This is a genomic window from Wandonia sp. (genome assembly GCF_984588085.1).
Window position 1 is genome coordinate 42,885 of the sequence record NZ_CFIGVI010000008.1, and the last position, 57,671, is coordinate 100,555.

54 protein-coding genes and 1 tRNA gene (1 of these 55 only partly in view) are annotated in these 57,671 nt (G+C 39.8%); 21 read left to right on the forward strand and 34 right to left on the reverse strand.

Features of this window, described 5'->3' with window-relative positions; genetic code table 11:
* The 3 genes from AC4PL9_RS04885 to AC4PL9_RS04895 all read left to right on the forward strand — a co-directional run.
* Nucleotides 1-1,188 (forward strand): tail fiber domain-containing protein (locus AC4PL9_RS04885; RefSeq protein ID WP_491603655.1); only part of this gene is annotated, 1,188 nt, incomplete at its 5' end.
* Between the two features lie 101 nt (nucleotides 1,189-1,289).
* Nucleotides 1,290-1,372: transfer RNA gene (locus AC4PL9_RS04890), tRNA-Leu, on the forward strand.
* Nucleotides 1,373-1,516: 144 nt separating this feature from the next.
* Nucleotides 1,517-2,449 (forward strand): tetratricopeptide repeat protein, encoded by a 933-nt coding sequence (locus AC4PL9_RS04895; RefSeq protein ID WP_491603656.1) that lies wholly within the window; start codon nucleotides 1,517-1,519, stop codon nucleotides 2,447-2,449.
* Between the two features lie 8 nt (nucleotides 2,450-2,457).
* Here AC4PL9_RS04895 and AC4PL9_RS04900 read toward each other — a convergent pair whose 3' ends face one another.
* Together AC4PL9_RS04900 and AC4PL9_RS04905 are read right to left on the reverse strand one after the other, a co-directional pair.
* Complete coding sequence (locus tag AC4PL9_RS04900) at nucleotides 2,458-3,939, reverse strand: sodium:solute symporter (protein WP_491603657.1); 1,482 nt, start codon at nucleotides 3,937-3,939, stop codon at nucleotides 2,458-2,460.
* Between the two features lie 71 nt (nucleotides 3,940-4,010).
* On the reverse strand, nucleotides 4,011-5,882 hold the full coding sequence (locus AC4PL9_RS04905) for a CocE/NonD family hydrolase (RefSeq protein WP_491603658.1): 1,872 nt from the start codon (nucleotides 5,880-5,882) through the stop codon (nucleotides 4,011-4,013).
* A gap of 225 nt (nucleotides 5,883-6,107) precedes the next feature.
* Between AC4PL9_RS04905 and fabV the strand changes: the two genes are divergently transcribed.
* On the forward strand, nucleotides 6,108-7,298 hold the full coding sequence (fabV, locus tag AC4PL9_RS04910; protein WP_491603659.1) for an enoyl-ACP reductase FabV: 1,191 nt from the start codon (nucleotides 6,108-6,110) through the stop codon (nucleotides 7,296-7,298).
* Between the two features lie 163 nt (nucleotides 7,299-7,461).
* Nucleotides 7,462-8,670 carry an MFS transporter gene (locus tag AC4PL9_RS04915; RefSeq protein WP_491603660.1) on the forward strand — a complete coding sequence of 403 codons (1,209 nt, stop codon included), beginning with the start codon at nucleotides 7,462-7,464 and terminating at the stop codon, nucleotides 8,668-8,670.
* Nucleotides 8,671-8,741: 71 nt separating this feature from the next.
* On the opposite strand, the gene rplI is transcribed toward AC4PL9_RS04915, so the two are convergent.
* Genes rplI through rpsF form a run of 3 tightly spaced genes read right to left on the reverse strand, consistent with a single transcriptional unit; the run spans nucleotide 8,742 to nucleotide 9,851 of the window.
* A complete protein-coding gene (gene rplI, locus AC4PL9_RS04920; protein WP_491603661.1) occupies nucleotides 8,742-9,188 on the reverse strand; it encodes a 50S ribosomal protein L9 in 447 nt (148 codons plus the stop codon).
* A gap of 29 nt (nucleotides 9,189-9,217) precedes the next feature.
* Nucleotides 9,218-9,478 (reverse strand): 30S ribosomal protein S18, encoded by a 261-nt coding sequence (gene rpsR / locus AC4PL9_RS04925; protein ID WP_343786584.1) that lies wholly within the window; start codon nucleotides 9,476-9,478, stop codon nucleotides 9,218-9,220.
* Between the two features lie 28 nt (nucleotides 9,479-9,506).
* Entirely contained in the window at nucleotides 9,507-9,851 is a 345-nt protein-coding gene (gene rpsF, locus AC4PL9_RS04930; RefSeq protein ID WP_491603662.1) for a 30S ribosomal protein S6, read from the reverse strand.
* A 120-nt stretch (nucleotides 9,852-9,971) separates the two neighbouring features.
* Here rpsF and AC4PL9_RS04935 point away from each other — a divergent pair, with 120 nt between their 5' ends.
* The 3 genes from AC4PL9_RS04935 (at nucleotide 9,972) to rsmG (ending at nucleotide 12,102) form a co-directional block, all read left to right on the forward strand.
* Nucleotides 9,972-10,634 (forward strand): ABC transporter ATP-binding protein, encoded by a 663-nt coding sequence (locus AC4PL9_RS04935; RefSeq protein ID WP_491603663.1) that lies wholly within the window; start codon nucleotides 9,972-9,974, stop codon nucleotides 10,632-10,634.
* On the forward strand, nucleotides 10,631-11,392 hold the full coding sequence (locus tag AC4PL9_RS04940) for a TIGR02757 family protein (RefSeq protein ID WP_491603664.1): 762 nt from the start codon (nucleotides 10,631-10,633) through the stop codon (nucleotides 11,390-11,392). The genes AC4PL9_RS04935 and AC4PL9_RS04940 overlap by 4 nt, the downstream gene beginning before the upstream one ends.
* Before the next feature lie 83 nt (nucleotides 11,393-11,475).
* Nucleotides 11,476-12,102: a 16S rRNA (guanine(527)-N(7))-methyltransferase RsmG gene (rsmG, locus tag AC4PL9_RS04945; RefSeq protein WP_491603665.1), complete on the forward strand. Its 627-nt coding sequence runs from the start codon at nucleotides 11,476-11,478 to the stop codon at nucleotides 12,100-12,102.
* Nucleotides 12,103-12,249: 147 nt separating this feature from the next.
* Here rsmG and rpmH read toward each other — a convergent pair whose 3' ends face one another.
* Nucleotides 12,250-12,408, reverse strand: a complete 159-nt coding sequence (rpmH, locus tag AC4PL9_RS04950; protein ID WP_491603666.1) for a 50S ribosomal protein L34 — start codon at nucleotides 12,406-12,408, stop codon at nucleotides 12,250-12,252.
* A 145-nt stretch (nucleotides 12,409-12,553) separates the two neighbouring features.
* Here rpmH and AC4PL9_RS04955 point away from each other — a divergent pair, with 145 nt between their 5' ends.
* Nucleotides 12,554-14,374 (forward strand): ABC transporter ATP-binding protein, encoded by a 1,821-nt coding sequence (locus AC4PL9_RS04955; protein ID WP_491603667.1) that lies wholly within the window; start codon nucleotides 12,554-12,556, stop codon nucleotides 14,372-14,374.
* Nucleotides 14,375-14,376: 2 nt separating this feature from the next.
* On the opposite strand, the gene AC4PL9_RS04960 is transcribed toward AC4PL9_RS04955, so the two are convergent.
* The 8 genes from AC4PL9_RS04960 to AC4PL9_RS04995 all read right to left on the reverse strand — a co-directional run bounded on the left by AC4PL9_RS04960 (nucleotide 14,377) and on the right by AC4PL9_RS04995 (nucleotide 23,314).
* Entirely contained in the window at nucleotides 14,377-14,787 is a 411-nt protein-coding gene (locus tag AC4PL9_RS04960) for a putative signal transducing protein (protein WP_491603668.1), read from the reverse strand.
* On the reverse strand, nucleotides 14,787-15,431 hold the full coding sequence (locus tag AC4PL9_RS04965) for a protein-L-isoaspartate(D-aspartate) O-methyltransferase (RefSeq protein WP_491603669.1): 645 nt from the start codon (nucleotides 15,429-15,431) through the stop codon (nucleotides 14,787-14,789). The genes AC4PL9_RS04960 and AC4PL9_RS04965 overlap by 1 nt, the downstream gene beginning before the upstream one ends.
* 5 nt (nucleotides 15,432-15,436) lie before the next feature.
* Entirely contained in the window at nucleotides 15,437-16,033 is a 597-nt protein-coding gene (locus tag AC4PL9_RS04970) for a Tll0287-like domain-containing protein (protein ID WP_491603670.1), read from the reverse strand.
* A gap of 57 nt (nucleotides 16,034-16,090) precedes the next feature.
* Nucleotides 16,091-16,921 carry a phosphosulfolactate synthase gene (locus AC4PL9_RS04975; RefSeq protein ID WP_491603671.1) on the reverse strand — a complete coding sequence of 277 codons (831 nt, stop codon included), beginning with the start codon at nucleotides 16,919-16,921 and terminating at the stop codon, nucleotides 16,091-16,093.
* A 4-nt stretch (nucleotides 16,922-16,925) separates the two neighbouring features.
* Nucleotides 16,926-18,338, reverse strand: coding sequence for a tetratricopeptide repeat protein (locus tag AC4PL9_RS04980; RefSeq protein WP_491603672.1), 1,413 nt, complete (start codon nucleotides 18,336-18,338; stop codon nucleotides 16,926-16,928).
* A 141-nt stretch (nucleotides 18,339-18,479) separates the two neighbouring features.
* Nucleotides 18,480-20,279: a translational GTPase TypA gene (typA, locus tag AC4PL9_RS04985; RefSeq protein WP_491603673.1), complete on the reverse strand. Its 1,800-nt coding sequence runs from the start codon at nucleotides 20,277-20,279 to the stop codon at nucleotides 18,480-18,482.
* 8 nt (nucleotides 20,280-20,287) lie between these two features.
* Nucleotides 20,288-22,009 (reverse strand): DEAD/DEAH box helicase, encoded by a 1,722-nt coding sequence (locus tag AC4PL9_RS04990; RefSeq protein WP_491603674.1) that lies wholly within the window; start codon nucleotides 22,007-22,009, stop codon nucleotides 20,288-20,290.
* A 390-nt stretch (nucleotides 22,010-22,399) separates the two neighbouring features.
* Nucleotides 22,400-23,314: a DUF1295 domain-containing protein gene (locus AC4PL9_RS04995; RefSeq protein ID WP_491603675.1), complete on the reverse strand. Its 915-nt coding sequence runs from the start codon at nucleotides 23,312-23,314 to the stop codon at nucleotides 22,400-22,402.
* Nucleotides 23,315-23,453: 139 nt separating this feature from the next.
* Between AC4PL9_RS04995 and mscL the strand changes: the two genes are divergently transcribed.
* Entirely contained in the window at nucleotides 23,454-23,870 is a 417-nt protein-coding gene (gene mscL / locus AC4PL9_RS05000) for a large-conductance mechanosensitive channel protein MscL (protein ID WP_491603676.1), read from the forward strand.
* Between the two features lie 101 nt (nucleotides 23,871-23,971).
* A complete protein-coding gene (gene recR, locus AC4PL9_RS05005; protein WP_491603677.1) occupies nucleotides 23,972-24,586 on the forward strand; it encodes a recombination mediator RecR in 615 nt (204 codons plus the stop codon).
* A gap of 13 nt (nucleotides 24,587-24,599) precedes the next feature.
* Here the strand turns inward: recR and AC4PL9_RS05010 are convergent, their stop codons facing one another.
* Nucleotides 24,600-25,058: a DUF1801 domain-containing protein gene (locus AC4PL9_RS05010; RefSeq protein WP_491603678.1), complete on the reverse strand. Its 459-nt coding sequence runs from the start codon at nucleotides 25,056-25,058 to the stop codon at nucleotides 24,600-24,602.
* Nucleotides 25,059-25,061: 3 nt separating this feature from the next.
* Nucleotides 25,062-26,846, reverse strand: coding sequence for a M61 family metallopeptidase (locus AC4PL9_RS05015; RefSeq protein WP_491603679.1), 1,785 nt, complete (start codon nucleotides 26,844-26,846; stop codon nucleotides 25,062-25,064).
* Between the two features lie 112 nt (nucleotides 26,847-26,958).
* Between AC4PL9_RS05015 and AC4PL9_RS05020 the strand changes: the two genes are divergently transcribed.
* Entirely contained in the window at nucleotides 26,959-27,819 is an 861-nt protein-coding gene (locus AC4PL9_RS05020) for a Cbp1 family collagen-binding glycoprotein adhesin (RefSeq protein ID WP_491603680.1), read from the forward strand.
* A 19-nt stretch (nucleotides 27,820-27,838) separates the two neighbouring features.
* Nucleotides 27,839-28,039 (forward strand): heavy-metal-associated domain-containing protein, encoded by a 201-nt coding sequence (locus tag AC4PL9_RS05025; RefSeq protein ID WP_491603681.1) that lies wholly within the window; start codon nucleotides 27,839-27,841, stop codon nucleotides 28,037-28,039.
* 4 nt (nucleotides 28,040-28,043) lie between these two features.
* Here AC4PL9_RS05025 and AC4PL9_RS05030 read toward each other — a convergent pair whose 3' ends face one another.
* The 4 genes from AC4PL9_RS05030 to AC4PL9_RS05045 form a co-directional block, all read right to left on the reverse strand.
* Nucleotides 28,044-28,703 (reverse strand): transglutaminase-like domain-containing protein, encoded by a 660-nt coding sequence (locus tag AC4PL9_RS05030; RefSeq protein ID WP_491603682.1) that lies wholly within the window; start codon nucleotides 28,701-28,703, stop codon nucleotides 28,044-28,046.
* Nucleotides 28,704-29,072: a DUF1573 domain-containing protein gene (locus tag AC4PL9_RS05035; protein ID WP_491603683.1), complete on the reverse strand. Its 369-nt coding sequence runs from the start codon at nucleotides 29,070-29,072 to the stop codon at nucleotides 28,704-28,706.
* A 9-nt stretch (nucleotides 29,073-29,081) separates the two neighbouring features.
* Entirely contained in the window at nucleotides 29,082-29,525 is a 444-nt protein-coding gene (locus tag AC4PL9_RS05040; protein ID WP_491603684.1) for a DUF1573 domain-containing protein, read from the reverse strand.
* A 91-nt stretch (nucleotides 29,526-29,616) separates the two neighbouring features.
* On the reverse strand, nucleotides 29,617-30,789 hold the full coding sequence (locus AC4PL9_RS05045; RefSeq protein ID WP_491603685.1) for a proline dehydrogenase family protein: 1,173 nt from the start codon (nucleotides 30,787-30,789) through the stop codon (nucleotides 29,617-29,619).
* A gap of 91 nt (nucleotides 30,790-30,880) precedes the next feature.
* Here AC4PL9_RS05045 and aroB point away from each other — a divergent pair, with 91 nt between their 5' ends.
* On the forward strand, nucleotides 30,881-31,954 hold the full coding sequence (gene aroB, locus AC4PL9_RS05050; RefSeq protein WP_491603686.1) for a 3-dehydroquinate synthase: 1,074 nt from the start codon (nucleotides 30,881-30,883) through the stop codon (nucleotides 31,952-31,954).
* A gap of 4 nt (nucleotides 31,955-31,958) precedes the next feature.
* On the opposite strand, the gene AC4PL9_RS05055 is transcribed toward aroB, so the two are convergent.
* Entirely contained in the window at nucleotides 31,959-32,297 is a 339-nt protein-coding gene (locus AC4PL9_RS05055) for a DUF202 domain-containing protein (protein WP_491603687.1), read from the reverse strand.
* A 194-nt stretch (nucleotides 32,298-32,491) separates the two neighbouring features.
* Between AC4PL9_RS05055 and AC4PL9_RS05060 the strand changes: the two genes are divergently transcribed.
* A complete protein-coding gene (locus AC4PL9_RS05060) occupies nucleotides 32,492-34,138 on the forward strand; it encodes a bifunctional metallophosphatase/5'-nucleotidase (RefSeq protein WP_491603688.1) in 1,647 nt (548 codons plus the stop codon).
* A gap of 180 nt (nucleotides 34,139-34,318) precedes the next feature.
* On the opposite strand, the gene AC4PL9_RS05065 is transcribed toward AC4PL9_RS05060, so the two are convergent.
* Nucleotides 34,319-35,656 carry an esterase/lipase family protein gene (locus AC4PL9_RS05065; RefSeq protein ID WP_491603689.1) on the reverse strand — a complete coding sequence of 446 codons (1,338 nt, stop codon included), beginning with the start codon at nucleotides 35,654-35,656 and terminating at the stop codon, nucleotides 34,319-34,321.
* Nucleotides 35,657-35,895: 239 nt separating this feature from the next.
* On the opposite strand from AC4PL9_RS05065, the gene AC4PL9_RS05070 reads away from it, so the two are divergent.
* A complete protein-coding gene (locus AC4PL9_RS05070) occupies nucleotides 35,896-37,269 on the forward strand; it encodes a right-handed parallel beta-helix repeat-containing protein (RefSeq protein WP_491603690.1) in 1,374 nt (457 codons plus the stop codon).
* Nucleotides 37,270-37,287: 18 nt separating this feature from the next.
* Nucleotides 37,288-38,202, forward strand: coding sequence for a polymorphic toxin type 23 domain-containing protein (locus AC4PL9_RS05075; RefSeq protein ID WP_491603691.1), 915 nt, complete (start codon nucleotides 37,288-37,290; stop codon nucleotides 38,200-38,202).
* Between the two features lie 49 nt (nucleotides 38,203-38,251).
* Here the strand turns inward: AC4PL9_RS05075 and AC4PL9_RS05080 are convergent, their stop codons facing one another.
* The 7 genes from AC4PL9_RS05080 to AC4PL9_RS05110 form a co-directional block, all read right to left on the reverse strand.
* A complete protein-coding gene (locus tag AC4PL9_RS05080) occupies nucleotides 38,252-38,851 on the reverse strand; it encodes a hypothetical protein (protein ID WP_491603692.1) in 600 nt (199 codons plus the stop codon).
* A 142-nt stretch (nucleotides 38,852-38,993) separates the two neighbouring features.
* Entirely contained in the window at nucleotides 38,994-39,470 is a 477-nt protein-coding gene (locus AC4PL9_RS05085; RefSeq protein WP_491603693.1) for a hypothetical protein, read from the reverse strand.
* Between the two features lie 2 nt (nucleotides 39,471-39,472).
* Entirely contained in the window at nucleotides 39,473-40,267 is a 795-nt protein-coding gene (locus AC4PL9_RS05090) for a (Fe-S)-binding protein (protein ID WP_491603694.1), read from the reverse strand.
* A 1-nt stretch (nucleotide 40,268) separates the two neighbouring features.
* Nucleotides 40,269-40,685, reverse strand: coding sequence for an LNS2 domain-containing protein (locus tag AC4PL9_RS05095; RefSeq protein WP_491603695.1), 417 nt, complete (start codon nucleotides 40,683-40,685; stop codon nucleotides 40,269-40,271).
* 12 nt (nucleotides 40,686-40,697) lie between these two features.
* Nucleotides 40,698-42,038 (reverse strand): 4Fe-4S dicluster domain-containing protein, encoded by a 1,341-nt coding sequence (locus AC4PL9_RS05100; RefSeq protein WP_491603696.1) that lies wholly within the window; start codon nucleotides 42,036-42,038, stop codon nucleotides 40,698-40,700.
* A gap of 3 nt (nucleotides 42,039-42,041) precedes the next feature.
* A complete protein-coding gene (locus tag AC4PL9_RS05105) occupies nucleotides 42,042-43,076 on the reverse strand; it encodes an MlaD family protein (RefSeq protein WP_491603697.1) in 1,035 nt (344 codons plus the stop codon).
* Between the two features lie 7 nt (nucleotides 43,077-43,083).
* Nucleotides 43,084-44,250 carry an N-acetylmuramoyl-L-alanine amidase family protein gene (locus tag AC4PL9_RS05110; protein WP_491603698.1) on the reverse strand — a complete coding sequence of 389 codons (1,167 nt, stop codon included), beginning with the start codon at nucleotides 44,248-44,250 and terminating at the stop codon, nucleotides 43,084-43,086.
* Between the two features lie 69 nt (nucleotides 44,251-44,319).
* On the opposite strand from AC4PL9_RS05110, the gene AC4PL9_RS05115 reads away from it, so the two are divergent.
* A complete protein-coding gene (locus AC4PL9_RS05115) occupies nucleotides 44,320-46,911 on the forward strand; it encodes a putative LPS assembly protein LptD (RefSeq protein ID WP_491603699.1) in 2,592 nt (863 codons plus the stop codon).
* A gap of 1 nt (nucleotide 46,912) precedes the next feature.
* On the opposite strand, the gene AC4PL9_RS05120 is transcribed toward AC4PL9_RS05115, so the two are convergent.
* Nucleotides 46,913-47,821 carry a LysR family transcriptional regulator gene (locus tag AC4PL9_RS05120; RefSeq protein ID WP_491603700.1) on the reverse strand — a complete coding sequence of 303 codons (909 nt, stop codon included), beginning with the start codon at nucleotides 47,819-47,821 and terminating at the stop codon, nucleotides 46,913-46,915.
* An 88-nt stretch (nucleotides 47,822-47,909) separates the two neighbouring features.
* Here AC4PL9_RS05120 and AC4PL9_RS05125 point away from each other — a divergent pair, with 88 nt between their 5' ends.
* A complete protein-coding gene (locus AC4PL9_RS05125) occupies nucleotides 47,910-48,377 on the forward strand; it encodes a Dps family protein (RefSeq protein ID WP_491603701.1) in 468 nt (155 codons plus the stop codon).
* Between the two features lie 90 nt (nucleotides 48,378-48,467).
* Here AC4PL9_RS05125 and AC4PL9_RS05130 read toward each other — a convergent pair whose 3' ends face one another.
* Entirely contained in the window at nucleotides 48,468-50,819 is a 2,352-nt protein-coding gene (locus tag AC4PL9_RS05130; RefSeq protein ID WP_491603702.1) for a choice-of-anchor B family protein, read from the reverse strand.
* A gap of 251 nt (nucleotides 50,820-51,070) precedes the next feature.
* On the opposite strand from AC4PL9_RS05130, the gene AC4PL9_RS05135 reads away from it, so the two are divergent.
* On the forward strand, nucleotides 51,071-51,742 hold the full coding sequence (locus AC4PL9_RS05135; protein WP_491603703.1) for a T9SS type A sorting domain-containing protein: 672 nt from the start codon (nucleotides 51,071-51,073) through the stop codon (nucleotides 51,740-51,742).
* Between the two features lie 91 nt (nucleotides 51,743-51,833).
* The gene (locus AC4PL9_RS05140; RefSeq protein ID WP_491603704.1) at nucleotides 51,834-55,580 is read left to right on the forward strand and encodes a GEVED domain-containing protein; all 3,747 of its coding nucleotides are present in this window, start codon (nucleotides 51,834-51,836) and stop codon (nucleotides 55,578-55,580) included.
* Nucleotides 55,581-55,657: 77 nt separating this feature from the next.
* Here AC4PL9_RS05140 and AC4PL9_RS05145 read toward each other — a convergent pair whose 3' ends face one another.
* The 3 genes in view from AC4PL9_RS05145 to AC4PL9_RS05155 are tightly spaced (each overlapping or abutting the next) and all read right to left on the reverse strand, a layout consistent with a single transcriptional unit that may run on beyond the window.
* On the reverse strand, nucleotides 55,658-56,572 hold the full coding sequence (locus tag AC4PL9_RS05145; protein WP_491603705.1) for a bifunctional metallophosphatase/5'-nucleotidase: 915 nt from the start codon (nucleotides 56,570-56,572) through the stop codon (nucleotides 55,658-55,660).
* Nucleotides 56,563-57,255 carry a 5'-nucleotidase C-terminal domain-containing protein gene (locus tag AC4PL9_RS05150; RefSeq protein WP_491603706.1) on the reverse strand — a complete coding sequence of 231 codons (693 nt, stop codon included), beginning with the start codon at nucleotides 57,253-57,255 and terminating at the stop codon, nucleotides 56,563-56,565. The genes AC4PL9_RS05145 and AC4PL9_RS05150 overlap by 10 nt, the downstream gene beginning before the upstream one ends.
* Nucleotides 57,248-57,671 carry the 3' portion of a phospholipase D-like domain-containing protein gene (locus AC4PL9_RS05155; protein ID WP_491603707.1) on the reverse strand. Its footprint extends 1,226 nt past the window's final position, so 424 of the gene's 1,650 nt are visible here — the last part of the coding sequence; its start codon lies off the right edge, out of view; the stop codon is at nucleotides 57,248-57,250. Before AC4PL9_RS05155 ends, AC4PL9_RS05150 begins: the two co-directional genes overlap by 8 nt.

Genomic DNA, 57,671 nt, shown 5'->3' on the forward strand with positions numbered 1-57,671 from the left:
GCTCAGGGTCCCGCTGGACCACAAGGGCCTCAGGGAACTGCCGGAAATGACGGTATATCTTTAAATTGGCTGGGAACATTAGCGAGTGCTCCCTCCTCCCCTGGCTTAAATGATGCTTACTACAACAGCACCGATGGAATATCTTATGTTTGGAACGGTAGTAGCTGGAATATTGTAGCACAAGACGGAACAGGTGGTACAGGAGCAAACACATTAGACGAAGCTTACAACGAGGGCGGTCCGGGAGCAGGACGCGTGATAACTGCCAATTCCGGTGCTGTAGAAATTAACCATACTTCAACCGCATCCGGAAACCGTGCGTTAACAGTAACGACAACGCAAAATGGATCGTTTGGTATTGACGCTACTAATAGTGGAACAGGTGTAGCTATACGGGCACAAACTACCAATACAGCGAATACATTTGCTGCATTGCAAGCTGAAACGAATAGCTCTACAGCCAATAACTCAGCTATTCTGGGGTCTAACTCCGGTGCGGGATACGGGATTTCAGGTCAGATACCTTCTACGGCTACAGGAACAGCAGCTGTTTATGGGAATAACCTGAGAACAACGGCCGGCCATGGAATTCTTGGAAACGGATTTAACGGGGTAGTCGGTGAAGCTACTAACGGAGGTGGTTTTGGTGTTTATGGTGCCAATGCATCTGTTAGTGGTCTGGCTATCGGAACTTATGGAATTGGTATTAATGGTATTTTCGGTCAGGTAACCCCCAGTATTCCAAGCGCATGGGCGGGCTATTTTACATTTGACATAGGTGTTGAAGGAACCGGTTTATCAACAGGTGGTTGGAATACAGTTTCTGATATTCGTTTGAAAAGTAATATTGTACCGATAGAATCTGCTTTGGATAAACTCATGTTACTAAGAGGAACAAAATATGTATTGACAACCCCTTCCAGTTCAAAAATTGGGTTGGACGATAATAGAATGCAATCTGAGACCAAAACAAGGGTTCAATATGGTGTTATCGCTCAGGAAGTCGAAGCTGTTTTCCCTGAAATGATCTATGAAAAAGCAATTTTTAAAAATCAAGGAGACGATACAGTATATAAATCAGTAAATTATGATGCTCTGGTTCCGGTTCTTATTGAAGCTGTTAAAGAGCTAAAACAAGAAGTCGATGCCTTAAAAGAGGAAATTGAACAACTGAGAAATCAGGAGTAATATCCTGTTGTACTGAAAACATGAAAAATCGGAAGAATTCTCTTCCGATTTTTTTATTTCTACGAATGAATATGAAAAGATTTTTCTATTTTTGCAGCCCTGCCCAGGTGGTGAAATTGGTAGACACGCTATCTTGAGGGGGTAGTGCACTACGTGCATGCTGGTTCGAGTCCAGTCCTGGGCACATTTTTTTCCTTGTATTTGGGAAAGTTGCATTCGAAAACACGGAGGTTTAATCTAATATCTACTGAAGCCAACAGTCGTTAGAACCAGAAGTAATATAGCATTGCTAGAACGATTATAATATTGACCCCTACAGGATAAACAAATGAAACAAATTCTAATTATTGTAGTTTTATTATTTTCTACTCCACTTATTCTTGCTCAAGACAATCCGATAATTGAGACGCTTGATTCACTATTCGATTCCGGACAATTTGAAAAACTTCAAAAGTTAACAGAACAAGAACTTCAGAAAGATTCGACCAATTATACTTTCTTATTCTACTCAGCACATAGCTTCTATGAACAAGGCTATTACCAGGAAGCATATGATCAATTCACCAGAACAATTTTAATGTACCCTGATAGCGGTATTTTATATAACAACAGGGGGCGTTTACTACTAGAGGTCCGAGAGTTTCAAGCAGCATACGATGATTACAATATTGAACTTAAGCTGGCACAGGATGATCAAAGTAGAAAATCTGCTCTCCTAAATATCTCAGCGGTTCAATTATCTGTGAGAGATTATGAAAATGCTGCTGTAACTTTAGAGAAAGCCTATAAAATAGACTCTTCTGATACTGGAATACTCATCAACCTGGCTAACGCATATTCAGATCTTGGGAAGAAAAGAGATGCTATAAAATATCTGGAAAGAGCTATTCAGCTAGACCCAGACTTCTATCCATCAATTTCTAACTTAGGATTTATTTATTTGGAACTTGAAGAATACTCTCAGGCATTGAATTACTTTGACATAGTTTTAACAAAATTTGGAAATAACTCCTTTACCTTAAATAACAGGGGGTATGCAAAACATAAACTTGGAGACAATACAGGTGCTCTTCAGGATATTGATCAATCCCTACAAATCGACCCTATAAACTCTTATGCATATCGAAACCGAGCTTTAGTTTATTTACAACTGGGAAAAATTAATGAGGCCTGTGAAGATCTTTATCGAGCAAATGCGAATGATTTTACTATAATGTATGGAGATGAAGTCAATCAGTTAATTGATTTACATTGTAAATAAAAATACCACTATCCAACCGTTTTCACACCCGGTTTTGAAAGAAAAAACAAACCGATAAAGCAAAGCAAACCATTAATTCCCAACAACTCAAAACCGAAACGGTATTCTTCAAAAACAACTTTTTCATAGTTTTCTTTGAAGATGAATATAGCAATAGGAATACTAAGGCAAACCAGCCAGGCCCATTTGTCGTTCAGTTTTCTTTTCGTGAAAATTCCAAAGAAAAATAACCCCAACAACGGACCATACGTATAATTGGCTGCTGAAAAAACAGAAGCAATCACATTTTGCTCCTTAAAACGCGCTGCCAGTAAAATCGTCACGAATAAAATTACTGTCATTACAACATGAATAATTTTTCGGATCTTCAATGCTTTCTTTTTATCTTCCAGCTTGTCTACCCTGAAAAGGTCGACACTTGCCGAAGTTGTTAGAGAGGTTAACGCAGAATCCGCACTCGAATAAGCTGCAGCTATCAATCCGAGAATAAACAGAATACCAAATGTGCTTCCCAAATTTCCCTTTAGTGCTACCATTGGAAACAACCGGTCACCCTGTAATGATTTATCAATGGAAGAAAATTCAGCCATTAGAGCAGGATTAGCATCCACATACGCGTATAAATAAGCCCCCAGGATCAGAAATATCAGATTTACAACAATTAATACCACCCCTAATGTGATCATGTTTTTCTGAGCATCTTTTGTGTTTCGGCAAGTCAGGTTTTTCTGCATCATATCCTGGTCCATTCCTGTCATGGCTATTGTTACAAACATTCCACCTAAAATGTGTTTCCACCAATAATTTGCTGCGTTCGGATCATTAGTAACAAACCAGTTTACCGGGCTTGCCTGCTCCCATATTCCCGCCTCTTTTACGTCTATCACACCTGAAATAAAATAGATTCCCAGAAATAAAGCCAGAAGCATAAAGAATGTTTGTAAAGTATCCGTCCAGATAATTGTTTTAATTCCTCCCCGGTTGGTATACACCCAGATCAAGAAAAGTGTCACTGCTACTGTCAACCAGAAAGGTACTCCCCAATCACTGAAAACGAAATAGTGTAATACGTCTGCTACTAAAAATAATCGCAGAGAGGCGCCTAATACTCTGGAAGTTAAAAAAAAGGATGCTCCGGTTATGTGAGTTCGTTTACCAAATCGCTCTCCTAAGTATGAATAAATGGATGACAGATTTTTTCTATAATACAGCGGAAGTAAAATAAAAGCTACGACGATATAACCAATCATATACCCCAGGATCATCTGCATATAGGAAAATCCTGATGATTCAACCCATCCCGGAACGGAAATAAATGTCACTCCCGATAGTGAAGCTCCTATCATTCCAAAAGCAACGACATACCATTTTGAATTTCTGTTTCCGGTAAAAAAAGTTTCGTTATCTCCTTTACCACTTGTCAATCTAGCAAGGAGAACCAATGCAGCAAAATAGATTACAATTACAGATAGTATGACGAATTGGGACATCCTGTTTTTTGCTCCGAAAATACAAATAATATTTCGCTCCCCCCTATAAACCTAACAGAAGCTGTTTTCTATTATTCTTTGGTAACCTTATGTGTAGAAATTCCTTCTGCAGTTCTAAATTTCACCCAATAAACTCCAGAGGGAAATTCTGTAAAACTAATGGTATTTAACTGCTCATGAGCTATTCTCCGAAGTAGCCTCCCGTGTATATCAAAAATCACAATCTCTTCAACTTTCTGTTCATTGGATAACCAATAGAGTTTATCCTCTACCGGATTGGGGTAAACACGCATCAAATTTTCTGTATTATTTTCAGGAAGAAGTAATGGAGAAGCCTCCCCCGGTAACATGACCCTGGATGGTGAATTTTCATCATGATGAATAATCAACGTTCCGGAAACTCCCGGATTTTCAGTATACATCTCTCCCCCATCCTGTAAATTCACATCCCAGCGTGGCGAGCTATTCCCACTAATCAGTATTTTTATTTGGTGTCCGTTATTCCATGTATAATTCACAAAAGGTAATTCCACTTCTACTTCATAAATCTCTCCGGGCTGCATAAATGCTTCATCCGATTCACTATACCCATTTCTGAAGCGAATTCTTCTTATCCCATCATTAATCAGCATATTTCTTCCATCCGGATACTTATCAACTAAACGAACAACTAAATCAGCATCCGGACGGTCTGATGCAACATATAACTTTACAACCACCCGCCCGGAAACGGAGTAACCATTTTGTAGTACAGGAGAAGAAAAAGTCACTACATCATTTCGTGATTCAAGTGATGTCTGATCGTGAGGTCCCTGATCCAGCAAAGGTGTTAAGGTCTGTCCACCAATGGTCGGTGAAGGATTTCCCGGATCTGAAACAAAACCCGTAGCACCGATCCCTGATTCGTGTTGCAATCGATTATTATCACTCAAATAAAGGATTCCATTCGACTCATTTTCTATAGAAACATCATTTGTTCCTCCCCAACTACTAAGTCCTGTTTCATAATATGTAATCAAAGGAGTGTTTTCCCAACCATTCGCATCATTCAGCAAATGGTACTCAAAAAACTGACGTGCCATAATATCACTCCGAAAGGCTGCATCCGGATACGTTAGTTCGCCCTGTACAGAAGATCCTACATATGCGGCTCCTGTTCCTCCATGAACCCATGGACCGACCAATAACCATTGTTTATCTCTTACGGATACAGCTGCTTCATTGCGCGTTGCTTCGTACCAACTCATCATTTGATCAATATTATGGTCATACCAACCTCCTATCTGTAGCGTCGGAATAGAAATTTCCTGAGGATACCAACCATTATTTTCTACATATTGCCAGGCAACGCTATAGTAAGGATTTGACAGAACCATTGGTGACAGACCATAGCCCAATATATCCATAGTTGCAAGACGTGATTCCTCTAAAGCTCCTCCATAAAAATAGCCCTGATAAGATGTCTGCGGATCCGCCACAAGAGGGACTGCACAAATATGTGCAGGGTGCTGTTCCCGTGCCGTCTGATACTGAATGCCCCCTAAAGCCGAAGGTCCCCAGGTTCCAACTTTTCCGTCTGACCAACTTTGCTGCGTAATCCATTCTATTACATCATACCCGTCTTCCCCCCTATTAGGTTGAGTGACTGCAGCTGATGAGGAAGCATAAAACCCACGCCAGTCAACAATTACCCATATATAAGGGCTTGCGTTTACATTTTGTAAATACCCGAGCGGTAACCCATTCTCAAAATTGCTTTTGTCATACGGTGTTTGAATCAATACAACCGGGCAGGTTGAGCAATGATCAGGAATATGCACGTCAGCAGCTAAAAATTGTCCATCCCTCATGGGAATAGAAACCGTATATGTAGGAGTTAATTGACCTGAAGCCAGTTCAATACTAAAAAAACAAACGACAATCAGAATTAAAAATCGAACCATTCTTATATTTTTGCAACCTCTATTTCTTATTCAGTGAAGATAGTAAATTCGTTTAATCGCCACACTGTCAAGACAAAACATTAATAAACTGTTAAAATTGCAGCATATAAAAAAGGTGAGTTCGAAAGGGCTTCTGTAGTAATGAAAAATAAAAATGTACCTTTAGCTTAGATAAGTGGCACCTATTTTATACAAACACCTGATTAATAAATAAAATTTAACGAAATGATTATAGAACCGAGAATGAGAGGTTTTATTTGTTTAACCTCACACCCTGTTGGTTGCGAAAAAAATGTTCTGAACCAAATTGAATATACCCGTAAGCAAGGAATCATTGACGGTCCAAAAAAGGTTCTGGTTATCGGAGCATCAACAGGTTTTGGGCTTTCCTCCCGAATCACGAGTGCTTTTGGAGCCAACGCAGCTACAATTGGTGTTTTCTTTGAAAAACCGCCTTCTTCGGGAAAAACTGCCTCTCCGGGATGGTACAACAGTGCGGCCTTTCAAAAAGAGGCTGCCAGTGCGGGAATTTATGCCAAAAGTATTAATGGTGATGCTTTTTCCGATGCAATCAAAAAGAAGACGATTGACCTGATAAAGCAAGATCTGGGAAAAATAGATTTGGTGATTTACAGTTTAGCCTCTCCGGTAAAAACAAACCCTAAAACAGGAATTACGCACCGATCTGTACTCAAGCCTATCGGTCAGACTTTTTCTAATAAAACAGTAGATTTCCATACCGGAATAGTTTCGGATGTTACTATTGAACCTTGTTCTGAAGAAGATATTGCCAATACAGTAGAAGTAATGGGAGGTGACGACTGGAAACTCTGGATTCAAACCCTTATTGATGCTAATGTTCTGTCGGATCAGGCGATGACACTGGCCTACTCCTACATCGGCCCACAAGTTACAAAAGCCATCTATCGCGAAGGAACTATCGGAAAAGCGAAAGACCATCTGGAAGCTACTGCATTCGAAATACAGGATTTACTAAAGCCTTTAGAGGGCAGTGCATTTATATCAGTTAACAAAGCATTGGTAACACAGGCAAGCTCTGCCATACCAGTAATTCCTTTATACATTTCCCTGTTATACAAAACCATGAAGGAAAAAGATCTTCACGAAGGTTGTATTGAACAGATAAATCGTTTGTTCAGGGAACGTTTGTATATAAAAGATGAGCTTCCTCTGGATACTAAAGGAAGAATCAGAATAGATGATTGGGAAATGAGAGAAGATGTGCAAAATGAAATTACTAAGCTGTGGAAATTAGCTGACACATCAACGCTTCCTGAAATAGGAGACCTGAACGGCTATAAATCTGATTTTTTAAACCTGTTCGGTTTTGGATTTGAAGGAGTTGATTACGATGAAGATGTCAACGAAAATATAGACATAAACGGATTAATATAAGCGAAAACGACCAACAGGTTCGTGTAGATAGCCTAAAATGATTGTTTACACTAATCTGTTGGTATTCATCCTACTGCAAGAGAATACCTCAAACAGTTCGTAATGAAACAACGCAATCTGGTCTTTGGCATAGAGATTTCCGGTATTTTTGCAGAAAAAAGACATGTCGGTTTCACAAGCAAATCCAACAAAACAAAAACCGGTTTACGCGCTACTTATTGCAATTAGTTTTGCACACTTACTAAATGATTTATTACAAGCTGTAATTCCTGCAATTTACCCCAGACTGGAACAGAAATTCGACTTATCCATGACTCAGATCGGGATAATTACACTTTGTTATCAGGTTGCCGCTTCAATATTTCAGCCTGTTGTCGGTGCTTATACGGACAAACATCCCAAACCTTTCTCTCAGGTTATCGGAATGCTGTTTACTATGTCAGGAATTATACTTCTTGCCTATGCCCCCAGTTATTACTGGATATTAATTTCTGTTGTTCTGGTTGGAATAGGATCTTCTATTTTTCACCCGGAATCTTCCCGTGTAGCTTTTCTTGCTTCCGGAGGACGGAGAAGTTTTGCGCAATCCGTATTTCAGATTGGAGGAAACGCGGGTACAGCACTGGCTCCGCTATTGGTCGCATGGATTGTTATTCCAAAAGGCCAAATCTATCTTCTCTGGTTTGTCATTTTTGCCATTTTAGCGCAAATCACTCTTGGTTTTATAGGAAACTGGTATAACCGAAGTCTGAAAGTTGCCCGTCGTCGCCCCAAAAAGGACATTTTAATACCGGAGCTATCCCGACTTCGGGTTACCGGATCAATTATCGTTTTACTTGTACTTATTTTCTCAAAGTATTTCTATGTAGCCAGTATTACCAGTTACTTCCAGTTCTATACTATGGATCGGTTCGGTTTAACAGAAGTACAGGCTCAGGTGTATTTATTTTATTTTCTGATTGCTGTTGCTGTTGGAACCTTATTGGGCGGAATTTTTGGAGACAAATTTGGTCGTAGGCTCGTTATCTGGATTTCAGTTCTGGGAGCAGCTCCCTTCACCCTACTTCTCCCCTATGCAAACCTTGAATGGACGGCTATTCTGGTTGTGATTATCGGACTGATCATATCCTCGGCTTTTCCCGCTATACTGGTATATGCACAGGAATTACTCCCTAAAAAGATAGGTATGGTATCCGGCTTGTTTTACGGTTTCGCTTTCGGAATGGGTGGATTGGGTTCTGCTGTACTCGGTTGGTTGGCTGATAGTACTTCGGTAACATATATCTATCACATCTGTTCCTATCTTCCGCTAATCGGTAGTATAGCCTACTTTCTTCCGGATATGCATAAAGTAAGTTTCAGAAAAGAATAAAAGAATAGAGCACAAAAAAATCCCGGAAGAAAACTTCCGGGATTTTTTATATCTTGTAATAACTCTATTACTTATTCTCCAACTACTTCGAAGTGGAAAACCTGCTTCACTTCTTTGTGAAGGTTTGCCTCTGCTTCGTAAGTACCAGCATCCTTGATAGGTTCATCTTTGATCTTCAACGATTTTCTATCGATATCGATATCCATCTTCTTCAAAGCATCAGCCAATTGGATTGTGTTAACAGAACCAAAGATTTTTCCATTCTCACCAACTTTTGCTCCGATTGTAACAGTTAACCCGTCCAATTTAGCAGCAAGCGCCTGAGCTTCCTCTTTAACTTTTGTTTCCTTGTGGGAACGTTGCTTTAGCATTTCTTCGTGTGCACGCATCGTTGAAGGAGTAGCCAAAATTGCATATCCCTGTGGAATAAGGAAGTTACGTCCATAACCTGGCTTTACCGTTACGACATCATCCTTGTATCCAAGTTTATCTACGTTTTTCTTAAGTATCAATTCCATCTTTTCAAATTTTTCGGATTCAACAAAAATTACTTAAGCATATCCCCTACGTAAGGAAGAATCGCCAGATGACGAGCTCTTTTGATAGCTTTGTTCACTTTCTTCTGGTACTTAGCCGAAGTTCCTGTTACACGACGAGGAAGAATTTTTCCCTGCTCGTTAACAAACTTCAACAAGAAGTTAGAATCCTTGTAGTCTACAAACTTAATTCCGCTTTTCTTAAAGCGACAGTACTTTTCTTTTTTGATGTCGATGTTAATCGGTGTCAAATATCTGATATCATCTGCCATGATTCAATGTTTTTTTAAGGTGAATAAATTAAGCTTCTAAGGTTTTACCCATTTTCACTCTTCTCTTCTCAGCCCACGCCAAGTGGTCTTTTTCCATTTTAACCGTAAGGAAACGCATTACACGCTCATCACGTTTAAATTCTGTCTCGATCTTACCGATCGCAGCACCTTCCACCTGAAACTCAAGCAAGAAGTAGAATCCTGTAGTTTTCTTCTGGATAGGGTATGCTAATTTTTTCAGTCCCCAATCCTCACTTGAAACTAATTTACCACCATTAGCGGCAATCAAGTCTTCGAACTTCTTTACTGTTTCCTTTGCCTGATCTTCAGACAAAACGGGAGTTAAAATGAAAACAGTTTCGTAACTATTCATAATACAACTAATTAAAATTTAAGGGCGCAAAGATAGCTAATTTACTGATAAAAACAAATTTGAGTATTTAATTTTTTACCTGCCATCCATGATTACCACAAAAGTAGTAATTTCGCTGTTATGCTTATAGCTTCTGATATACAAAAAAGTTTTGGTTCACTTTCTGTTCTCAGGGACTTGAACCTGACAGTTGAACAGGGAGAAATTATTTCCATCGTAGGTAGATCCGGTGCTGGAAAGACAACTCTCCTTCAGATTCTGGGAACATTGGAAAAACCGGATCAGGGTTCTTTATCAATCGACGGCATCTCCCCTTTTGCACTGTCGTCTAATGAACTGGCTAAATTCAGAAATGAAAAACTGGGATTCATCTTTCAATTTCACCAATTACTTCCTGAATTTACAGCTTTGGAAAATGTAGCAATCCCGGCTTACATCAATGGCAGTCAATCCAAAAAAGAAGCTGATAAGAAAGCAATGGATCTGTTGGATTACCTCGGACTATCAGAGCGCGCCCAACACAAGCCTTCACAACTTTCGGGGGGGGAACAACAACGTGTGGCAGTTGCCAGAGCTTTGATTAATAATCCTTCCATCATTTTTGCAGATGAACCATCCGGAAATCTGGACAGTGGAAATGCCACTGAATTACACAACCTGTTCGGAAAACTTCGTTCAGATTTCAATCAGACATTTATCATTGTTACGCATAATCCCGAATTAGCAGCTCTTGCTGACCGCTCATTAACCATGACAGACGGACAATTGATTTCTGCGAAATGAATAAAAAAGAATTAAAAGTATTACTGGACGAAAAAGCGGATCTGTATAATCGCCCCGACTTTATTCAAACAGACCCTATTCAGATTGTCCATCGGTTTTCGAAAAAGCAGGATATAGAAATCATCGGATTGTTAATAGCTACGATTGCCTGGGGAAATCGGAAAAGTATAATAAATAACGGGGAGAAACTGGTTCAAATCATGGAAAACTCGCCACATGATTTTTTATTAAACACAACGGAAGAAGATTGGCAGAAGATTGAATTTGTACACCGGACTTTTAACCGGGAAGATTTACTTTTTTTCTTTTCCGCACTAAAACAACACTATTCGAAAGAACCGTCTTTGGAAACGATGTTTCTTTCAACAGGGAATATACCATCCGTAAAAGAACATATTTTTTATTTCAGAAACACCTTACTCTCCTATCCTCATTTACAGCGAACAGAAAAACATATCAGTAATCCGATGTCAGGAAGTGCAGCCAAACGGCTTAACATGTTTTTGAGGTGGATGGTACGAAAAGATGACCGGGGAATTGATTTTGGAATATGGAATACTATCCCACAAAGCTCACTAAGAATTCCTTTGGATGTACATACCGGAAATGTTGCCCGAAAACTGGGAATTCTCAATAGAAAACAGAACGATTGGAAAGCTCTGGATGAAATTCATGCTACTCTGGATTCATTTGACCCTAAAGATCCTTCACGCTATGACTACGCTTTATTTGGGCTGGGCGCATTTGAAAACTATTGAAAAACTGGTAATTTCAATCTTTCCCGGTCAGATATGCAGATCATTTTACTGATTCATTTCCTGCTTATGCTTACATTTGCCGCATGGAGTTGATTGATAAATATTTTCCCGACCTCAGTAGTGAGCAACGCGAAAAACTAGCCAAATTAAAAGCGGTCTACGAACACTGGAACAACCAAATTAATGTAATCAGCCGTAAGGATATGGATGATTTCTATGAGCGTCATGTTTTACATTCGCTGGCGATTGCCAAAGTCATCAACTTCAGACCCGGAACGAAAATACTGGACATCGGAACCGGTGGAGGCTTCCCCGGAATCCCCCTTGCCATTTTATTCCCTGAATGCCACTTCTTTTTGGTAGACTCTATAGGTAAAAAGATAAAGGTAGTAAAAGAAGTAGCTGCCGAGTTAGGACTTAAAAACGTACGTGCAGCTCATGAGCGCGCTGAAAACATCAAAGAAAAATTTGACTTCGTCGTGAGCAGAGCCGTTACAGCCATGCCCCGTTTTTTACCCTGGACCAATAATAAGTTCCTGAAAGAGCAAAGTAACTCCTATCCTAACGGTATCTTTTATTTGAAAGGAGGAGACCTGACAGAAGAGTTACAAGGAATCCGACAGGATATGGAAATTGTTGATTTGACCAAGTTCTTTGATGAAGCATTTTTCGAAACCAAAAAAGTCGTTTATGTAAGAATGGTACGATAAGGCGTACCTTTTCTTCTACCTATTAGTCTTTATAACGTAAAGACTCTTCCGGCACACATCAAAGCAAAAATAAATTAAAAAATAACACACAACACAAAAAGGAGTTCCCTAACAGGAAACCCCTTTTCGTATTTATAATGAGTTTATTTATCTCTTATGATTACCTTCGTCAGAAACAGAAATTCTCTTTCTACCTTTGCGACGACGCGCAGCAAGCACTTTACGACCATTTTTTGTTGCCATTCTACTACGGAAACCGTGCTTATTCTTTCTTTTTCTTACTGATGGTTGAAACGTCCTTTTCATGACCTTTTATTATTATCAATTCGTATTTCAAATTCGGACTGCAAAGATAGTATAAATTTGAATAAAGCAATAAAATTATTAAAAAAAGTAGAAAAAAGTCGTCAATAAGGCTTTGTCAACTACTTTTGTGGAAAAGAATTTCAGCATGCTCAGACCGAATAAGGATAAAAAGGAAAAAATAAAACTATCGAAGGATTCATACGCAAAAGCCAGACGCATTTTCTCCTACATCGGACCTTACAAAGGAACTTTCATTGTTGGCTGGGTATTTCTTGTTTTCTCCAGTTCGGTTGGACTATTATTCCCTTATTTAATGGGGCAACTTTTGGGATCTCCTGCTAATATGGCAGACCTTAGCTCTCCTGAACAGAGTTCTTCTCTCCTACAGTTGGATAGTATTAACTCAATTGCATTTGCACTATTTATCCTGTTTCTGTTACAGTCTGTTTTTTCTTATTTCCGAATTATTCTTTTCACCCGGGTAACTGAAAACACACTTAGGGATCTTAGATATGTAGCCTTTAACAGGCTCATCCATATGCCTATGGATTTTTTCAATAAAAACAAGGTGGGCGAACTTACCAGCAGAATTTCCGGAGATCTGAACCTGATTCAGGAAACAATGCGCACAACCATTGCTGAATTTTTCCGCCAGGTTGTCATTGTTCTGGGAGTCGTTATCTGGCTGTTCTTTTTATCCTGGAAATTAGCATTAATTATGCTTGCTACAGTTCCGGTAATGGCTATTGTTGCTGTTTTCTTCGGGCGTTTCATTCGCGGATTATCCAAAAAAGCACAAGATTCTGCTGCTGCTTCCAATGGTATTATCGAAGAAAGTCTGATGGGAATTTCTAATGTAAAGTCATTTACCAATGAAGCGCTTGAGTTGCTTAAATTCAAAAAAGCAATAGAAGAGATTCGTCAGTTGAATATAAAAAGTGGAAACTGGCGGGGAATTTTTGTCTCTTTCATTTTTCTATGTCTTTTCGGGGCTATTATTTTCATTATCTGGAAAGGGGTTCACATGGTTCAGGTTGAACAGGCTATGAGTATGGCTGACTTTTTCTCCTTTATTATGTTCACCGTAATGTTAGGAGCTTCTGTCGGTTCACTTCCCGATTTGTTCGCCTCTATTCAAAAAGCAGTAGGGTCAACCGAACATTTAATGAACATCATTGAAGAAGCTTCAGAACAGGAATTACTAAAAGGAAAACAAGAGATTCAATTGCACGGAAAAATCGAGCTTAAAGATGTGCGTTTTGCTTACCCCCAGCGTCCTGACCTGGAAGTTCTAAAAGGACTTTCTTTTGACGCACAACCGGGAGAAACCATTGCTCTGGTAGGCTCAAGTGGTGCCGGAAAATCAACTATATCCTCCCTGTTATTGAATTATTACACCATCCGGGAAGGAGCAATCTTGTTTGATAATCATTCCATTGATACCATTGAGGTAAAAAACCTGAGAAGCCAAATGGCTATTGTTCCTCAGGAAGTAATTTTATTTTCCGGAACAATTCAGGAGAATATAGCATACGGTAAACCCGATGCTACGCACGAAGAAATTCGGGAAGCAGCCCGTCAGGCCAATGCACTTGAATTTATAGAGAGTTTTCCTGATCAATTCAATACAGAAGTCGGTGATCGTGGGATCCAGTTATCCGGGGGGCAGAAGCAACGTATTGCCATTGCCAGAGCAGTTCTAAAAGATCCGGCTATTCTAATTTTGGATGAAGCCACCAGTGCACTGGATTCCGAATCGGAAAAACTAGTTCAGGAAGCTCTGGATAAACTAATGGTTGGCCGAACCAGTATCGTCATTGCGCACCGTCTGTCGACGATTCGAAAAGCAGACAAAATTATTGTAATCGACAACGGGAAAGTAATCGAATCCGGAAAACACGAAGTACTGATGAAAATGGAAAATGGTATTTATGCCAACCTGATGCAATTGCAAGGCGGAAACTAATTTTACCCTCCGAAAGTTCTTTTGCAGCTTTTGCAGTAGTATACTTCCTTTTTGTACAAAGGCCAGACAGAAAAAGCAAACGAGATCAGCATTGCCATAAAGCTCCTGAACCCGGAAATGTCATTAAAATCATTGGTAACATCAGTTCCCCCACATTTCGGGCATTGAATCGCTTTCCCTTCCTTATCGATATATGGAAGCTCATTCATTTCCCGAATAACTTCCAGTGCTTTTTCAACATCAGAATCCGGAACCTGTAATTTAACACCTCCTACAGCATTGGCATAAAGCGGATTTACTGAAACAATTTGTTCATCCTTCAACTGACAGGGAATTTCGTTAGCCTCCAGATGTATGCGTGCAAAATGTGCTTTTATCGGATCGTAATACTCTATAAGTGTGATCCATTTCATCACTTTGCTACTTTTTCTAACATAGGAACAAAAGAGAATTCTCCAAACTGATCTACAAGTAACGTTCCGTCCGGATTTTTTGTTACCTGATGCATAATCTGCTTGGCTCCATCTCCTACCGGAATAATCATCTTCCCCCCCGGTTTCAGCTGTTCAACCAAAGCATCGGGAATAAACGGGGCTCCACAAGTAACGATTATCCCATCATACGGAGCATACGAAGGCATTCCTTTGTAACCATCTCCAAAAAACAGTTTCGGAGTATACCCCAACTGACCAATAATTTTTCTGGATTTTATAAAGAGCTCTTTCTGACGTTCGATGCTGTATACACGCGCACCCATTTCACATAATACACTCGTTTGATAGCCTGATCCTGTACCAATTTCAAGAATTTTTTGTCCTCTTTGGGGATTCAGTAATTGAGTCTGGTAGGCAACCGTTCGTGGATGACTGATGGTCTGTCCTGCTCCGATCTGAAAAGCTACATTAGAATACGCCTGTTCTACAAAAGCAAGATCCAAGAAAAAATGACGGGGAATTTTCATCATCGCGTCCAAAACACGTTCTTCAGTGATACCAAAATGACGTAATTCTTCGATGAGTTTTTTTCTCATCCCTTTATGCTTAAAGCTATCTTCCATTTTTCTTAGTCCAGTAATCTTTCGTAGTCTAATACCCACATTCCACGGAAATCACCAAGTGAATACCCTGTAGCTTTGTCATGTGGGTAATATTCTTTTATAACTGCATACGCTGCAGGATCTCTATCTTCTTCACTCCCGTGACATTTCAAACAAACGGGCATTCCTAGCAAAATAGGTCTATAATACTTGTGTTGTGTTTGATTAATCTGGGAAAGCGGCATATTACCACTCTCCTTCCCTTTTTGAAAAGCAAGCAAAACTTCTTTTTCGTATGCGTCAGGAGCGTTCTTTTCGTTTCTATTCTGAGCCGACACACGACTGATTCGTGCACCAATCACTTCAGACATAGAATCTGTCAGATGCTGGGCTTTACTACTACAAAATAATGCGGCAGCTTCAAATCCCTCGTCCTCAATGGCGGAAGTAAGGCTACCGATCAAAACACTTTGAACCTCTCCTATTAAGCTATCCAAACGATCCGTATCCGGAATATCTGTGGTAGTAGACTTATCGGAAGAAGCTATTGTATCCGTTTCTGTCTGACAAGCTGCAAACAAAAACAGAAATATTACAATACCACCTGCTGAGACTTTTTTCATAACGCAATAATTACCGTATTTCAGAATAGTTTTCTATTCCTCTTTAAAAATACGAAATTATTCCTGTTCTTCCTCCTCTTCTTCAACAGCATCTTCATCATTTCGTTGACGAAGGCGCTCTTCTACATCTTTTGGTAAACTCTCAAAGAATGTATCTCCTCTAAGACCAAGACGTAAACATTCCAAAGGAATTACTTCATTCGGAGCGATATTCCCCAAATTGACATCAGCTCCAAAGAGCTTTATAAACCAAACCTGCTGATTTTTCTGAGGTGCTTCCCACAAAATATCATCTGGATTAACTGCTTTAATAATACGATTGATCAATAAGGTATGTGCTGTTCCGTTAGCACGGAAAACACCAACATTCCCTGCTTCTCTTCCTTCGGCAATTACCTTCCACGAACCCGCTTCCAGTTCCATTTTCATACTCTTAATCCATTTTCCCGGACTAATCAAAATCCCGGAATCTTTAGATCCCACTTCGGAAAGAATTGTTCTGTCCTTAGACATTTTTGCAATTAGTTCACATTTTTCCTCGTGTGGAATGATAATGGAACCATCTGAGATCTCAGCCAGATCAAGATCATATTTATCCAAAAGCCGGAAAAAGTTTTCCTGCATTCCACGCGCATAAAACACCTCAAACAAGGTTCCTCCAAAATACGGACGGATTCCTGCCTGCCTATAGAGTTTCAGCTTCTCTTCCAGATTGGGAGTTACCATCGCAGTCCCAAATCCAAACTTCACGATATCTGTATAAGGGGCATTCCCTTCAATAAACAATTCGGTCTCTTTCAATCCCAATCCTTTATCCATCATCATGGTAACCCCTTTTTTGCGGGGTCTACTACTTCTGTTCGGAATAAAAGGCAATTCAAAATTCATCTTATTATTTTTCTTCGATTAGTTCATACAATTGAATAAACTGAGGAATCATCTCAGCCTCTTCAAAGTGTAAAAATAGTTTTTTCGCTACATTAGGACGCAAAAAGACAAGATCTTTAAACAGTAATAATGCATCTGATTGTTTACCAACCATCCAGTACAATTTGACTAGCAATAACTTAGACACACCTTCCAATTGATTTTCTGATATAAATTGCTCAAGCTGTTCTACACCTGTTTCCAAATCGTTAACAGCAACGAGTTTGATATAGTCAATTAGTAAGTCTTCATTCGACGGGTCAAGAGAAAGTCCCTTACTATAAGCTACTTCAGCGGCTTCCAAATCTCCTACTTTCAGTTCACACCCTCCCAACACATGAAGATAATCCTGATTGTTTGGTTCCAACTCAACTGCTTTTCGGATAAAATGGATAGCTTCATTTTCTTTTCCCTGCAAATCAAGAACGATTCCTGTTCCCAACCAGGGTTCAGGAAGTTCGGGGCTTAATTCACGGCTGAGTCTGTAATAGTGTAAGGCCAGATCATACTCTTCCAATTGTTCGTATGCTTCTGCTATATAGTTTACAATTACAGCATCTTCTCCGTCCAATTCCAAGCATTTTTCAAAACACTCAATTGCCATTCGGAACTTATTCAAAGAAACATAGGCATTCGCCAGATTAAAATAAGCCGAAGTAAAGTTGTCATTGATCAAAATGCTGTAATCATAAGCCCATGCCGCTTTTTCGTAGTTCTCAGCTTTCGAATAGGCATTCCCAAGATTATACCAGGTAGTAAATGAGTACGGATTAAAGTCCAGATAAACTTCGTAGCATTTAACAGCTTCTTCTATGTCTCCTTTCTGATCGAAACAATACGCCAATTCATAGACTGCACTTTCATTCTCCGGATTCTCGGAAACAGCCTCTGTCAATATCCGAATAGCCGAATCATAGTCATCCAACGCCTGGTATTCAAACGATAAATCAACATAAATTTCATCCCGCTCTTCTCCGGAACTTTGCGCCAAAGCTTTCTCGAAGTACCTTACAGCACTTTTAGAATCTCTGAGCTGACTGTGAACAGACGCCCTTGTCAATAAGTACTCCTGATCTTCCTGAACAAAGCGTTCCACTTCCAGCAGTAAGTTCAGTGCCTCATTCAACTTACCTCCTCCTGATAATACCTGAGCCTTACGGACTTTAAAGGTTATATTCATCGGGAAATGATACAGGGCATGATCCACACATGCTAAAGCCTTTCGATACTGGTTATTCATGATGAAATGATCCAACATCATTTCAAGACGATCCGAATCAAAAAATTCCGAAGAACCTTTCTTTATCATGGTTTCAAACCGTTCTAGATCATCATAAAAAGCGCTATCTCTGTACTCTTCTTCTTCGCTGTCAAACATACGCCTACATTTGCTTTTCTAAAGATACAAAAGGAAAAAAGTGTTTTCCTCCGTCTTTGGATTTGTTATCAACAATTGATTAACAAATTTGATTCCCAAAACGAAAAATGAGCGGGAAACCCCACTCATTTTTCCTTGTACTTATTTTCCTCCGGCACGTTTTCTATCGTGCTCTTTCAATAAAATCTTTCTCAAACGAATTGTTTGTGGAGTAACTTCCACATATTCATCCGATTGAATATATTCCAACGCTTCTTCCAGACTGAATCGTTTTGGGGGTGCCAATTTGACCTTGTCATCTGCCCCGGAAGACCGCATATTTGTCAGCTTTTTAGTTTTCGTGACATTCACAACAAGATCTCCCTGACGCGAATTTTCCCCGATCACCTGACCTTCATAAATTTCCTGGTTTGGCTCCACAAAGAAACGACCTCTTTCCTGAAGATTGTTCAATGAATAAGGAATTGCTGCCCCCTGTTCCATCGATATTAATGATCCGTTCATACGTCCGGGAATCTCACCTTTATAAGGTTGAAACTCAAGGAATCGGTGTGTCATAATCGCTTCACCAGCTGTTTGTGTCAACAGAAAGTTACGCAAACCGATAATTCCCCGCGATGGAATAAGGAAACGTATAATCATTCGGTTTCCTTTTGGTTCCATATCCGTCATTTCTCCTTTACGCTTCGATACTGCTTCAACAGCCGTTCCTGAATGCTCTTCCGGTAGATCGATTGTCAATTCCTCTACAGGCTCACACTTTACTCCGTCAATCTCCTTAACAATCACCTGAGGCTGTCCTACCTGAAGTTCGTATCCTTCGCGTCGCATCGTCTCAATCAAAACAGACAAGTGCATTACTCCACGACCGAACACAATCCATTTATCAGCTGTTGCTCCCTGCTCAACACGCATCGCAAGGTTTTTTTCTAATTCTTTCTCAAGACGTTCCTGAATATGACGCGATGTAACAAACTTACCTTCCTTACCAAAGAAAGGTGAGTCATTAATACTGAACAACATACTCATAGTTGGCTCATCAATAGCAATACTTGGCAGGGGCTGAGGATTTTCGGCATCACAGATTGTATCTCCGATTTCAAAACCTTCAATTCCCGTAACAGCACAAACATCTCCTGCCTGCACTTCAGATACCTTTTTTCGCTCTATTCCATCGAAAACAAACACCTCTTTAATACGATGTTTTTCCTGTTTCCCGTCTCTTTTTGACAGAATAACCGGCATATTTTCTTTCAATTCGCCACGGTTCAATCGTCCGATTGCAATACGTCCAACATAGGAAGAGAAATCCAGTGAAGTAATCAGCATTTGCGTATTCCCGGCCTCGATTTTACGTGGTGGGAAATACTCCAGAATTTTATCCAACAGGGGCGTGATACTATCAGTAGGTTGCTTGTAGTCTTCTGACATCCATCCGTTCTTTGCAGAACCATATATCGTCGCAAACTCTAACTGCTCTTCATTAGCATCCAGTTCGAACATCAGATCAAAGACTTTTTCGTGTACTTCTTCAGGTGTACAGTTGTCCTTATCTACTTTATTGATTACAACCAGCGGTTTCAAACCAATTTGAAGTGCTTTCTGAAGTACAAAGCGCGTCTGTGGCATAGGCCCTTCAAAAGCATCTACCAACAAACAAACACCATCAGCCATATTCAATACACGTTCTACCTCACCACCAAAGTCGGCGTGACCCGGAGTATCAATGATATTGACCTTAGTGTCCTTATACTGAACGGATACGTTTTTGGAAACAATTGTAATTCCTCTTTCTCTTTCAAGATCATTGTTATCCATTATCAGGTCTCCTCCCGATTCTTTCTTTTCGAGAGAACTTTCACCTGCTTCGATCATTCGGTCAACCAGGGTTGTCTTACCGTGGTCAACGTGTGCAATAATTGCGATGTTTCTGATTTCCATGCACTAAATTAATATGACTTTTTTGAACTTCTTTTACCTTTAAATCCTCCGGACTTTGATGATGATCCTTTAGAACCAAATTTTGATCCTCCTGAACGTCTTCCTCCCGAAGAAGAAGATGAACCTCCTCTGGAACGCCCCCCTGATCTTCCGCCTCCGGCATCCTTGGTCAATTCAACATTAAGCGACTTCCCTTCAAACTCTGCTCTGCGCGATGCATCCAGAATAAGGTTCGCTAATTCGGGTTTTGTTTCAAAGAATGAAAATGCTTCTTTAATATCGATACGACCAATATCACTTGAATTCAAACCTGTTTCGTCACAAATCACACGCAATAAACCTCCTGGATTCAAGCCATCCTTTCGTCCAAGGTTTACAAAGTAACGCTGTGCATTTCCGTCGCTGTCTCTCCTTCTTCCTCTTTCTTTTCGATCATCACCTCCACGATCATCTCTGGAAGCTTTAGCATTAAGATCTGATGCGTTTCTGTAAAATTCCAGGAAGCGGGCGAATTCAGCGCTCACAAATTGTTGAATCACCTCCTCTTTGGAATGTCCTTCAAACATTTCAATAATCTGAGGCATGAATTCATCCAATTCTTCATGACGCAATGGCGCTGCCACTACTTTCTGAACAATGGAATTCAACTGCGTCTGGAACACTTGTTCCGTACTAGGAATTTCACCTAACGTAAACGTTGTTCTCATCTGCTTCTCAATAGCCTTAATTTTGAACTTTTCCTTCGGATTAATTAAAACAAGAGACTCACCTTTACGCCCTGCACGTGCTGTTCTACCACTCCTGTGTGTATAATTTTCAATATCATCCGGCAAGTTATAATTGATAACGTGCGAAATATTATCTACATCAATACCACGAGCAGCCACGTCAGTAGCAACCAATAGTTGCAAATCTTTTCTTCTGAAGCGATCCATAACACGATCACGTTGTGCCTGAGATAAATCTCCGTGTAATGGTTCTGCACTGTATCCTTCTTTCCCTAATTTTTCAGCTACATCCTGTGTTTCTCTTCGCGTACGACAAAACACCAGTCCGAAAATTTCAGGATTGACATCAATTAATCGTTTCAGTGCCAGATAACGATCCCGTTCTTTCACTACATAGTATATGTGATCGATATTTTCGTTACTCTGATTTTTATGTCCGATGGAAACCTCCAACGGATCCAGCATATAATTCTTTGAAATCTGAGCAACTTCCTTCGGCATTGTTGCTGAAAAAAGCCAAACATTTTTGTAATCCGGAGTCTGGCTAAGAATCATATCGATATCTTCTTTGAACCCCATATTCAACATTTCGTCTGCCTCATCCAACACAACCGTTTCTATACGGTTCAGGTCAATTGCCTTACGTTTGATCAAATCAACCAAACGCCCGGGAGTAGCTACAATAATATTTGCTCCCTTTTTGATTTGTGTAATCTGTCTTCTGATATCAGCTCCTCCGTATACAGCTACTACTGTCTCCGGCTTAAGGTATTCTCCAAAAGCAGTTAAATCTTTTGTAATCTGGAGACATAGCTCACGGGTCGGACATATAATAATTCCCTGCGGAAATTTGTTCGACCAATCGATAATACTTAAAAGTGGTAATCCAAATGCTGCTGTTTTCCCCGTTCCTGTCTGCGCCAATCCCACAAAATCACTCTCTCCGGACAAAAGGTGGGGTATGGCTTTCTCCTGTATAGGTGTTGGCGTTGTAAAGTTCATATTTTCAAGAGCTTGAAGAACTTCCGGCCGTAACCCTAATTCATTAAAAGTCATAAATTTATTTAAAATTGGGTGCAAAGATACGACATTGTTTTCACTTTGTAGTGTTTCGTTGATTATTATGTTGTTAAGTTACGTTATTTCAACCATTCTCCTCTTTTTCACAACCCGGTAAATCAGCCCATGTGGAATCATTATTGCTATCCCAACTATTACTTTTATCTAGATCCCCGGAACTGAGTGTTGTTACATAAATCCCTTACACTTTTAACAAAAACTACGCGAAAAATTTTTGATATACGCCTTTGTCGCTCCCTAAAATGCAATTCCGGAAGAAGCTCTGGCTACGAGTGTAATTTTTCGGATACCTGTACCCCTCCCCCTTTCTGATTACTTAGTAAAGGGAATAAAACGAGGTACTTTCTTCTGATATTCTTTGTAATCCGGGTATTTTCCGGCAGATATGTTTTCACTGAAATCAGAGCTTCCTTTGAATAGAATAACCAATAATAAAGCTCCCGAAACAGACCAGTTTAGCCAATTTCCCGAAGCTGCCACACTGAAGAAATAGAAAGAAATCCAAACGCATTGTTCTGCCATATAATTCGGATGCCGCACAACCGACCAAAGCCCTTCTGCTACAAATCCCTTTTTATATTTTCCTTCCAAAGGAATTCCTTCTTTAATTCTACGATATTTTTCCGTCTGAAAGTCATATTGTTGTTGATCTGAAATAAACTCAATTATAACAAACAAGAGCACAAAAAATGCAGCCGTATAATCCAACCAGTTTAACGGCGTATCGGTTTGTACAGCATATAGTGCAGGAAGTGTAAATAACAGTATCAGAGCATTCTGATATCCAGAAATAAACAACAGATTAAAAAGTGAAAATACCCACGGACGATTTAACGGTGCCATTTCTCTGAGTACAGGCCACCTGTAATCTTCTTCACCTGTCCAGAATTTCCAGGAATACCCTCCCCTACGCGCAAAATTAAAAGTAAGACGCGCCCCCCAGACCGACACCATTACAGCCATTAGTACAGAGCGTTCGGTATAACCAACTGAGTGTGCAATGTACCAGGCATAAATCAACGGAGAGATACTCCACAATTTATCTACCTGAGAGTAGTTTTTTGTCAGTTCTCCTACAACAAAACAATACACTGCAATTGCTCCTGCAATATAAAATAACCCGGTTAAAACCGATTGAATTTCAGGCTGTAGCGAATCATCAAAATAATAGGTAAAAACGGGAACAACAACAAGTGTAAATAGCAATAATAAAGCTGTTCTGATCATCTCATTCTTTTTTCGAAAGATACAAAAGACAAACAATCGTGGTACAAAATGGTTGTCCGTTTTATTTTTTTTTCACTTAGGCATTTGGATTTTCATGCTAAATATCACTACTTTCGGCATAACACAATTATTTATTCGTATGGGATTTATTAAGGAATTTAAGGATTTTGCCATGAAAGGCAATCTGGTTGATCTGGCGGTAGGTTTTGTTATGGGGGCAGCCTTTACGAAAGTAACGGGAGCTTTTATAAAAGGAATGGTAATGCCACTAGTAGGGTTAATTCAGGGGAAAGATATGAGCCAGTGGAAATGGGTCGTACGAGAAGCTGTCACAAATGATGCCGGAGAAATAACCACACCTGAAGTGAGTGTGTTGTACGGTGATTTTATCGGTGTAACACTGGAGTTCATTATCGTGGCTTTCTTTATGTTCTTTTTGGTGAAAGGAGTTAACAGAATGAAAAAGAAAAAAGAAGAAGCTCCTGCTGCACCACCCGCGCCTTCCAAAGAAGAAGTGTTGCTCGGTGAAATTCGCGATCTTCTGAAAAACAAATAATCAATTTACGTACATAGTTAAGTGCACGGATTTCTGTTTAGTCCGTGCATTTTTTGTTTTCTTTACGCTGCTATTTTTTTATTGTTACGTACCTTCGTGCTGTGAATATCCCATCCAGATATATTGAGGAGGCAGTTGAACAGATGGCTTCTCTTCCGGGAGTAGGAAAAAAGACTGCTCTTCGTCTTGTATTACATCTTTTAAAACAAGAGGAATCAGATGTAAAACGATTTTCCGATGCGTTTGCCCGAATGAAAAAAGAAGTAAAGACCTGCGCTTCCTGTGGAAATATCTCTGATGGCGAAATTTGTGAAATTTGTCTCAATCCGCGACGGGATCATTCGGTGATTTGCGTTGTTGAGGATTTGCGCGATATCATGGCTATAGAAGCCACTTCTTCTTTCAAAGGGATCTATCATGTATTGGGAGGAATTATCTCACCGATGGAAGGAATAGGACCTTCGGATCTGAATATTCCTTCATTACTTGAAAAAGCCAAAACCGGTGAAGTGCATGAAATTATACTGGCGCTTAATGCTACAATGGAAGGAGACACCACCAACTTCTACCTCTATAAAAAACTAAAGGAATTTCCAGTAATTATTTCCACACTTTCCAGAGGAGTTGCTGTCGGATCGGAACTTCATTATGCTGATGAATTGACGTTAAGCCGGTCGATCATGAACCGCATGCCGTATGAAAGCAATTTAAAATAAGTCAGTGTAGGAGCTATTTTCTCTTTACTTCTTTTTCGTAGATTTCAATCCATTCTTCAGGAGACATTTTACGTACCAGTTCACCAATTAAACCAAACGGAATTTTGTCCGTTTTTTTAAACCGAACACAGCTTTTCCCCATATCCAGTTTCAGCGAACAATGTTTGGGATACTCTTGCACAAACCAATTCAGTAATTCTTGATTTGCGTACATTCCCATGTGGTAAAATGAGATCGCATTTTTCTGAGATGCCATTCCCAGAAACGGAAGCGGTTGTTCAGGGTTACAATGGTAGCCGGCGGGATATAGCTCATGCGGAACAACATATCCTACCATACCATGGCTCATAACTTCAGCAAAACCCTTTGGAAGATTCTCAAGGATTGTAGTCCGAAGTCTTGACATAGCTTCTTTTCTATCCTCAGGTAATTCCTTAAAATAAGCATCAACAGTCTGTGCTTTTGACTGCATTCTTTATTTTTCTCTTAACCAGTAACGCAATAATTTTTCCTTTTTTGCATCATCGATCAAAGCAGGCCTGTACTGAGCTCTGATAATTTCTCCCATATAGGCATCCAACTCCATCAAAACACCGTCACGGGAAACCAATAACTTAAACGCATCCCCTACCATTAAGGATCCCAGATAATCACTGAACCCTTTTTGACTGGCTCTGAATCCGTTTACCGCCAAAATTTCATCATTTGCACTGACCCCTGCTGTTTCTGCAGCACTTCCGGACTGTACTCTTTTTACGATGAGCTTTCCGTTATCTTCCGAAAGAGAAGTTCCGAAGAAAGGTTCCGGTGTTCCGTTATTCGTTACGCGTAAACCTACCATGGACAAATACTTGTTGTAATCAATTGTTTCGGTTCCATGGATATACCCCTCAAAGAATTGATCCAGTTTTTTACCGACAATGGCTTCCATCTCTTTCTTAAATTCATCTTCGGTAAATCCTCGCTTTGCCTTAACGTAGTACTTATCGTACATCACCTGCATAAAATCATCCAGTGATTTTTTACCATTGGTCGCATCAATAATCATCGCATCACATACCAACCCTATCAATTGCCCTTTGCTGTAATAAGAGATCGTTGTATTATAACTATTTTCATTTGGACGATAGGCTTTGATCCATGCATCAAAACTCGCGTGCGCCACAGGCTGTATTTTATTTCCCGGTTGGTTTTCGACAGCATTCAACGTAGCAAAAAGTTTATTCAGATATTCATCCTCTGAATAAAATCCTGCTCTTCGGAGAATTAACTCGTCATAGTAGGAAGTAAATCCTTCCATCACCCAAAGTAATGATGTATAGTTTTCTTTGTCATAATCAAACGGTCCCAGTTCAATCGGACGTAAACGTTTTACATTCCACAAGTGAAAATATTCATGAGCTACCAAACTAAGGAATCCCAGATATGAGGATCCTTCATACGACCAACGACGTACATTTAACGTTGTTGAGTTTGTGTGCTCAAGTCCTCCCCCACCGTTTGTCGTGTTGTGAATAATAAACCAGTACTCATCATTCGGATTAAATCCGAAAACATGGGTAGTAGACTCCACTATTTTAGCCATATCATACTTCAAACGCTCGATGTTATAGTTCCCTTCACCATATATAGCAACATGATGCGGAATTCCTGCCGCTGTAAAAGAAAACTCTACCTGATTCCCTATCTCGATAGGACAATCTACCAACTGATCAAAATTATCAAATCGATACAGGAAAGTGCCGTCAGCTGCTATTTGTTCACTTCTTTTTGGCAATGCAGTTGTTACCTTCTTAAAAGAATAGTGAGGTGTAATAATCAAATCTCCGGCAAGCTCTTTAAATCCATCGACGTACATAAAAACACTTGTTCCGTTGATGTATCCGTGCGTCAGATCCAAAAAGCTGGTACGAACGGTCAGGTCAAATGCGTATACCTCATAATTGACTCTTACTTTCTTAGCTTTTCCTGCTTCAACTCTCCACGTATTCTTATCCGTTTTATTTACCTCAAGTGGATTTCCCTTTTCATCATACACCTTCACCAAATTGACATTTGACGGAAACTCCCGTACCAGATATGACCCCGGAGCCCATACCGGCATCTTTAAATCCAGCGTTTCTGTTTTAAAGTCTGTTAGTATCATCTCAACTTCAAAGTAATGCGTCTGGGGATTTGACATTCCCAACTTGTACAATACAGACTGTGCCGAAACAACAACTCCTGTAAGAATTGCAACTAATAAACTAAGGTACTTCATGAAAACAGGTTTATTTTAAAGTTATTTAACGAATAAAAATCAATATTTTGGCTAAAGATAAAATTTTTCAGGCGATAAATAGTTAGTTTTGTTGGAAGACAAACAGATCAATATGAAGTTAACAAACATAATTTTAGCAGGAGTTCTATTCCTTGTTTCCTGTAAGACAGACAAAACTCCGGATGTTCCTCAGGGAAATGGTGAAGAAGTTGCCAAATTAAAGAATGAAATCCGTGTGCTTGAAATGGAAATGCAGGAAAAAGACTCTATGCTTAATGAGTCGATCTCCACGTTTAATGAAATTCAGGAAAATGTTGCCAAAATCAGCCATAAAGAACATGAGATCCGTTTGCGGAGTGGTGATATTAATATGACTGAAGAAGATAAGCAATGGATTATTCAGGAAATTCAGAATATTAATTTTCTGCGTGAAGAAAATATCCGAAAAGTAAATTCACTGAACAAGCAACTGGAGGATAAAAACCTTCAGATTGAAGATCTTCAGTCAATGGTTGCCCGACTTGCCGAGCAGGTGCGTTCACAGGAAGAGATGATTGCGTCTTTACAGTCGGAGCTTGCTGATCTTGATCGTGAGTATTCAAAGTTATTTGATGCCTACATGGAACAATCGGAACTTGCACTCGAAACCATGAAAGAATTGAATCAGGTATTTTATGTATACGGTTCATTAAAAGAATTAAAAGAAAATAATGTTGTTGTACAGGAAGGTGGTTTTATCGGAATCGGGAAGAAAACTTCTATTAAAGATGGATTCAACGAAGACTATTTTACAGCTATTGACAAAAACAAAAACAAATCCATCACTATCGTAGGAAAGAAAATCCGGATAGTAAGTGATCACCCTTCTTCTTCTTACAGTATTGAAGATAAAGGTGGGACTAAGGTTATTTCTATCAAAGATCCTGGAACTTTCTGGAAAATTTCCAAGTACCTAGTTGTAGTAGTAGACTAATTGTATAAAAACCAATATTATGCCATCAAAAACATATAAAGTATCAGGAATGACATGTGGTCATTGTGTCGAGAAAGTCGAGAAATTTGTTGGTAAACTTGCGGGCGTCAATGAAATAAAAGTTGAGCTTGAAAATGGCAATGTTACGGTTTCCGGTGAATTCAATGATACAGACGTTGTTAACACAATTGAGCGGCTAGGTTACACCGTACATCAATAAGCGTTTAGTCTTTCGGAGACCACAGGTGGTAAAAAGAAAACTGTCTTGAGTTGGTCTGTGTGCCATCAAAAAGATGGGGGTAGTACTTTTTCATTTCCTCATTCATCAGTTCTACGGGAACATCAGGGAAAGTTCCATAATCATGGTGATACTCCATAAACTTACCTTTCCCGCTGTATTCCTGGAACAAAGAATCCTCATCAGCATTCCATTCCAACGGTTGTACCTCACAAAGAGAACAGGTTCTGTGATCAAAAGCAGGAGTCGCTTTTGTCCACTTGTCATTTAAGTACACGTCCACATATCCATGGAATACTATTTTCTCCGAGCGCAGAATAGTCGTCAGACGCTCAACACCAATATGATTTTGCACGATCGCATACCCTAAACGACAAGGAATAGATAAAGCTCTCAAACCCGCTGCAAATACGATTGCCTTTTCCACACACCATGCTCTGCTTTTTTTCAGAATTACAGATGCCTTCAATGCCTCAGGTCGTAAATCAAGACGGTATGGATCGTACAGAAATCCGTCACGCACTTTCAGGTATAATGCCTTCGCTTGTTCTTCCGGTGAGTTTAACTCCCTGAATTCATTGATATACTCCTGAACTTCCGGCGAAGTAAAGTCGAGAATAAAGGTTGGTTTGAGGTATTCTTCCATTTACTTGACGAAGACTTTAATTCGAAGTTTTTCAGTTCCCTTTTTCGAGTTGGAAAAAATCTCTATTATTCTGTCCTGATAGTACGATTTCCCCTTGGTATCGAATGTAACTTCAAGCATAGCCTTTTCTCCCGGCAGCACTGGTTTCGAAGGGAATTTAACTTTTGTACAGGGACAGGTTACTTTATAATCTTTAAACACAAGAGGAGCATCCCCTTTATTCTCAAAAGAGAATTCATGCGTTAACACTACTCCCTCTTCTGCATCCGGGAACTTATGCACCTTCTTATCAAAACGAAGTTCCGCCTCCTGACCAAAGCCAAGGGCGGAACTCATTGCTATTAGTATGATCGCAAAAAATAGCTTCATTCGTATTATTTAGTTTGCACTCGGAGCACCTGCTTTGTTTACAGGAGCACCTCCTTGTGGTGCAGCATTTACAGTACCTTTGATTCGAATTACTTTCGTAGGCTCATTGGTAGCGTTCGAAGTAATTGTCACACTTTTATTAATGGGTCCAACACGATTGGTATCATATTTTACTTTAATTGTAGCTGTTGCTCCCGGAGCGATAGGCTCTTTTGGATAACTGGGAACTGTACAACCGCAAGATCCTTTTGCCGTTTGGATAATCAATGGCGCATTTCCTGTGTTTTTGAACTCAAACTCACACGTACCATCACCACCTTGAGTGATTGTTCCGTAGTCGTGAACTTCTTTCGAGAATTCAATTTTTGCACCTGTTGCTACTTCCTGAGCTGTAGCATCATTCATAAAGAAACCGATTCCGGCAATTGCTAAAGAAAATAATAACTTTTTCATGTTAATTTTTTTAAGTTTTACAAGCTTATGTATTGACGAATATACGAACAGAAAAAAGAGTGGTTTCGTTTTTAACAAAATGTTAACAGGGCTATTTATCTGATTTTCTTCGTGTCCGCTCTTTTGTTATTAATGTCAATTCACGGCTGGTCTGTCCTGCAACAGAAGTATTTTCCTCTGCTCTTCTGATCAGGTAAGGCATTACCTCTCTTACAGGACCATAAGGGACATACTTTGCTACATTAAATCCGTGATGTGCCAGATTATACGAAATATGATCACTCATCCCCAAAAGCTGTGCAAAATATACCCGTTTGTCTGAATTATCAATTCCTTTATCTGCAATCAATCGTGTCAATACAAGCGCACTTTCTTCGTTATGCGAACCAGCCACCAAAGCACACATATCAATAGTATCCATCAGAAACTCAAGTGCCTGGTTATAATCGTTATCAGATGCAGCTTTGTCTTTCTGAATAGGTGATGGATACCCCATCTCTTTAGCTCTCTCACGCTCTTTTTCCATGTAAGCTCCTCTTACCAACTTTACCCCATAAAAGTATCCGTTCTGTCGGGCTTCAGCAACTGCTTGCCTGATATGTTCAAGACGATCATGTCTGTACATCTGAACGGTATTGTAAACAATTACTTCTTCCTTATTAAACTTGGTCATCATGGAAGTAGCAAGACGATCTATCGTATCCTGAATCCAGGTTTCCTCTGCATCAATAAATACCGGGATCTTTGCATCGTAAGCGGCCTGACAAATACGTTCCACACGTGTCAAAACGCCATGAAACTCTTTTTTTTCTTCAAGGGTTAGCTCATTCTCCGGATTGTTGCATTTTTCCAAGATTCCGAATCTGGAAATTCCGGTTACCTTAAATACGGAGAAAGGAATATGTGGATTGTTTTTTCCTTCGTGAATAGTCGCTATGATTTCATTTGTTGTGGCTTCAAAATCAGCAAGGCTCGTTTTACCTTCTACCGAATAATCCAGTATCGTGCCAATTCCAAACTCCCCAAGCTGTTTAATTGTCCCTCGACACTCTTCGATCGTTTCTCCGCCGCAAAACTGACGAAAAATGGTCTTTTTAACCAAACCATTTATCGGCAGATGCAATTTCAGAGCAATATCTGTGGACCACTTACCGAACTTAACCAAAGTGGGGTTCCCTACCAACTTGAATAAGTTATATGCCTGCTGTAAATCTTTGTTCGTTTTAGCAGCAAATGCGATCTTTGTGTTTTCGAATGAAATCATGGGGTCAAAATTAATTCGAAAAACCGATACAATTCATAAAAGATTCACGATTTTTGAACTGATTTTTATCAAATTTCACAAAGAAACAGGTATGCCAATTCACACTTTACAATCGGATAATTATACAATTGAAGCCGGAAACATTGAAGAAAGTTCTTTTAGTCAATTACTTACCCGGTTCAGCGATTCAAAAAAAGTTATTATTGTAGACGAAAACACACACGAATACTGTCTGGAGTTTCTAATCACTCAGTTTGAGGAACTGACCGATGCCGAAGTCATGCTACTCCCGGCAGGTGAAGAAAACAAGGTACTAGAAGTTTCTTTTCAGGTTTGGGAAGCACTGTCCGAATACAGAGTGGGACGTTCAGATCTTATTATTAATCTGGGAGGTGGTGTCATTACAGACATGGGTGGTTTTATCGCTTCCGTATTTAAACGGGGGGTCCACTTTATCAATATTCCAACCACTTTGTTAGCAATGGTAGATGCCTCCGTTGGCGGAAAAACAGGTATTGATCTTGGTCCTTATAAAAATCAACTCGGTGTATTCAATACTCCGGATGCCGTATACATTGACAAAAGATTCTTGTCTTCATTGCCTGAATCAGAATGGCTAAACGGGTATGCAGAAATGCTCAAACATGCGATTGTATTTTCCAAAACACACTGGAAGACAATACACGCAAAAACCCCTTCACAAATTACGGAAGAGGATATTATTGAGAGTATTGCCATAAAAAATAAGATTGTTCTTGCCGATCCTAAGGAAAATGGAATTCGAAAACTACTCAACTTTGGACATACTGCCGGCCATGCAATTGAAGGATATCTGCTCGGCACAGAATCTCCTGTTCCACATGGTATTGCTGTTGCCTGGGGAATGTCCATGGAAGCTGAACTGGCATTTAAAACAGGCGTATTAAATGAAATCGACAGAGCATGGATACAATCTGTGATAGCCAGCCACTTCCCTCCTCTTCCGGATTTCACTCCCGTAAAGCAGGAACTTCTTTCTCTTATGACCAATGATAAAAAGAATAAATCCGGGCAAGTGAGTTTTGTATTTCCTTCTGAAATAGGAAAAGCAGATGTTAACTATTCTTTTGATGCTGATGCACCCGTTTTGGAAAGTCTCTTTTTTAACAGTTCGGACTTGTACTAATTCTTTATCCTTTTGATTTACTGAAGTATTCCCGTTCCAATCGTAACTTTAAACGGTAGTATCGTACAAAACCAATAATTGCAAATACACCGCTTAATACTAATGTCAGGTATCCAAACCAATGAATGGTATCAAAGCTATCTAACTGTAGGAAAGTTACCGCTCCTAACAATAAATATATGGAGGACCGTATGTATGACAACAGTGTTCTTTCATTCGCCAGACGTGTCCGTTCCAAAGCCAGGTAATCCCGTAGAATGATTTCTTCCTTCAATTTAAAATTGTACGTTGGGTTCAGTACCTTATTTTTGGGCTTTAGTATTCTTTTCAACCTCTCCTGCATATCAGTGAATTTGATTCTGTGCCAAAATTACAAAACCAGTATGAAAAAATACAGGTATTTCCCAAACAACTGCGTTACGTGACAATTGTCACACTATTTTAGTTTTCTTTCCACTAATTTCGCAAACGATCAGACGTGATTATCTATTTCTTATTTCATCCGAAATAAGTAGACAAACTAAAAATCAATTCGTTATGTTTAAACCTTTTTTAATTTCGGGAGTTATTCTCTCCGGACTTTTCACATCATGTAGTCAGGAGCCAAGTGTTTCTTTAGACAATGCCAAAGAGCAGAGAGACGATACATTAACCATCACTATTCTGCAAACGGCAGATATTCATGGACAACTTTCCCCCCATATGGAATTGTTTTGGGAGAATGATAGCATTATTTTTCGGGAACGTGGTGGTTTGGCACACATCAAAACATTATTTGATCAGGAACGCAAGAAAAATCCGGGACGTACATTCATTGTAGACGGAGGAGATTTTATCCAGGGGAGCGGTTATGCGACCTTATCGGAAGGTGCTATTTTCCCGGATCTTGTACGTACTATGAATTTTGATCTCCTAATTCCGGGTAATTGGGAAGTAGTGTATGGAAAAGAAAAAATGCTGGATGTTTTGAACGCATACGACACACCTGTTATTGCTCAAAATATGTTCCACGAAGCAGACGGCGAGAATTTATTTCCATCTTACTACATAAAAGAAATTGAGGGGATCCGTTTAGGATTTATAGGAATCAATGATCCTGACGTACCCGTTCGGCAGAACCCAAGTTTCAGTAAAGGGATGGAGTTTTCTCCTATTGACGAAAAGACGCAGACACTTATCCAAAAAGTAAAATACGAAGAAAAAGCAGATCTTGTGTTTCTTATTACCCATCTGGGAATCTTTAAACAGGTTGAACTGGCAAACAATGAACTGGCAAAAGACGTAGACTACATTTTAGGTAATGATACACACGAACGTGTCCGGGAATTAATAGAAGGAAAGTATGCAAAAGTAACGGAACCCGGAGCTTTTGGTTCATTTGTAGGAAAACTGGATTTACATTTTGTGAATGGAAAACTGGTTGGTGACACTTACGAACTAATGGATGTAGATCCTGAAATTTACCCTGCTGATGCTGAACTGGCTGCGTTAATTGAAAAAGCAAAAGCTCCCTATAAAGAAAACCTCGAAACAATTATTGGTTATACAAACGTACCCCTTTACAGATACCTGACAGTAGAAAACCCATTGGATAATTTGATTACGGACGCAGCAAGGTGGAAAACTGGAGCAGATATTTCCGTTTCCAATGGTTTCCGGTTTGGTAATCCCATTGTACCGCAAGATGGTAAACCGGCTCCCATTACACGATTGAATTTATGGAATTTACTCCCGGTTAATGAACGCGTAAAGACCGGTAAAGCAACAGGTAAACAAATACGGGAGTGGCTGGAGAAAGAAATGCATAATGCGTTCGCTCAAAATCCTACAGAACGTTTTGGAGGATGGCTGGTTCGCTTCTCCGGAATGGAAGTAAACTTTATCAGCACGAATCCGAAAGGAGAGCGCATCCAACGTATTACTGTTAATGGGAAACCACTCGTAGACAACAACTATTATACAGTATCTGCCTGCGAACGTCCGGGGGATGCAGAAGACAATTTGTGTCGTATGCCAAACCTAAAAGACATCGAGTACAAAGAATATACAATTCATGAAGTTATCGAAGAATACCTTCAAAAACATTCTCCCGTATCTCCTAAACTGGATAAGCGAGCTTATGCCGAAGATTTAGGCCCGAACTCTTTCTCTACTGTTCCTGGGACAGATTATGAATTTCACTAAAACGCATCCCTCTCACCTGCTAAACACCTGAATTTATGATCTATGAAAAAAAAACCGATTTTTTTTTGTGATTCTAAATTTTATTGTAAATTTGAGACAGGTTTAGTTGTAAAATATAAGTTTTCATTGGAGAGTTGACGCCCGTTGACTCTCCTTTGTTTTTTAGTCACTTTTCATTTACTACGCTATTTTCCCTTTCTTCTTTTTCACCTTTCCGGATCGATCCCAGGTAACGTGTAGGTCAGGATCATTCCCTTTGTGGAATACAAACAAGTTTTCCGATGGAACACGCGCTAATATTACATCTATTTGTGTTGTATGATCTTCATCAATCAGTTCTGTAATGGTATTGGAAACCATCTCAATTGTCAGAGGGTTCGGTTGGTAAGCATATAGCTCCGACCCGGAAACCGCTTTTATATTAATAAAGTAATTCAATTCGGGTTCGAGTTCTTTCAGGTTTATAAATACCGTCAGATGATTCGGATTCAATTTGTTCTTATGTAATTGCGCTACTGTTTTCGAAGGTTTTTCTACTCCGTTGACTATCGCTCCTAGTTCAACCAAGTAATCTGTAACCGGTTTTCCATCATCATCTCTGAAGCGGAAATCAAGTTGAGCAAACCCCTGTCGTTTGGTTCTCGTTTCCCGGGTAGCCTCCCTCAATTCATTATACACAGCTGTATATGCCGCATCACTATCAACTTTCAGACATTTCACAATATACTGCAAAGCCTGATGATCATCTAGTCTCGTTCTTCTTTTGATACTATTCATGATACCAAAATCCTCATTGGAATGTGTATAGCGATACAGAGCACCAAACGGGATTCCTTTTATTTCGTTCAGTTTGACAAAACTCAAATCTCTGCTATCGAACACATATCTCCTGAAGTTAAGGTTTCCCGAAGCAACACGAACCACCATATCTGAGCCCGGTTCATAAGCGGCCGGAAATATTTTTGATTTGAACCGATCCAGTTTTACCCGGTCTCCGATCAGGTTAAACAAACGGATTCCTTTATCTTCCCAATTCTCCGGATCGAAAAAACCTTCGTTTACTTCCCACGAAAAAGTACTCCCCAATTCCAATGCTCCCAGAATCTTCTTACCTGTCTCCCCCAACTCCATAATTTCCGCTAACATGGTTCTCCCATGATGTGCCAACCGGGAACCAAAATGGGGGGCTGCTAAAAACACTATGTTTTTTAATGGTTGGTGTTGGGATAAAGATCCTCTGTAATAATTCAATATCCAGTATTTCACTACCAACGCTCCGGTACTATGTGTTATCATGTGGAACGGTTGAGACCAGTCTCCTCCCAACTCCTCAGATAATGCTCTGTGCATAGCTTTTGCAATATCGCGAATTTCCACTTCGTTTTCAAGAGAAACGTAACGTCCCAGATAAATATTTTTCAGTTCAAATCCCTGTTCAGCTAATTTCAAATGTAGCGCCTGATAGGTCTGAGTAGTTCTGACAGACCACCCATGGATAAAAAATACTTTTGCCGACATAGTAATCAGATTTTATTGGTTTTCAGTTATTAAAAGTAAGCTGAGTAAATATAAACAATTATCTTATATATCTCGTTTTCACGTTAGTGTATTATAGATATGTTCATACTTTAGAAACTTCAACGAAAGTTTTTACATGTCTGTATATTCGAGAATACTGTTTTTTTTCATTGAAAAATCATATTCACAGAAACTTTACGTTAGTAATGTATTCGACAAAAATTACATAGCTTTGGAATATGAATAGATTTTTCGGATTTCTGGTTTTCTTTATGGTCTTGTCCGGAGTATTAGTTACTTCCTGTAAAAAGGATTCCATTTTTGTCAATGGTGACTTTTCCTTTTCAACAGATACCCTGCTGTTTGATACGGTTTTCACTACTATCGGATCTGCAACAAAGCATTTTAAGGTGTATAATGGGAATAACGGATCAATAAAGTTTGACGAAATCCGGCTGATGGGAGGAGATAATTCTGCTTTTCGTCTGAATTTTGACGGAGCTCCCGGTATAGTACATGAAGATATTGAAATGTACGGGAAAGACAGTCTTTTCGGATTTGTTGATGTAACACTGGACGTAAACGGAGGAAATTATCCGATGGTGTATCTGGATTCGATTCGGTTTACCCGCGGAAATAAAATCAAATACTTGTACCTTGCTGTTTGGGGACAGGACGTATATATCCATAACCGGGATATAACCGAAGGCGTATGGCCCACTGACAAACCCCACCTTGTTTACGGATATACCGCTGTGGACTCGGCAAAATCCCTGACATTACTTCCCGGAACAAAGGTTCATTTCCACAAAAACGCTACTTTTCTTGTCTATAAAGGAAGTCTATCTGTCCAGGGAACCCCCGGAAATGAGGTCATCTTTCAGGGAGACCGTCTTGAAAGTTTTTACGATGAAGTCCCCGGACAATGGTACGGACTTCGTTTTGTAGAGGCAAGACCTTCAGATATTGATTATGCCATTATTAAAAACGGACAAGTGGGGGTACAGATTGACTCTACTGCCACCTCTGCCCCTAACTATACAGTTGAAGTCAAAAACACAAAGATCTTCAATAAGAGTTATTTTGGTGTTTATCCGGTAGCCGGAGCACGGTTAAAGATGGAAAATTGTGTAATCAATAATGCAGGAATAGCTTCAGCCTACCTATTTGCCGGAGGAGGCTATAATTTTGTCAATTGTACATTTGCTAATTATAATGCTCCGGGAAGAACAACTCCCTTGTTTGTTCTCCAGAATTATTTTAAAACCGGCAATACGATTTACGTAAGAGCCATTGAAGAAGCTCTCTTTGCCAACTGTGTAATCTACGGAGGACAAACCAATGAGCTAAGCATTGATCTGGAAGATCATCCTCAGATGAGTTACACCTTTGACCATTGCCTGATAAAGAATAGTGATGTTTATACAGACCCGCAATTCCTGAGCTGTTTGTGGAATCAAAACCCGAATTTTGTCTCCATTGAAGAAAACGATTTCAAATTCAATCTTCCCTCACCGTTAAATAATAGTGGTTCTTCTACGTACGCGACAGGAAGTGATATAGAAGGTACTCCACGAACTGGACCGGATATAGGAGCGTATGAAGTAAATTAACTTCGGAATATTTTTTGTTTGGAGTACGATATGACCAGACGTTTACTCATACTATTTTTCCTCTGTGTCCTATCGTTGGTATCCTTTGCACAGCGTCATGTATTCGGGATACAGGCTCAATTGCTTCTTAGCGTAGGAACTCCGGTTAATCGGATAGGAATAAATTTAAACGGATTCTGGTTAACGTCTTTTTCTCAGGTAAACATTGGAACACAAAGTTCGTTTTATCTGACCGGAATCGGTCCCAAAGGAAATTTCATAGAAAACAGGACTCATATTAGCCTTATTGGTCTCGCCGGGAAAAGAAACGGTGAAATCAGAACGTTTGTAAATCCTCTGTTTCACCAATCACAACGCTCTGTGGCTTTTGGCTATAGTTTCCTCTGGTATTGGGATAATCGAAAAACAGCACAACTTTCGGGTAGATTCGGTTTACAGTTTCAACGTGTTGCGCTTCAATTTGAAAATGACCTGTTCGGAGGTCAGGGAAGAGATCGTTTCCGGACTGCTGGGCTTCATGCTTTTTATATGGATTCGTTAAATAGTATCGGTGCTCATATTCGTTTATGGACAGGAGAAACAAGAGGAGGAATACGTCATACTGATGCTAACTATCCTTCGAAATACGGGTATAAGGATCTCAGTCAAACACTATATGGAAAGTACAGTAGCGGAATTGCAAGTATCAGTTACTCCAGATTGCTTCCCTTTTCGCAGCAATTAGGTGCAGAGATCGGGATTGATGCCGAACAAATACGTCATTTTTTCCAGAACAAACTCGTACATGATTTTACCTTCTCTAAAAAGAATACCCGCAAACACAATCCACATTACCCAATGCTTCAGGAAGATGGCAGTCCTTATATATTTGTCGAGGGAACAAAACCAAGAAAAGCCCGTTTTGTGGGCCTATTTACTATCGGAGGAAACTAAAAAGAGCTTCACAAAGGAAGCTCTTTTGAATAAGCAATCTATACGACTATTACTTTTTACCTTTTTTATTTGCTTCTGTTACGTACCAACGAATCATCGTAGATTTCATTTTATCCTTATTGAATTTCTCTAATAAATCAGGATAATTACTCAAAACTAGCTTTTTCATAATTCCGTTATTCAAACGGTAAATCTTTCCTGAATTCATATCAAGAATATAGTCTTGCGAACTCGTAGATGCAGACCCATAGCTTCCGCTAGACGCACCCGAAACATACGTGAAAACCGAATAAATACCGGGATCTTCAATTTTATAGAATGCAGTTCCGTAAGCGATATATACATCTTCTCCATCACAATACGCAAACATTTTTGTCGGCCGAATTCCTGTTTCTTCTCCGGATGAAGTTATTACAGGTACTCCTTTAGCCCTCTCCATTAAGTTAGCTCTTTCCATGTTAAAAGCCGGATCAATATTCAGTTTATATTCAGGATCCGGGGTATTAGCTTTCAGCTGTTCAAATGTGGTAAAAATCCCAACTGCGGCAGGTTCATTAAGAACAGGATGCATTACCTGATCTTTTTGTGCCCGAGTCACCAGAGAAATCAGACATCCCAATAGTAAAGTGGTCAAAACATTCTTTTTCATTACTATACAACTTATTTATAATCAGTGAATTTAGCACTTTATTTGAATAGTAGTACCGTTCACAGATAAAAACAAGCGTTTCACTTTCCACTAATTAGGGAATACTACCTTATAGCATCAAAAAAATTAAATTGTAAAAATCTTAGAAAAGTGTTTTCAGTCCGGAATACTGTGGTTCTGTCAGTCCGCTCTTAACCAATCGATCCAATCGATCAACTGTCGGATCAATAATGCGTATATTCTCCGCCTTCTCAGAGACTTCTTCAAAGCTCAGTTGGCTCCAATCGTCACCATCAAAAGCTACAACTTTCATTCTCACAAAGAAATCAAGAGTATATTTAGCACCTAAACCTGTCAGGAAGCGCACGAAAGCATCAATAGAACAACCGCTTGGCGGAACTTTCGTGTCATCAACCGCAACAACCAAATTATAGGGGGAAATAAAGGTGAAATCAGCAAATAAACCATTACCATGCGCAGCCCAGTTTTGGACAAACGCATCTATTTCCTGAGACAATTGTTCCTGCTCGTTTTCTTCTAATCGTCTGTCAGACTGGTACACCCAGACTCTACTCTCAGGTGACAAATCTCTGGTGAAATGTACTTCTAATTGTTGCATACTTATAAATCTCCGGCCTGAGCAATCAACTCAGCAACATCCAGAACCTGGATTTCCTGCTCTTTGTTAAAATTCTTCACACCGTCTGTCATCATTGTATTACAGAAAGGACATCCCGTCGCAATGACATTAGGTTTCACTTCCAATGCATCTTCTGTTCGCTCAATGTTCACCTCTTTATTTCCTTTTTCGGCTTCTTTGAACATTTGTGCGCCGCCTGCTCCACAACATAAGCCTTTTGTACGACAACGTTTCATTTCGACCAATTCAGCATCTAATTTCTCAATCAGTTCGCGAGGTGCCTCATATACATCATTTGCCCGCCCAAGGTAACATGGGTCATGAAACGTAATTCGTTTTCCGCGGAAGGTTCCTCCGTCTTTCAACGTCAGTTTTCCTTCGTTAATCAATTGTTGAATCAATTGTGTATGGTGCACTACTTCGTAGTTTCCACCTAACTCCGGGTATTCATTTTTCAATGTGTTAAAACAGTGAGGACATGCAGTTACAATGCGCTTAACTTCGTACGCATTGAGTACTTCAATATTCATGAAGGCCTGCATCTGGAATAAAAACTCATTTCCTGCTCTTTTTGCCGGATCTCCGGTACAATTTTCCTCCGTACCAAGAACAGCAAAATTCACTTTACAGTGATTGAGTATCTTCACAACTGCCCGAGTGATTTTTTTTGCACGGTCATCGAAACTACCTGAACAACCCACCCAAAAAAGGATTTCAGGAGTTTCTCCTTTCGCCATCATTTCCGCCATAGTAGGCACTACTAAACTTTCACTCATATCATTCGTTTTCAAAAACCTGTATCGTAACTTTCTTTTCTACCAGATCCGTAAATTTGCCTTCGAATCGGGTTGCCCGGACAATGTGATTATCTACCCAGTGGTAATTTCCACCCCGAGGTTTCCCCATCAAAAGTCCGTGGTATTTAAATCCATGACGTTTCAGCCATTCTTCCGTAACTTCTCTGTGTTCTTCCGTCCGGGATGTAAAAAAGGTAATATAATGACCTTCCTCAAACCATTTATTCAACGTTTGAAGTGCATCAGGATACACATTTGCTGTAGCCATTCTTTCCGGCTCTTCATTCGGTATGTCATCGCAAATGGTACCGTCAATATCTATCAGGTAATTCTTTACGCTTTCCGGCAATACCGGGCTGACATGAACTCCGTTTTCGATTTTTTCATCCAGCTTCATACACAATTCTTTTTATGCCTCGTCCTTCCAGTTCAAACGATCAGACGGACTAAACTGCCAGGGAGCTCCGTTATTTTCAATATTGGTCAACATTCCCGTTAATTCAGCAGGCATCTTAGACTCTTCCATCACCGAATAACGACGTAATTCCATAATTATATTCAACGGATCAATATTTACCGGACATTCCTGAACGCAAGCATTACAGGATGTACATGCCCAAATTTCTTCTTCGGTAATATAGTCATGAATAAGGCTTTTTCCGTCGTCATACTCTTTTCCGTTTTTCCGGATGTTATTCCCTACTTCCTCCAAACGATCACGGGTATCCATAACAATTTTACGGGGAGAAAGTTTTTTGCCTGTCTGATTAGCCGGACACGCAGCCGTACACCTTCCACATTCCGTACACGTATAGGCATCCAGTAAGTTTTTCCAGGTTAAATCAGTAACATCTCTGGCACCAAAACGTTGAGGAGCTTCTCCTTCTTCAGGAGCCGGAGCAGCAAAAGGATCGGCATTCGGATCCAACATCAGCTTTACTTCTTTCGTAACAGCTTCCATATTGGTAAACTTTCCTTTTTTCTCCAGATTGGAAAAATAAGTATTCGGAAATGCCAGTAAAATATGGAAATGCTTTGAGAAAGGCAGATAATTCAGGAAAACAAATACCATTGCAATGTGTCCCCACCATCCGATGCGTTCAATAACGTGTAAAGCTCCTTCTGACATTCCTCCGAAGAAAGCAGGACCAACAAATTGTGAAACCGCAAACCCAAAACTTCCGGAAACTCCCTCTACTCCATTTGCATGTGTCAACCCTCTGTTGTATAACACTTCATCCGCCCCATTCATCATAAAAATGAATGTTACCAGAATAATTTCAAAAATAAGAATCAAATTCGCGTCTAACTTTGGCCATCCGTTCATTTCACTTTTCACAAAACGCGGAACCTTCAGTAAATTTCGTCTTGCTAAAAATGCAAACGTGGCAATAAAAGCCAAAACAGATAAAATCTCAATAAACGAAATCATGAATGTGTAAAAACCATCCAAAGAAGACATAAATAAACGATGGTTTCCCGTTAATCCGTCAGCAACAATTTCTATCAGTTCAATTTGTGTAATAACAAATGCCGAATAAACTGCGAGGTGTAATAGCGCCGGAAGAGGTCGCTGAAACATCTTTTTCTGCCCGAAAGCAACCAAAAGCATGGTTTTCCATCTTTCGGAAGGCTTATCCGTACGGTCGACATCTCTACCCAACAGGATATTACTCCTGATCTTCAACACATTCACCGCAAAAAATCCTCCTCCTACAAGAAGCAGTAATGCAAATAAAACTATCGTCATGTCTTATTTATTGTTTTGTTCTTTCAGTAATTCACGAAGTTTCTCTTCGTCAGATTTTGTTAATTTAACACCTTTTTCACTTTTACCAAACACGGAGAAGTGAATATATTTTTCAGGATGAAGTTCTATATCTTCAACCAACTCCTGAAGAGATTTATTGGTATTAACTAACTCGTTGTACAGTTGTTCGTCATAAAGTAATTTACCCAACGTACCTTTTCCTTCAGCCGCATTTTTCAACGCTGTATTCATTGTTTCAAGCGTTGTGGTAGCTTTTTTAATCACTCCCGCAAAATCAGCTGTTACCAGTGTATCCGTCAAGTTGGATACATTTCCAATAATATTACTGATTTTCTCATTACTCGCTTTCAGGTTCGCTGAAATACTTTCTACATTTTGAAGAATATCCGTTAAACGTGAACTCTCGCGAATCACCATTTCATCCAGGTTCTTCGCCAGATTTCCGAATCGTGCAATAGCAATTTTAACTTCCAGAAGACTACCATCGAGAGACTGAGCTGCTGTCGTATCCCAGAAGGCATTGACCGAAACGACCATATTTTCAACAGAAGACATCAGGCGTTCAAGTTTCTCCTTAATCGGCAATACCTCCGCAGTTACGGCATCCGTTAATTCAGGAGCCACACTACCAATCAAGGTATCTCCCGGCGTATGAAAACCATCCTGGGCTTCATAATCCAGTTTAAGAATCAATCCTTTTGATAATAAACTTGTAGAAGTAATCTCTGCGATCGATCCTTTGGGTAATTCCAGTCCTTCCTTAGTAATCGAAAAGCGGATAATTACTCTCCTAAGATCTTCCGGGTCATTATAAATTGCTTTAACTGTTCCTACAGCTACTCCGTTTAGCGTTACTGCGCTGGAGGGCTCCAAATAACCGGACTCTTCAAAAACAGCATAATACTCGGGACTTCCCCCGAAAAAATTATCCCCTTTCAAAAAGTTGACTCCGGCTATCAGAATTGCGATCGCCAAAATTACAATAAGACCGGTTTTAAACTCCTTTGATATTTTCAAACCTCTTCTATTTTGTTGCTAATTTAATAGCTTTTTCTAAATTAATACGTTCATTCCCCTGAAAAGCTACGACAAAAGCAAATTCATACCCTTTCGTTCTCATTTCTTTTTTCAGATTATTCGCTGAATCAAAATCATTTGCGAAAGCACCGACCGTGTATTTATACAATCCGTCCTGAAAGTATTCAAATACGTGATGCCCTTTAAACCTCGGGCTATCTTTCGCCAGTTTTGAACGAGATGTTTCAATCTGAACCCGAAATACCACATCATCATTTGAATACGTATCTTCTTTGATGATTACAGGCTCTTTTTCATCCTCCTGACCCAGATTTTTCACTGTCTCCGGGTCATCATCCCCCGTATGTGAAATCATATATTCAACACCATCAATGTGGCTTTTGTATTTGACAAAGGCATTAAAAACAGATCTTGTCAATTTCTCCTGCCCTGCCTTCGTGTTCATGTATTTCTCTTCATTTACGTTTGATAGAAAACCTAGTTCAACCAAAACGGCCGGCATGGTCGTATTGTACAACACCAGAAGTCCCGCTTGTTTTACCCCCCTGTCATTTCGTCCCAGTGACTTAAACTCTCCCTGAATCATGGAAGCAAAATTGATACTTTGATTCAAATACACTCCTAACATTAGCTGGCGTGCAATAATAGCATCCGGCGACATATCAAAGTCTTTATACTTATCCCCCCCATCTGATTCCAGATAAATTGTGGCATTCTCCCGTTCTGCAACCTTTCTCTGGGCTTCTGTTTTATGTAAACCGAGAACAAATGTTTCCGTTCCGTATGGAGCTGTTGATTCTACAGCATTTGCGTGGATTGAGATAAAAAGATCCGCATTATTTGTGTTCGCTATTTTTGCCCGTTGGTATAATTCCACAAAAACGTCTTTGTCACGGGTATAAATCACTTTTACATCGGGAAAATTCTTCTTAATCATCTCCCCCAGCTTCAGGGAAACACTCAGAACAAGATCTTTCTCTTTCATGATTTTCCCAATCGCACCCGGGTCTTTCCCACCGTGTCCTGCATCGATCACAACCGTGCGTATTCCGCGCTCAGAATCATCTCCAAAAGAAGATTGTCCCAACAGAACAGGACAAAAAAGAAGTGTCGCAAAAAATAAAATTGATATGTTAAGAACTCTTTTACTCATCAAGCAAGGTAATTTTTTAGTTTTGCAATCGTTAAAATGCTTGTCATAAGACAAAATTACAAGATAGTATTGACCAAAAACTGTTCCATAGCGCAAATTATCCTCGTTTACCTGTTGATAATTATAACATTGCTATTTTTCAATGGATACACATTGGGACAAAGCGACAGTACAATCGTCAATTCGGAAGATTCACTACATCTGTCAGGGGGTGATTCATTAGCGGTAAAACCAAGAGTTTACAGGGTAGATGACTCGATGGATGAACCTATATTTTACTCTGCCAAAGACAGTATCTACTCGGATCTCAGAGAGAAAAAGGTACATTTATTTACAGAAGCAAAAATCACATTCGGTACAACGGTCTTAACAGCGGATTACATGGTTGTTGATCTTGAAAAGAATGAGGTAACGGCAACTTATACGCTTGATGCTGATAGCAACCGGGTGGGAGAACCTTTGTTTGTCGATTCGGGACAAGAGGTGAAAGCTGCCAAAATGCGCTTCAACTTCGATACGAAAAAGGCCTTTATTGAAGAAACACGCATTCAACAGGACGAAAGTTTTCTGTATATGGAACGTGCCAAGCGACAAGAGAATGAAGAGATCCATTTTGAGAAGGGACGTTTCAGTACTTGTGATCTTGATTATCCGCATTTTCATTTTCAGTTGTCACGTGCCGTACTGGTTCCTGAAAAAAGAATTGTAACCGGTCCTGCCAACTTGTGGATTAACGGAGTCCCCACTCCTCTGGCTCTTCCTTTTGGTTTTTTCCCTACCTCATCAGGTAAAAAACGAGGATTGGTTTTTCCACAAATAATCCCGGTATCGCAGAATGGATTTGGTCTTCAGGATCTTGGTTTCTACACACCGATCGGTCAAAATTTTGAAACTATTTTTTTCGGTACTATTTTTTCAAGAGGATCGTGGGGGCTTGCCAACCAGACCAACTATAATATTCGCTACAAATCACAAGGTAGTGCCCGCATTGACTTTTTACAGTTAAAACAACCTTTCCCAAGCGAAAATAAACTCAATAAATTTACACTGAACTGGACACATACACAGGACACAAAAGCAAATCCCTACTGGCGCTTTGGAGCCAGTGTAAATTTTGTCTCCGATAATAATACGCAGAACACACTTGATCCACTTAGTGAAAACGTATTTAACAACGCACTTCAATCAAGTATTACGGTTAATCGTTTGTTTCCAGGAAAACCGTATAACCTTGGTTTAAAAGTCGGTGCCAATCAAAACTCACAAACCGGAAATATTTTCATGGATGCTCCTACGCTTAACTTTACGATGAGTCGGATTTTTCCTTTTAAGATCTTTCGAAGTAAAAAAGCTGTCGGAAGCGAAAAATGGTTTGAAAAAATTGGTTTCACCTATAATGCCGAAGTAAAAAATCAGGCAAATATTAACGATTCTCTTTTTACTTCTCAATATGCCAACCTGATCGGAAGCAGGTTTCTGAACGGAGTAAACCATCAGATGAATCTAACAACCACCCTGAAAGCGTTTAACGGAACACTGAACTTTACCCCTACAGTTAACTACACAAATTTCTGGAACTTTCAGGCAACAGAGCGACGCTACAACCCGGGAACGAACCAAACTGAAATAGATTCTCTTTCCGGTTTTTTCATGGGGCAAAATTTGAGTGTTCAGCTGAATATGACCAATTCCATCTATAGTTTATACCGGATTGTTGGTTTGAAGAATGTTCGCTTCAGAAATGTAACCCGTCCTACTATTGGATTCCGTTATGTCCCCAGCTTAACGAATCACAGAACCGCTTTTGTAGGTCCAAACGGAAATGCAGTCACCTATTCGCCTTATGAAAACTCACTTTACAAAGAGGGTTCTAATCGCGACCAGGGATTAATTACTTTCGGATTAAACAGTGTACTGGATATGAAATTCCCGAGTAAGCGGGATTCTACCGGAACCAAAAGTCTTGGTTTAATTGAAGGACTATCTGTCACCGGTTCTTATGACCTGTTAAAAGATAGTATGCAGCTTTCTGACCTGAATCTGCAATTACGGATCAAACCTATCCAGCAAATAAGCATTGTTGCCGGAGGAATATTCAGTTTGTATGACTGGGACGACTCAACGGGAATCTCCAGAAAAGAATTTGCTATCTCCGAACGTAACAAACTCGGAAGGTTTATCAATTGGAATATTAATACAACGTTTACGCTTACCAGTCGTGAAGGGCAGAAGATTAAAAACGAAAACGAAAAGCTACTCAAAGAGAACTGGAATCAGGACTTTAATCAATATGCAATGTTCCCGCATCAGGTAATTGATTACCGGATTCCCTGGCAGATCAACCTTACTCATACTGTGAACTGGCGTTATCCAACGGTAAATAACCCTGCTCCGGATAATATTACACATACGCTGGCATACAACGCAGAATTATCACTAACCCCCAGGTGGCGTATTTCAACGAATGGTACTTACGACCTGAACAGAGGTGAATTTACGCAGGTACTTGTAAACATTCACCGTAACATTCACTGCTGGAGTTTAAATTTCCGTTGGAATGCTGTCGGTCCATTTACCGGATTCGTCCTGAGTATATCTGCCAACGCAAGTATGTTAAGAGATGTAAAATACGATTTCAGAAAACCTCCTTTGTTCTTCTGATTTAGTGCCAATCAATGAACTCCCAGTCTTTTGAAGCGTCATTGGTATAGACGGTCTGAATAGCTTGTATTATTTTCACCAGAGCATCATAATTACTATTTTTCCGATGATAGCCTGCAATCACACTCCGTGCGGGAACCGATTCCCTCATTCGAACAATATTTCCGTTATTAATGTGATCCTTCGGATAGTTCATCGGGATCAATGTATACCCTCCATAACGATCTACCATCCGAATCAATACATCTATTGAACTCCCCTGATAATCCCATTTTGCTGTTTCATTGGTTTTTAGCTCACAAAAGTTGATCATTTGCGCCCGCAAACAGTTTCCTTCCGTCAACAGCCAGGGATCTTCATCAATTAATCCACGTACAGAATCCAGTTTTTTGGGTTCTTTCATATAAAAAGCAATCTCTTCAATAAATAGCTTTTGAATTTCAAACCCTTTTGTTTCCAATGGACCGGAAAGGATAATTATATCTAATTTTCTTTTTTCTAACAACTCAAGAAGCTCAGCAGTACGGTATTCTTCAAACTTCAGAGAGAAGTCTTTTAATTGTTCATTCAGAATACCAAACATGTCAGGAATAAGATAATGCGCAATTGTAGGGATAACACCTATTCTGAGCTCTTCTTTTACCCCATCAGTATCCTGCAGTACTTTCTGCTTCAATGTCCGCATATCATTATTCAGCTGGTGAAGAACCGGAAGAATCTTCATAAAAAGAGGCGTAGGTTCTAGCGGGGTAATATCCCGGTTAAACAGCCTACCACCAAGCTGTCTTTCCGCTTTCTTGATCTGAACCGAAAGTGTAGGTTGTGTCACAAAACAACGCTCTGCAGCACGTTGAAAATTCCGTTCTTCATATAATGCCAGTAAATACTCTACCTGAACCAGTGATATCATAGAAAATATAAATTAAACCATTGAAAGTATTAATAAAAACTATAAAGTTAATTCATTATCTTTGAAAGGAACACAAAAATACAGAGTTATGAATTATATAGGATTAGAAAAAAAAGGAACCAGTGAACTTTCAGAAAAACTGAACAATTTACTTGCTTCTTATCAGATACATTACCAAAACCTTCGTGGATTACACTGGAATATACAGGGAACCAATTTCTTTGAGCTTCATGTTAAATATGAAGAACTATACACACGCACACAGGTTGTAATTGATGATATCGCAGAACGTATTTTGACATTAGGTCATCGTCCGCTTCATACATTTACTGATTATCTGTCGCATTCGGGCATTAAAGAATTACCAACAACATCCGATGGACATGCAGGAATGGAGTATTTGCTAAATGCACAAAAAGATTTACTGATTCTCGAAAGAGATATTCTTGAATTATCAGGAGAAGTAAACGATGAAGGGACCAACAGTATGATCAGTGATCTCATAAGAGAAAAAGAAAAAGACAGTTGGATGTTCCGTTCATGGTTGTCTAAATAAGATTTGTTTCTTTCCACAAACTCATCCGTTATCAACCAAAAAGCCCGTTCAACAATGAACGGGCTTATTTAGTATTGTATCAACTATACCTTATCGTATAACCAGCTTTTGATTGTATACGTTACCACCTTCGATCTGTACCTTTAGAAAATACATACCGGGTGACAAGCCACTGACATCCATCTTCGTTTCCTGCGTTTGTACTACAAGCTTACCAGATCTGTCAAACAGAGTCGCCTCTTTATACACCTGATTTTCCAAATGAATCTCAATTTTCGTATCTGCCGGATTAGGAAATACCGTTACCCCGTAATCAGGCTCTTCCTCTTCAACAGTTAATACATTTGAATTGGTCACCGAAAAGTAATCAAACCCTGCTTCTGTTATATTCACTGTTTCGGCATAATCGCTTATGGAAACAAACAACTGCATATTTGCTGTCGGAGTCATGTAATCGGACACACGTATTGATTTCGGAACCCATTCTTCCATCGGAGAATCAGGAAATGCTTCGTAATCTACCCGACTTGTTACAAAACCATTTGTCAGTACTACACTCAATGTATCATTAGGTGGGTAAGGACCAAACCTATTATAGAAATAAGTCCAGTAGTTCACATGTGGATCCGACATACCTGTTAGGTCAAAAACCGGAGAAATCAAAACAACCGTCCCGTTAGTTACATTATCCAGATTGGGGTCTATTCCGGTATTTCCTGTTAGATACGCTTTATTTCCACAATCAAACGCAACATCCTGTGAAGGGTTTGATCCCGATATTGTCGCAAGCGGAACATCCCGAACCCATTGCCCTGTTTCTGCATCCGAAGTGGCAGACCATCCAAAGTCAAAAGTAAAGTCATCATAGTATCCGGGTTCCAATTGAATCGTTAGTGTTCCCGTCTGCTGATCTATGTATATATTCTCACAACTTGTACGGTATCCCCACTTTCCGACAATCACTTCATATTCTATTTCATAGTACATCTGAACGGATGCTTCTCCCAGGCCATTACTCACAATTTCATGTTCTATTTCCGGACAACTAAGAAGAATATCTGCCCCCATAATACCATTCCCGGTAATCGCATCTTTAACTATTACATTCAGGCTATACTCAGGCATTGGTTCCAATTGTACATCCAAATTTGTAACATTTCCTTCGGAAAGAGAAACCGAAATCGTTTGCGGGTAATAAGCAACCTTATTGTATGTAACATCAAATGTCCCCGTTTGCGCTATTCCTGTTGCATATTCCCCCATGTTATCCGTAAGCGCTCCCTGATCATTTCCTTCGATGGTAATATGCGCTCCCTGCAACGGATTTGTTGTTTGTTGATCTGTTACGAGACCTTCCAGGTAAGATCCTAATTTATAATCAGGTTGAAGGATGAATAACCCTTCTTCAATATCCGTTGCCAGTATAATTCCTGAGGGGAAATACGGATATGCCCCCCAACATCCTTGTGTGAATGTATTTTGCAAAGGAGAAGTGTCATACTTCCCAACTTCTATCATATTATGAGGACGCGAAACATCGTGAATAGTAACTCCATCTGTATAATAGCTAGTAACCAGCCAGTTTTGGTAATAATGTGCGTTATGTGGTACTATTCCCGCTCCCGGACTGGATTGAATTCTGTCTACTTCAAAAATATTTGCCGGGTCAGAAACATCATAAGCAGCAAGAAAAGCATCAGAAACCTCATCCGTCGTAAATACATATTGCCCGGTATTATCCGGCCAGATATTATGCGCAAAATTTGAAGGGGTATTTGCCGTACCCAAAAGAACCGGATTTTGTTTGTCTGTTATATCCACGATCGAAAAAAAACCATCGTAAATATGAGCCAGATACATCATATTATTTCGAACAAAACCATCATGTACATACCAGTCATCAAACTCTCCTACCTCTATCGGATTCATAGGGTCTGTACTTACATCCAGTATTATCACACCTCCCAGCCCTCTGTTAGAACCAAAAATATAGGCAAACCCGTTTTCATCTATATACAAATTATGCGCAGACTTCCATGTATTTCCGGAAGGTCCGTCATATAAACTAACATCGGTAACCGTACCCGAAGGAAGAGGACTCAGGTCAATAATCAATAACCCACTCTCTGCCTCTGTTGTCACATACAGATAATCTCCATACGTTTTTAAGTCTCTCCAGACCGAAAAATCGCCCTCATACCAAAACACCTCTACCGGATTTTCAGGATCTGCCAGAGAAACAACCGAAACACCGGATCGGGCCCCTACTAATGCATATTCGATTCCTGTTTCATCCACATACCCCCAAACATCATTAACATATGTATTTCTTTCCTGAAAATAATCAACATGTCCTAATTGCTCAAGATTAAGCTGTGCATAGGATTGGTAAACGGGAAAAAGGAATGGAATAAAACCGAAAAACAGAAAGAGTAATCTCATTGTTACTTTTTTTTATAAATATACGGCTTTATGTTAAAAGTCCTTTTACAGAAACAACAAAGCAGCAATTATAAACAGTAGTATAATAACAATATACTGCCAGACATCAATGAAATAAGGATAGTATTTTTTGTAAAGCTCCTGTAAACGTTTCATGCTGAATACAAAATTAAGCGGTTTTATCGAAACTTCCTTCTAGTTTATGATTTATCACTATTTATTTGTATCTTTCTTTTACTATGAAGAAACTCATGAGGTCACTATTTATTGCGGTCTTTCTTCTATTCGGCTCCAATCTGTTCGGACAGTTGTTTACCGTCAATCCCGAATCAGGGGTTATTTCCATGCAAGTCAAAAAAGGTGAAGAAGTCACAAGAGAGTTTTATTTTGATAATATTTCAGATTCTTCTATTTGGCTCAAATGGGAAATTACAAAAAATACATTTCCCGAAGATTGGGGATATTCGTTGTGTGACAATCGTATTTGTTATAATACAGTACCTTCATCAGCCTATATGGAGCCTATTGCTATCGGTGATTTTGGATTTATGAAATTAGCAGTTTGGAATACGACTGAAGGAAGTGGAGAGATCGAACTGCGTATTTCAGATGAACAAAGTAAACAGGAGTCGTATGTTCTCTTTATTGTAGAGCATAAATCAGAAACACCTCCTCAAAAAATGCTTACGCTTTATCCAAATCCTGTTGGAAATGAACGGGTAGTATACCTATCCTATGGTTGGGGCAGCTTCGATCATGCAGAAGTTATTAACTTCGTGGGGACTCCTGTCAAAAAACTAGAATTACATCAATCAGATCAGTTATCAATAGACCTAAACGGCTTACCTAAAGGGGTTTACTTCATACGATTCACGAGTAAAGACAATACGCATCGAAAAACAATCCGGATTGTTCTAAACTAGAATCAAAACACTCAAATACAGCCATATAAACTTGTTTTTAAATTTTGGTGAAAATGTATTAAATTTACCCGAACCAAAAAAACAAGCAACCATGTTTGATTCTATATTCTCAAAACTATTACTACTCTTTACTCTACTTATCGCGTATGCAAGTCCCGGTCTGGGACAAATGAGGAATGCCGAACAGGAACCTTTTATTCCGGGGCATCTCATTATTCAGGTGGATGAAAATACAGACCCTGAACTTTTATTTCAACGACTTCCGGCACAATATGAGTTTAAAGTCAATAAACAATTATCGGACCACATGCGGGCCTGGCTAGTTGAATTTAATCCCTTCTCTATTTCTCAAATGGAAGCCTTGAAAATGGTAAACCGGATGGATGGAATCACTTTAGCCCAGAACGACCATGTTGTTGAATTACGATCCACCACTCCGGACGATCCTCAGTTTGATCAGCAGTGGCATCACCTGAATACAGGACAAACCGGAGGAACGGCAGATGCCGATACGGATATAGACGAAGCCTGGGACATTACCACAGGGGGACAAAACGCACTCGGACACGATATTGTTGTTTGTATACTTGAAGGAGTAGATTTCAGTCACAGTGATCTGATTGAAAACCGTTGGACCAATCCTTTCGAAATTCCGGGAAATGGTATCGATGATGATGGAAACGGTTATATTGACGATATAAATGGCTGGAACGTTAGTAACAATTCAGGAAACCTTACAGGAGTTTCTACCACACACGGTACAAATGTAGCCGGAATGATTGGTGCCAAGGGGAATAATAATCTGGGAGTTGTCGGAGCTAACTGGGATGTTAAAATGATGAACGTAGTTGGGTATTCGATGACTGAATCATCTGTTGTCTCAGCCTATGATTATCCGCTTTCGTTGCGAAAAAAATATAACGAAACGAATGGAACTGAAGGGGCTTTTATTGTGGCTACAAATGCTTCCTGGGGAATTGATGGAGGAAATCCGAACAACTACCCTATTTGGTGTCAGTTTTATGATACACTTGGAAAATATGGGATTGTCAACTGCGGAGCAACAACCAACAGTGATCTAAATGTAGATGTTTCAGGTGATATGCCGACTGCGTGTCCTTCTGATTACATGGTAGGCGTTGGACGATCTGGACACAATGATAATTTTGCCGGAGGATATGGAGCTACAACAATTGACTTTCCGGCTCCTGGAATCAGTGTAAGAACTACTGCAAACGGAAACAGTTATACAACCACAACCGGAACATCATTCTCAAGTCCTTATACGGCCGGAGTTATTGCTTTGCTATACTCTATTCCCTGTCCCGGATTTATGAATATCGTGCTCAACAATCCTCAGGATGGCTCTGACCTGATTTATCAGGCTCTGATGGATGGTGTTGATCTAAAAGCTAATATGACAAATTCGTTTATTGCAGGAGGACGACTCAACGCTAAAAATTCGATGGATCTACTAATGGAAGCAACCTGTTCAACGTGTACTCCTCCAGCCAATCCTGTTATTACGACTGTGAATGATAATACAGTAACATTTACGTATGATGCCACTCAGGATGTAATCAATTACTCTGTTTTCGTAAGAGAAGAAGGAAGTGCAAACTGGACACAGCATTCTTCCAGTACTTTATCTATACAGGTGAATAACCTGAACTCTTGCACTGTTTATGAGTACTACATGTCTGTTGAATGTGCTGACGAATCAAATTCTTCTCCGGAGATAGGAACTTTTAGTACAACAGGTTGCGGAGCTTGCATGGACCTTACTTATTGCGATGCTTCATCAACAGATCCGGGAGAGGAAGTTTCTGTACATACTCCGTCCGGAATAGCAGGAGACTTTACAAGTTATACGCTTACAGATAATTGGGGAGCGACTCTTGATAATGGATATGCCTACGGAAACCTGATACTGGTAGATGATGGAACAGCTGCCAGTGAAGAAGGCTGTAATACACTAACAAACGCAGCACAGATAAACGGAAATATTGCCGTTGCTGTTCGTGGTACTTGTAACTTCTCACAAAAAGCACTTAATGCCCAAAATGCAGGTGCCACAGGTCTTATTATCATAAATAATCAGGGGACTTCTCCTGCTTCCCTGGGAGATGGTGGAGAAGGTAACCTCATTACCATACCGGTTGTAATGGTTTCTCAGGCTGACGGAGCCGGGTTACTCAGTGAACTTTCCGGAGGAAATACTGTTACCGGCTTGTTGGGAAGTCAGAATGAATGGATTGAAAGCTTTGAAATCAACGGGAATCAGGTTGTATCAGGTGACGATAACGGATACCGCCCTGCATCTTTATCTGCTATTTCTTCTCTGAATATAGGAGCTACCTATCCTTTTTCTGTTACACCGGGGTTTGACGGACAGCCATTACTAACATACTCCAGAATCTGGATAGATTTGAACCAGGATGGAACCTTTACTGCCGGTGAATTAGTTTACGATCAATCATCTGCGGGTTATGGAGTTGTAACCGATAATATCACCATTCCCGCCAATGCTACTCCAGGAACTACACGTATGCGCGTTCAGTTATCGTATCAGGATTATCCGGTGACTTCTCTTCCTTCAGTATGTGGAGAATATATGTCAGGCGAAACTGAAGATTATTGTGTAGAATTATTGCAGACACAATTTTGTAATTTAGCCATCACTCCCACTATTATAGAGCCTCTATGTCCAGAAAATGCAATTGGTAGTATTTCTGTAAATGTGTCCGGTGGAACTCCCGGCTATACGTATGCCTGGAACACAGGAAACACAACCTCTTCTCTTACAGGATTAGATATAGGAGCCTATTCTTTGGTGGTAACAGATGATTCCGGATGTGACACGACTATTCAATACAATCTGAACTATGACCTTGATTTATCAGTATCATCAACGATAACTTCTCCTACCTGTTCACCAAATGAAGATGGAGAAATTTCAGTAAATGCGTTGGGAAGTTCAGGATTTTCCTACCAATGGAATACCGGAGCTACCGGAACATTACTCAACGATTTAGCGCCCGGAGTGTATTCGGTTACTGCGACGGATGGCAATGGATGTATAGTAAACGAGACGTTCAACCTTGCTTACAGTTCCAATCTTGTCTTGTCTGCAACAGTTACTCACCCAAGTTGTGATGATAGTCAGGACGGTACTGTGATTGCCTCTGCTTCGGGAGGTTCAGGAATAACGTACCAATGGCAAAACGGACCTTCAACTGAAGAGTGGAGTAATATAGGTAACGGAACCTATCAGATCACAGCAACTTCGGCGGATGGCTGTCAGGTAACTGAGGACTATACGTTATTAGCTGCTCCTGCTCCGGTTGTTGCCGATTTCGTATTGACGCAAAATTTCCTTAATGTTCAGTTTACAAGCACATCAAGTAATGCCACTTCCTATAGTTGGGACTTTGGAGATGGAAATAGTTCTTCTTCACAAAATCCGGCACATTCATATAATCAGCCGGGAACTTATACGGTTTGTCTTTCGGTAACCGGTACCTGTGAATCGAGTACAACATGTTATACGGTTTCGGTATCTGCCAATACGACAGGAATAGAAGAAAATGATGAAATTACATTCCTTTTGTACCCGAATCCGGCCAAAAATGAAGTTTCTCTGGTAACCAGCATAGCAACTGTCGAAAAGATAGAAGTTACGACTGTTACCGGGCAGGTAGTTAAGCAATTCCCCGTTAATGGAAATGCAGCAACGGAAATGGACATAGAGTCATTAGCAGAAGGAATCTACCTTGTTACTGCTTATGAAAAAGATGGTACGTTACTTTCTTCTCAAAAACTAATTGTCCGAAAATAAATACACAAGAAATAAAATAGAAAAAGGTCGCTTATAAGTAAGCGACCTTTTTTATAGCCTAAAAAATGAATTTTAAATTATTCTATTCTAAGCAGTTTAGAATGCTCTTTACGGTCACCGTCTCCAAAGTAAAAATCAATTCTTCCCAGATTAATTCCTCCAAAACCAACCTGATTGACAAGTACATTCTCTCCTCTTCTGTTTTTCAATTGTGTAGGTTCGCTCAAAAAAGTATGTGTATGTCCACCAATAATCAAATCAATATTTTCTGTCTGTTCCGCCAGTGAGGTATCCGAAATCTTGTCTGTTTTATAAGCGTACCCCAAATGAGAAAGACAGATTACCAGATCACATTTTTCTTCGTGGCGCAGAAACATTGCTTTTTCATTAGCAACTGATACCGGATCCAGATATCTTGTATTCTCGTACAGCTTTTTTCCTACCAGTCCGTTCAATTCAACGCCCAGTCCAAATACACCAATCTTTACCTCTCCTCTTTTAAAAATCTTATGCGGAATAGTAACATCATTCAGAATGGTGTCACTGAAATCATAATTAGAGCAAATAACAGGAAACGTAGCATTATTTGAATACGCGTTCAAAAACCCGTTCAATCCGATGTCGAAATCATGATTCCCCATTGTCATGGCATCATACCCCATCTGCTGCATAACTTTCATTTCAAGTTCGCCCTTAAACTGATTAAAATAAGGAGTTCCCTGAAATACATCTCCGGCATCGACCAGAAGCACGTGTTCTTCTTCATTACGGATATGGCGAATTAACTCCGCTCGTCTTACTACTCCGCCACGGTTTCCATATCTTTTATCGTTAGCGGGAAAAGGATCTATTCTTGAGTGCGTGTCATTTGTATGAAGGATGGTCAGTTTTTTATAGTTTCTTCCCGCAGAAGTAAGCAATGCAGGCGCCAGTGATATTCCTACCCCGAAAACAGTTGTATTTCGAATAAATTCTCTTCTGTCTACTGCCATCTCCCGTCCGTTTGCACACAAATAGTGTCGTTTTCTCTTACAAAATCGATAATTTCATCTCGCAATAGCCTCCCGGTTTTAACTGACTGAAGAGGTTCTTTAAAAAAGTTCATTCGATCTCCGCCATTCGCCAGGTAATCAGATGTCACCACCCAAAAATTATCATTCCACAAACTATCTGCATAACTAAATCCAGCTATTGGTTCACCTCCGGACTGTCTCAGGTACTCATGAATCTGTTTCCATCGTTCCGGTAACAATTGTATGTAGACAATTTCATTATCAAAGGGCATCAATTCGTAGATACTACTCAACAAAATATCTCCTTTTCCAATCGAAGCACGTAAACCACCATGATTAAACAAAGCGATTAGTTTTACGGCTGCCGAATCTTTAAAGTCACTTGTTGCTCGTTCCAGCGTAAGATCCGCTACCCAATCTCCTAAATTTCCTTCCGGACGGTTTTTTACATGATCACACGCTGCGTATCCCAATCGTTCTCCCATCTTACTCTTCAACTGATCAGAATAAGGCCGAATAAGCTGCTCCATTTTCTCTTGTCCGGATAGACTGTCTCGAACTTCAAGAACAACTGACTCGTAAGCTACATACGTATGCTGACAGGAATAAAAAAAACCTGTAAAAAGCGATAATACAACTGCTATTTTAACCCACTTACTCAAGAACAATTTTCACCGTTTTTAAATGCGATCCACTTTTGATTTCAACGAAATATATTCCTCCTGCCAAATCAACTAAACGTAACTCATGTAATTCACTTTCAGGAGATGGTTTTTCTTCATACACTTTCTTTCCAGAAGGAGCATACACAGAAACGGAGGTTATGGCTGTATTCCCTTCATTCACAATAAATATATTTCCCTGAGAAGGATTCGGAAATATCCGGATATTGTCGTCTTCAACGGTTAATTCATCTGTTGAAGCAATCGGACCAAAACGCCCCATAAACTCCTGATAGTATCTGTTTACAACATCTTCATCAAATACGATCAACGTATTCTCATCATTACGCGTTTCTGCAGAAGTAGACCAATTGTGCGAACCTGTCAAAACAAACGGATTCATATTGGAAACGGCT

What these genes read in the sequence shown, in the direction of transcription:
- AC4PL9_RS04895 (WP_491603656.1), top strand. Translation starts at nt 1,517, where the DNA reads ATGAAACAAATTCTAATTATTGTAGTTTTATTATTTTCTACTCCACTT.
- AC4PL9_RS04900 (WP_491603657.1), bottom strand. Translation starts at nt 3,939, where the DNA reads ATGTCCCAATTCGTCATACTATCTGTAATTGTAATCTATTTTGCTGCA.
- AC4PL9_RS04905 (WP_491603658.1), bottom strand. Translation starts at nt 5,882, where the DNA reads ATGGTTCGATTTTTAATTCTGATTGTCGTTTGTTTTTTTAGTATTGAA.
- fabV (WP_491603659.1), top strand. Translation starts at nt 6,108, where the DNA reads ATGATTATAGAACCGAGAATGAGAGGTTTTATTTGTTTAACCTCACAC.
- AC4PL9_RS04915 (WP_491603660.1), top strand. Translation starts at nt 7,462, where the DNA reads ATGTCGGTTTCACAAGCAAATCCAACAAAACAAAAACCGGTTTACGCG.
- rplI (WP_491603661.1), bottom strand. Translation starts at nt 9,188, where the DNA reads ATGGAATTGATACTTAAGAAAAACGTAGATAAACTTGGATACAAGGAT.
- rpsR (WP_343786584.1), bottom strand. Translation starts at nt 9,478, where the DNA reads ATGGCAGATGATATCAGATATTTGACACCGATTAACATCGACATCAAA.
- rpsF (WP_491603662.1), bottom strand. Translation starts at nt 9,851, where the DNA reads ATGAATAGTTACGAAACTGTTTTCATTTTAACTCCCGTTTTGTCTGAA.
- AC4PL9_RS04935 (WP_491603663.1), top strand. Translation starts at nt 9,972, where the DNA reads ATGCTTATAGCTTCTGATATACAAAAAAGTTTTGGTTCACTTTCTGTT.
- AC4PL9_RS04940 (WP_491603664.1), top strand. Translation starts at nt 10,631, where the DNA reads ATGAATAAAAAAGAATTAAAAGTATTACTGGACGAAAAAGCGGATCTG.
- rsmG (WP_491603665.1), top strand. Translation starts at nt 11,476, where the DNA reads ATGGAGTTGATTGATAAATATTTTCCCGACCTCAGTAGTGAGCAACGC.
- rpmH (WP_491603666.1), bottom strand. Translation starts at nt 12,408, where the DNA reads ATGAAAAGGACGTTTCAACCATCAGTAAGAAAAAGAAAGAATAAGCAC.
- AC4PL9_RS04955 (WP_491603667.1), top strand. Translation starts at nt 12,554, where the DNA reads ATGCTCAGACCGAATAAGGATAAAAAGGAAAAAATAAAACTATCGAAG.
- AC4PL9_RS04960 (WP_491603668.1), bottom strand. Translation starts at nt 14,787, where the DNA reads ATGAAATGGATCACACTTATAGAGTATTACGATCCGATAAAAGCACAT.
- AC4PL9_RS04965 (WP_491603669.1), bottom strand. Translation starts at nt 15,431, where the DNA reads ATGGAAGATAGCTTTAAGCATAAAGGGATGAGAAAAAAACTCATCGAA.
- AC4PL9_RS04970 (WP_491603670.1), bottom strand. Translation starts at nt 16,033, where the DNA reads ATGAAAAAAGTCTCAGCAGGTGGTATTGTAATATTTCTGTTTTTGTTT.
- AC4PL9_RS04975 (WP_491603671.1), bottom strand. Translation starts at nt 16,921, where the DNA reads ATGAATTTTGAATTGCCTTTTATTCCGAACAGAAGTAGTAGACCCCGC.
- AC4PL9_RS04980 (WP_491603672.1), bottom strand. Translation starts at nt 18,338, where the DNA reads ATGTTTGACAGCGAAGAAGAAGAGTACAGAGATAGCGCTTTTTATGAT.
- typA (WP_491603673.1), bottom strand. Translation starts at nt 20,279, where the DNA reads ATGGAAATCAGAAACATCGCAATTATTGCACACGTTGACCACGGTAAG.
- AC4PL9_RS04990 (WP_491603674.1), bottom strand. Translation starts at nt 22,009, where the DNA reads ATGAACTTTACAACGCCAACACCTATACAGGAGAAAGCCATACCCCAC.
- AC4PL9_RS04995 (WP_491603675.1), bottom strand. Translation starts at nt 23,314, where the DNA reads ATGATCAGAACAGCTTTATTATTGCTATTTACACTTGTTGTTGTTCCC.
- mscL (WP_491603676.1), top strand. Translation starts at nt 23,454, where the DNA reads ATGGGATTTATTAAGGAATTTAAGGATTTTGCCATGAAAGGCAATCTG.
- AC4PL9_RS05010 (WP_491603678.1), bottom strand. Translation starts at nt 25,058, where the DNA reads ATGCAGTCAAAAGCACAGACTGTTGATGCTTATTTTAAGGAATTACCT.
- AC4PL9_RS05015 (WP_491603679.1), bottom strand. Translation starts at nt 26,846, where the DNA reads ATGAAGTACCTTAGTTTATTAGTTGCAATTCTTACAGGAGTTGTTGTT.
- AC4PL9_RS05020 (WP_491603680.1), top strand. Translation starts at nt 26,959, where the DNA reads ATGAAGTTAACAAACATAATTTTAGCAGGAGTTCTATTCCTTGTTTCC.
- AC4PL9_RS05025 (WP_491603681.1), top strand. Translation starts at nt 27,839, where the DNA reads ATGCCATCAAAAACATATAAAGTATCAGGAATGACATGTGGTCATTGT.
- AC4PL9_RS05030 (WP_491603682.1), bottom strand. Translation starts at nt 28,703, where the DNA reads ATGGAAGAATACCTCAAACCAACCTTTATTCTCGACTTTACTTCGCCG.
- AC4PL9_RS05035 (WP_491603683.1), bottom strand. Translation starts at nt 29,072, where the DNA reads ATGAAGCTATTTTTTGCGATCATACTAATAGCAATGAGTTCCGCCCTT.
- AC4PL9_RS05040 (WP_491603684.1), bottom strand. Translation starts at nt 29,525, where the DNA reads ATGAAAAAGTTATTATTTTCTTTAGCAATTGCCGGAATCGGTTTCTTT.
- AC4PL9_RS05045 (WP_491603685.1), bottom strand. Translation starts at nt 30,789, where the DNA reads ATGATTTCATTCGAAAACACAAAGATCGCATTTGCTGCTAAAACGAAC.
- aroB (WP_491603686.1), top strand. Translation starts at nt 30,881, where the DNA reads ATGCCAATTCACACTTTACAATCGGATAATTATACAATTGAAGCCGGA.
- AC4PL9_RS05055 (WP_491603687.1), bottom strand. Translation starts at nt 32,297, where the DNA reads ATGCAGGAGAGGTTGAAAAGAATACTAAAGCCCAAAAATAAGGTACTG.
- AC4PL9_RS05060 (WP_491603688.1), top strand. Translation starts at nt 32,492, where the DNA reads ATGTTTAAACCTTTTTTAATTTCGGGAGTTATTCTCTCCGGACTTTTC.
- AC4PL9_RS05065 (WP_491603689.1), bottom strand. Translation starts at nt 35,656, where the DNA reads ATGTCGGCAAAAGTATTTTTTATCCATGGGTGGTCTGTCAGAACTACT.
- AC4PL9_RS05070 (WP_491603690.1), top strand. Translation starts at nt 35,896, where the DNA reads ATGAATAGATTTTTCGGATTTCTGGTTTTCTTTATGGTCTTGTCCGGA.
- AC4PL9_RS05080 (WP_491603692.1), bottom strand. Translation starts at nt 38,851, where the DNA reads ATGAAAAAGAATGTTTTGACCACTTTACTATTGGGATGTCTGATTTCT.
- AC4PL9_RS05085 (WP_491603693.1), bottom strand. Translation starts at nt 39,470, where the DNA reads ATGCAACAATTAGAAGTACATTTCACCAGAGATTTGTCACCTGAGAGT.
- AC4PL9_RS05090 (WP_491603694.1), bottom strand. Translation starts at nt 40,267, where the DNA reads ATGAGTGAAAGTTTAGTAGTGCCTACTATGGCGGAAATGATGGCGAAA.
- AC4PL9_RS05095 (WP_491603695.1), bottom strand. Translation starts at nt 40,685, where the DNA reads ATGAAGCTGGATGAAAAAATCGAAAACGGAGTTCATGTCAGCCCGGTA.
- AC4PL9_RS05100 (WP_491603696.1), bottom strand. Translation starts at nt 42,038, where the DNA reads ATGACGATAGTTTTATTTGCATTACTGCTTCTTGTAGGAGGAGGATTT.
- AC4PL9_RS05110 (WP_491603698.1), bottom strand. Translation starts at nt 44,250, where the DNA reads ATGAGTAAAAGAGTTCTTAACATATCAATTTTATTTTTTGCGACACTT.
- AC4PL9_RS05120 (WP_491603700.1), bottom strand. Translation starts at nt 47,821, where the DNA reads ATGATATCACTGGTTCAGGTAGAGTATTTACTGGCATTATATGAAGAA.
- AC4PL9_RS05125 (WP_491603701.1), top strand. Translation starts at nt 47,910, where the DNA reads ATGAATTATATAGGATTAGAAAAAAAAGGAACCAGTGAACTTTCAGAA.
- AC4PL9_RS05130 (WP_491603702.1), bottom strand. Translation starts at nt 50,819, where the DNA reads ATGAGATTACTCTTTCTGTTTTTCGGTTTTATTCCATTCCTTTTTCCC.
- AC4PL9_RS05135 (WP_491603703.1), top strand. Translation starts at nt 51,071, where the DNA reads ATGAGGTCACTATTTATTGCGGTCTTTCTTCTATTCGGCTCCAATCTG.
- AC4PL9_RS05140 (WP_491603704.1), top strand. Translation starts at nt 51,834, where the DNA reads ATGTTTGATTCTATATTCTCAAAACTATTACTACTCTTTACTCTACTT.
- AC4PL9_RS05145 (WP_491603705.1), bottom strand. Translation starts at nt 56,572, where the DNA reads ATGGCAGTAGACAGAAGAGAATTTATTCGAAATACAACTGTTTTCGGG.